Origin of the sequence: Microcoleus sp. T3_B1 (assembly GCF_036700445.1) — a bacterium.
Lineage (GTDB): Bacteria > Cyanobacteriota > Cyanobacteriia > Cyanobacteriales > Microcoleaceae > Microcoleus.
The window spans coordinates 1-57,671 of record NZ_JAUBOX010000005.1 but is presented as its reverse complement, the minus strand read 5'-3'; the positions used below and the strand labels follow the sequence as shown (position 1 = coordinate 57,671).

The 57,671-nt window shown below is 44.6% G+C and carries 43 protein-coding genes, 1 tRNA gene, 1 other RNA gene, 5 pseudogenes and 1 CRISPR repeat array; of the genes and pseudogenes, 25 read left to right on the top strand and 25 right to left on the bottom strand.

Annotated elements, in window-relative coordinates; genetic code table 11:
• Positions 1-144 precede the first annotated feature (144 nt).
• Entirely contained in the window at positions 145-1,293 is a 1,149-nt protein-coding gene (locus tag QT990_RS04710) for a beta-glucosidase (RefSeq protein ID WP_333464983.1), read from the top strand.
• A gap of 238 nt (positions 1,294-1,531) precedes the next feature.
• Here QT990_RS04710 and QT990_RS04705 read toward each other — a convergent pair whose 3' ends face one another.
• From QT990_RS04705 to QT990_RS04690, 4 genes are all read right to left on the bottom strand, one after another.
• Positions 1,532-1,828 (bottom strand): hypothetical protein, encoded by a 297-nt coding sequence (locus QT990_RS04705; RefSeq protein ID WP_333392239.1) that lies wholly within the window; start codon positions 1,826-1,828, stop codon positions 1,532-1,534.
• Between the two features lie 64 nt (positions 1,829-1,892).
• On the bottom strand, positions 1,893-2,297 hold the full coding sequence (locus tag QT990_RS04700) for a hypothetical protein (RefSeq protein ID WP_333392241.1): 405 nt from the start codon (positions 2,295-2,297) through the stop codon (positions 1,893-1,895).
• A 44-nt stretch (positions 2,298-2,341) separates the two neighbouring features.
• Entirely contained in the window at positions 2,342-3,787 is a 1,446-nt protein-coding gene (locus QT990_RS04695) for a tetratricopeptide repeat protein (protein ID WP_333392244.1), read from the bottom strand.
• A 94-nt stretch (positions 3,788-3,881) separates the two neighbouring features.
• Entirely contained in the window at positions 3,882-4,784 is a 903-nt protein-coding gene (locus QT990_RS04690; RefSeq protein ID WP_333392245.1) for a hypothetical protein, read from the bottom strand.
• Positions 4,785-5,035: 251 nt separating this feature from the next.
• On the opposite strand from QT990_RS04690, the gene QT990_RS04685 reads away from it, so the two are divergent.
• Positions 5,036-5,527, top strand: a complete 492-nt coding sequence (locus tag QT990_RS04685; RefSeq protein ID WP_333053723.1) for a helix-turn-helix domain-containing protein — start codon at positions 5,036-5,038, stop codon at positions 5,525-5,527.
• Between the two features lie 245 nt (positions 5,528-5,772).
• Here QT990_RS04685 and QT990_RS04680 read toward each other — a convergent pair.
• The 4 genes from QT990_RS04680 to QT990_RS04665 form a co-directional block, all read right to left on the bottom strand.
• A tRNA-Glu gene (locus tag QT990_RS04680) sits at positions 5,773-5,845 on the bottom strand.
• An 87-nt stretch (positions 5,846-5,932) separates the two neighbouring features.
• The gene (locus QT990_RS04675) at positions 5,933-6,979 is read right to left on the bottom strand and encodes a M42 family peptidase (protein WP_333392248.1); all 1,047 of its coding nucleotides are present in this window, start codon (positions 6,977-6,979) and stop codon (positions 5,933-5,935) included.
• A gap of 257 nt (positions 6,980-7,236) precedes the next feature.
• Entirely contained in the window at positions 7,237-8,412 is a 1,176-nt protein-coding gene (locus QT990_RS04670; protein WP_333408670.1) for a transposase, read from the bottom strand.
• Positions 8,321-8,896, bottom strand: a complete 576-nt coding sequence (locus tag QT990_RS04665; protein ID WP_333147156.1) for an IS607 family transposase — start codon at positions 8,894-8,896, stop codon at positions 8,321-8,323. Before QT990_RS04665 ends, QT990_RS04670 begins: the two co-directional genes overlap by 92 nt.
• 28 nt (positions 8,897-8,924) lie before the next feature.
• Here QT990_RS04665 and QT990_RS04660 point away from each other — a divergent pair, with 28 nt between their 5' ends.
• The 5 genes and pseudogenes from QT990_RS04660 (at position 8,925) to QT990_RS04640 (ending at position 14,252) form a co-directional block, all read left to right on the top strand.
• The gene (locus tag QT990_RS04660) at positions 8,925-9,317 is read left to right on the top strand and encodes a hypothetical protein (protein ID WP_333408669.1); all 393 of its coding nucleotides are present in this window, start codon (positions 8,925-8,927) and stop codon (positions 9,315-9,317) included.
• Between the two features lie 17 nt (positions 9,318-9,334).
• On the top strand, positions 9,335-11,056 hold the full coding sequence (locus QT990_RS04655) for an ATP-binding protein (protein WP_333464982.1): 1,722 nt from the start codon (positions 9,335-9,337) through the stop codon (positions 11,054-11,056).
• A 51-nt stretch (positions 11,057-11,107) separates the two neighbouring features.
• Positions 11,108-11,707, top strand: coding sequence for an IS607 family transposase (locus tag QT990_RS04650; RefSeq protein ID WP_333147150.1), 600 nt, complete (start codon positions 11,108-11,110; stop codon positions 11,705-11,707).
• A pseudogene (locus tag QT990_RS04645) lies at positions 11,698-12,965 on the top strand (RNA-guided endonuclease InsQ/TnpB family protein). Before QT990_RS04650 ends, QT990_RS04645 begins: the two are co-directional and overlap by 10 nt.
• A 540-nt stretch (positions 12,966-13,505) precedes the next feature.
• Positions 13,506-14,252, top strand: a complete 747-nt coding sequence (locus tag QT990_RS04640; RefSeq protein WP_333464981.1) for an FkbM family methyltransferase — start codon at positions 13,506-13,508, stop codon at positions 14,250-14,252.
• 765 nt (positions 14,253-15,017) lie between these two features.
• On the opposite strand, the gene QT990_RS04635 is transcribed toward QT990_RS04640, so the two are convergent.
• From QT990_RS04635 to rpmI, 6 genes are all read right to left on the bottom strand, one after another.
• Positions 15,018-17,213: a diguanylate cyclase domain-containing protein gene (locus QT990_RS04635; protein ID WP_333307055.1), complete on the bottom strand. Its 2,196-nt coding sequence runs from the start codon at positions 17,211-17,213 to the stop codon at positions 15,018-15,020.
• Positions 17,210-17,818, bottom strand: a complete 609-nt coding sequence (locus tag QT990_RS04630) for a chemotaxis protein CheC (protein WP_333147139.1) — start codon at positions 17,816-17,818, stop codon at positions 17,210-17,212. Before QT990_RS04630 ends, QT990_RS04635 begins: the two co-directional genes overlap by 4 nt.
• Positions 17,815-18,192 (bottom strand): response regulator, encoded by a 378-nt coding sequence (locus tag QT990_RS04625; RefSeq protein WP_333147136.1) that lies wholly within the window; start codon positions 18,190-18,192, stop codon positions 17,815-17,817. The genes QT990_RS04630 and QT990_RS04625 overlap by 4 nt, the downstream gene beginning before the upstream one ends.
• A gap of 237 nt (positions 18,193-18,429) precedes the next feature.
• Positions 18,430-18,960, bottom strand: a complete 531-nt coding sequence (locus QT990_RS04620) for a tetratricopeptide repeat protein (RefSeq protein WP_333147134.1) — start codon at positions 18,958-18,960, stop codon at positions 18,430-18,432.
• A gap of 272 nt (positions 18,961-19,232) precedes the next feature.
• The gene (gene rplT, locus QT990_RS04615) at positions 19,233-19,589 is read right to left on the bottom strand and encodes a 50S ribosomal protein L20 (RefSeq protein ID WP_015178606.1); all 357 of its coding nucleotides are present in this window, start codon (positions 19,587-19,589) and stop codon (positions 19,233-19,235) included.
• A gap of 19 nt (positions 19,590-19,608) precedes the next feature.
• A complete protein-coding gene (gene rpmI / locus QT990_RS04610; RefSeq protein ID WP_006634164.1) occupies positions 19,609-19,806 on the bottom strand; it encodes a 50S ribosomal protein L35 in 198 nt (65 codons plus the stop codon).
• 329 nt (positions 19,807-20,135) lie between these two features.
• On the opposite strand from rpmI, the gene QT990_RS35765 reads away from it, so the two are divergent.
• Complete coding sequence (locus QT990_RS35765; RefSeq protein WP_445252092.1) at positions 20,136-20,471, top strand: MrcB family domain-containing protein; 336 nt, start codon at positions 20,136-20,138, stop codon at positions 20,469-20,471.
• Positions 20,472-20,691: 220 nt separating this feature from the next.
• Here QT990_RS35765 and QT990_RS04605 read toward each other — a convergent pair whose 3' ends face one another.
• Both QT990_RS04605 and pdhA read right to left on the bottom strand, forming a co-directional pair.
• On the bottom strand, positions 20,692-21,144 hold the full coding sequence (locus QT990_RS04605) for a clan AA aspartic protease (RefSeq protein WP_333464980.1): 453 nt from the start codon (positions 21,142-21,144) through the stop codon (positions 20,692-20,694).
• Positions 21,145-21,528: 384 nt separating this feature from the next.
• Positions 21,529-22,566: a pyruvate dehydrogenase (acetyl-transferring) E1 component subunit alpha gene (pdhA, locus tag QT990_RS04600; RefSeq protein ID WP_333147130.1), complete on the bottom strand. Its 1,038-nt coding sequence runs from the start codon at positions 22,564-22,566 to the stop codon at positions 21,529-21,531.
• A gap of 446 nt (positions 22,567-23,012) precedes the next feature.
• On the opposite strand from pdhA, the gene QT990_RS04595 reads away from it, so the two are divergent.
• The 4 genes from QT990_RS04595 to QT990_RS04580 all read left to right on the top strand — a co-directional run bounded on the left by QT990_RS04595 (position 23,013) and on the right by QT990_RS04580 (position 34,559).
• Complete coding sequence (locus QT990_RS04595; protein WP_333147128.1) at positions 23,013-25,331, top strand: IMS domain-containing protein; 2,319 nt, start codon at positions 23,013-23,015, stop codon at positions 25,329-25,331.
• Positions 25,332-25,594: 263 nt separating this feature from the next.
• Positions 25,595-26,797 (top strand): glycosyltransferase family 4 protein, encoded by a 1,203-nt coding sequence (locus tag QT990_RS04590; RefSeq protein WP_333289823.1) that lies wholly within the window; start codon positions 25,595-25,597, stop codon positions 26,795-26,797.
• An 83-nt stretch (positions 26,798-26,880) separates the two neighbouring features.
• Positions 26,881-31,767: direct repeats of the CRISPR family, unit length 37 nt; unit sequence GTTTCAATCCCTGATAGGGTTTTAGGTTTTTTCCGGC.
• A 1,046-nt stretch (positions 31,768-32,813) separates the two neighbouring features.
• A complete protein-coding gene (locus tag QT990_RS04585; RefSeq protein ID WP_333145835.1) occupies positions 32,814-33,560 on the top strand; it encodes a dienelactone hydrolase family protein in 747 nt (248 codons plus the stop codon).
• Positions 33,561-33,659: 99 nt separating this feature from the next.
• Positions 33,660-34,559 carry a S1 RNA-binding domain-containing protein gene (locus tag QT990_RS04580; protein ID WP_333081864.1) on the top strand — a complete coding sequence of 300 codons (900 nt, stop codon included), beginning with the start codon at positions 33,660-33,662 and terminating at the stop codon, positions 34,557-34,559.
• Positions 34,560-34,909: 350 nt separating this feature from the next.
• Here the strand turns inward: QT990_RS04580 and QT990_RS04575 are convergent, their stop codons facing one another.
• A complete protein-coding gene (locus QT990_RS04575) occupies positions 34,910-37,141 on the bottom strand; it encodes a polysaccharide biosynthesis tyrosine autokinase (protein ID WP_333145837.1) in 2,232 nt (743 codons plus the stop codon).
• 21 nt (positions 37,142-37,162) lie between these two features.
• Positions 37,163-38,593 (bottom strand): SLBB domain-containing protein, encoded by a 1,431-nt coding sequence (locus QT990_RS04570; RefSeq protein ID WP_333145840.1) that lies wholly within the window; start codon positions 38,591-38,593, stop codon positions 37,163-37,165.
• Between the two features lie 34 nt (positions 38,594-38,627).
• Between QT990_RS04570 and QT990_RS04565 the strand changes: the two genes are divergently transcribed.
• A complete protein-coding gene (locus QT990_RS04565; protein ID WP_333145842.1) occupies positions 38,628-39,983 on the top strand; it encodes an O-antigen ligase family protein in 1,356 nt (451 codons plus the stop codon).
• Between the two features lie 276 nt (positions 39,984-40,259).
• Here QT990_RS04565 and QT990_RS04560 read toward each other — a convergent pair whose 3' ends face one another.
• Positions 40,260-42,425 (bottom strand): ATP-binding protein, encoded by a 2,166-nt coding sequence (locus QT990_RS04560; RefSeq protein ID WP_333145844.1) that lies wholly within the window; start codon positions 42,423-42,425, stop codon positions 40,260-40,262.
• A gap of 170 nt (positions 42,426-42,595) precedes the next feature.
• Positions 42,596-43,876, bottom strand: a complete 1,281-nt coding sequence (purD, locus tag QT990_RS04555; RefSeq protein ID WP_333145846.1) for a phosphoribosylamine--glycine ligase — start codon at positions 43,874-43,876, stop codon at positions 42,596-42,598.
• 338 nt (positions 43,877-44,214) lie between these two features.
• On the opposite strand from purD, the gene QT990_RS04550 reads away from it, so the two are divergent.
• The gene (locus tag QT990_RS04550) at positions 44,215-45,477 is read left to right on the top strand and encodes a 5-(carboxyamino)imidazole ribonucleotide synthase (protein ID WP_333145850.1); all 1,263 of its coding nucleotides are present in this window, start codon (positions 44,215-44,217) and stop codon (positions 45,475-45,477) included.
• Positions 45,478-45,527: 50 nt separating this feature from the next.
• Positions 45,528-45,787, top strand: a non-coding RNA gene (ssrS, locus tag QT990_RS04545) — 6S RNA.
• Positions 45,788-46,326: 539 nt separating this feature from the next.
• Here the strand turns inward: ssrS and QT990_RS04540 are convergent.
• Positions 46,327-47,016: a transposase gene (locus QT990_RS04540; RefSeq protein ID WP_333145853.1), complete on the bottom strand. Its 690-nt coding sequence runs from the start codon at positions 47,014-47,016 to the stop codon at positions 46,327-46,329.
• Between the two features lie 940 nt (positions 47,017-47,956).
• Positions 47,957-49,225 (bottom strand): annotated as a pseudogene (locus QT990_RS04535) (IS4 family transposase).
• Between the two features lie 41 nt (positions 49,226-49,266).
• On the opposite strand from QT990_RS04535, the gene QT990_RS35760 reads away from it, so the two are divergent.
• The 8 genes and pseudogenes from QT990_RS35760 to QT990_RS04500 all read left to right on the top strand — a co-directional run bounded on the left by QT990_RS35760 (position 49,267) and on the right by QT990_RS04500 (position 53,486).
• Positions 49,267-49,440, top strand: coding sequence for a helix-turn-helix domain-containing protein (locus tag QT990_RS35760; protein WP_445252083.1), 174 nt, complete (start codon positions 49,267-49,269; stop codon positions 49,438-49,440).
• 51 nt (positions 49,441-49,491) lie between these two features.
• Entirely contained in the window at positions 49,492-49,716 is a 225-nt protein-coding gene (locus tag QT990_RS04530; protein WP_333145855.1) for a hypothetical protein, read from the top strand.
• A 14-nt stretch (positions 49,717-49,730) separates the two neighbouring features.
• Positions 49,731-50,096 carry a transposase gene (locus tag QT990_RS04525; RefSeq protein WP_333145857.1) on the top strand — a complete coding sequence of 122 codons (366 nt, stop codon included), beginning with the start codon at positions 49,731-49,733 and terminating at the stop codon, positions 50,094-50,096.
• Positions 50,097-50,227: 131 nt separating this feature from the next.
• Entirely contained in the window at positions 50,228-50,797 is a 570-nt protein-coding gene (locus QT990_RS04520; RefSeq protein ID WP_333145859.1) for a hypothetical protein, read from the top strand.
• A gap of 103 nt (positions 50,798-50,900) precedes the next feature.
• The gene (locus tag QT990_RS04515; RefSeq protein ID WP_333301034.1) at positions 50,901-51,560 is read left to right on the top strand and encodes a hypothetical protein; all 660 of its coding nucleotides are present in this window, start codon (positions 50,901-50,903) and stop codon (positions 51,558-51,560) included.
• Positions 51,561-52,070: 510 nt separating this feature from the next.
• Positions 52,071-52,427 (top strand): annotated as a pseudogene (locus QT990_RS04510) (DUF4277 domain-containing protein); the annotation flags it as partial.
• 158 nt (positions 52,428-52,585) lie between these two features.
• A complete protein-coding gene (locus QT990_RS04505) occupies positions 52,586-52,960 on the top strand; it encodes a hypothetical protein (RefSeq protein WP_333145864.1) in 375 nt (124 codons plus the stop codon).
• Positions 52,950-53,486 carry a transposase gene (locus QT990_RS04500; protein ID WP_333301036.1) on the top strand — a complete coding sequence of 179 codons (537 nt, stop codon included), beginning with the start codon at positions 52,950-52,952 and terminating at the stop codon, positions 53,484-53,486. The genes QT990_RS04505 and QT990_RS04500 overlap by 11 nt, the downstream gene beginning before the upstream one ends.
• A gap of 428 nt (positions 53,487-53,914) precedes the next feature.
• Here QT990_RS04500 and QT990_RS04495 read toward each other — a convergent pair whose 3' ends face one another.
• From QT990_RS04495 to QT990_RS04485, 3 genes are all read right to left on the bottom strand, one after another.
• On the bottom strand, positions 53,915-54,055 hold the full coding sequence (locus QT990_RS04495) for a hypothetical protein (RefSeq protein ID WP_333464979.1): 141 nt from the start codon (positions 54,053-54,055) through the stop codon (positions 53,915-53,917).
• A 109-nt stretch (positions 54,056-54,164) separates the two neighbouring features.
• Positions 54,165-54,665, bottom strand: a complete 501-nt coding sequence (locus QT990_RS04490) for a DUF6444 domain-containing protein (RefSeq protein WP_333145868.1) — start codon at positions 54,663-54,665, stop codon at positions 54,165-54,167.
• Positions 54,666-54,675: 10 nt separating this feature from the next.
• The gene (locus QT990_RS04485; protein ID WP_333145871.1) at positions 54,676-54,888 is read right to left on the bottom strand and encodes a hypothetical protein; all 213 of its coding nucleotides are present in this window, start codon (positions 54,886-54,888) and stop codon (positions 54,676-54,678) included.
• Between the two features lie 469 nt (positions 54,889-55,357).
• On the opposite strand from QT990_RS04485, the pseudogene QT990_RS04480 reads away from it, so the two are divergent.
• Together QT990_RS04480 and QT990_RS04475 are read left to right on the top strand one after the other, a co-directional pair.
• Positions 55,358-56,257: pseudogene (locus tag QT990_RS04480) on the top strand (ISAs1 family transposase); the annotation flags it as partial.
• Positions 56,258-56,369: 112 nt separating this feature from the next.
• A pseudogene (locus QT990_RS04475) lies at positions 56,370-57,671 on the top strand (IS4 family transposase); the annotation flags it as partial.

Below are 57,671 nucleotides of genomic sequence, written 5' to 3'. Positions count from 1 at the left end.
TGTTCGCTTTTGAAACTTGAAGACGTTTCCAGTCCCCCCCTTCGTAGGGGCGGTGCCCCCGTGCCCGCCCTTGGCGCCAGGGGGATCGGGCGTTAATAGTCAAACAGCAGTCTGTGACAGGGTTTGACGTGTTTGTTGATACCCATGCCCCATTACCCATTACCCATTCGATCGATGTTTCAAAGTTTTTTCATGGGCGGCTTTGAATGTTCCACCCACAAATTGCTATCAGGAAAGCGTCTCGATGTCACAGCCGCCACCGGCCACGATAAATTTGTAGCAGCCGACTACCAACGCTTGCAGCAGCAAGGCATTTACACAGTCCGCGAAGGCCTCCGCTGGCACTTAATCGAACAGACACCCGGAAAATACGATTTTTCCAGTTCCCTGCCAATTATCCGGGCCGCCCGCGACATGAAAATGCAGGTAATTTGGGATTTGTTTCACTACGGCTGGCCAGACGATATTGATATTTTCAGTCCCGAATTTGTGTCCAGGTTTGCAAGCATGGTGCGCGCTTTTATGGAAGTGCTAACTGAGGAAACAGACCAAACACCTTTTGTAACACCTGTCAATGAAATTTCATTTATTGCTTGGGCAGGCGGCGATGTCGCCTACATCAATCCGTTTGCGAAAGGGCGGGGAGACGAGCTAAAAATCCAGTTAATCAAAGCTTCGATCGCAGCGATAGAATCAGTTTGGCAAGTCAATCCCCGCACCCGCATCGTTCAAATCGACCCCACAATTAACATTATTGCTGACCCTGACAAACCGGAGGATCGGGACGCGGCGGAAGGTTATCGCTTATCTCAATATCAAGCTTGGGATATGTTGGCTGGACGTTTTCGCCCGGAACTCGGCGGTAAGGAAAAATATCTCGATATTATTGGGGTGAATTATTACGATCGCAATCAGTGGATTCACAATGAAGAGCCCATGAAATACACCGATCCGCTGTACCGCCCGTTTCGCGAAATGCTGCAAGAAGTGTTCGATCGCTACGGCCGCCCCTTATTCATAGCAGAAACAGGCACTGAAGACGATTTTAGACCTGTCTGGTTTAATTATGTGTGCACTGAGGTAGCGGCGGCGATGAAAGCAGGGGTTCCGATAGAGGGAATCTGCTTGTATCCGATTGTCAACCATCCGGGCTGGGACGACGACAGGCACTGTTACAATGGTTTGTGGGATTATTGCAATGAATCGGGCGATCGGGAAATTTACCAACCTTTGGCGGATGAATTGCAGTTTCAAAGGCAGCAGATTGAACCGTTGCTGAAGTCGAAGGATTGACAATCGGGGCGATCGGCGATTTAAAAATAGGCGATTTCAATCGGCGATTGAAATCGCTTCTATACAAACGAAGTCCGCCTTCGCGGACTAAGAGATTGAGGGATTTTTAAGCCGGATTTGATGTTGGATATAAAGGGGCGATCGATCTTCTATTTCCTGGGAGGAATGAGGGGCGATCGCTTCTGAGTTAGGACTTACGCACAGACACTATCTGTAGGGCGATGCACAATCTTTAATTTTATCCTCTTTGGTAAAGTGAACTAAACTTAGATTGAGAAAATTCTCCATTTTCCACAAAGTATTGAAGAACTGGACGAAGTTCTTGAAGTTCTGATTTAGTCAAAGAACCGCGAACACCCATTTCAATAGCACCTAAAATTCTGTTTATTGTTAAAGTTTGCGTGTGAATGTCATTATTTGGTACGGTCTTTTTCATTTGTTCACTATGAAGTTCATGGCGGGTAGCCTTTAGTTTAGCTATCATATCTTCACGACTCAAGCCTTCCAGTTGTTTGAGTATAGATGTAATTGTCATATTCTAAAATCTCCTGTTCTTTAGCAAATGAAATCAATTGAATTTTTTAGAATTATAGGGCCTTCTAAAACTCCCATTCATAATCTGGATCGTCAAGGGCTGTTCTGACAGATGTCAAATTAGCAAGGTCTTTGAAAGGACTAGACTTAGCTATTTCGGTAATTGAAGTCATGGTTAAAGCTAACTGGTTATTATCACCGATTGCTATTGCCTCATCGACCTTTTCAAACAGAAATTTGAAATTATTAGCACGTTCATCAAACGAACATTCAAGATACTCGATCAAAGCATCGCGTTTTGCTTGAATGTCGGCAATTGTTGCTTTTTCCCAAGCTTCTATACCACGCCGTTTAGTCTGTTCTTGCTCTGCAACTATTTTGTATTCGGTGTAAGCTTCAACAACATCGCGGAAGCACTCAGCAGCCGAGCCGGGATTAAAGATTTCTACAGGAACTTTTTTAGCTCTCATTTCTATTGGCCTGGTAAAATTCGATATTTCAACAGAACAGAATCCTAAAACACCCGCGTCTGCCACCAAGGAGTATTCTTAATTTCCTTCTGAAGATTGCGGACTTCTTTTTGAAGATTTCGGACTTCATCCATCATGGATTCTTTGCGAAAGAGGCTGATAGCTTTCTGAAAATCTGCTACGGCTTCCTCTCTTTTTGCCTTTTCTCTGCGTATAGAACCCCTTTTAACGTAGGCATAAGCATTGTCTGGCTCTATTTTGATGACCTGATTGTAGTCGGCAAGAGCTCCCCGCTTGTCTCCCTTTTCATGGCGGACGCATCCCCGATGAAAATAAGCATTTGTACAGTTTGGTTCTATCTTGATGACTTGATTGTAGTCAGCCATTGCACTATCATAATCCTTGTTTGCTACGTGTGCATGACCGCGATACAAATAATTAACTGCTTCATTAGGGCTAAGCTTTATAACCTGAGTGAAATCGGCAATAGCTCCTTTATAATTCTTTACTTGGGCGCGAGCATAACCCCGCTGAAAATACAGGTTAACATCATTAGGTTTAGTTTTGATAACTTGAGTGAAGTCAGCAATGGCTTTTTTGTAATGTTCTAGCTCAACAAGTAAACAGCCCCGCGTGAAGTAGGCATCGACACAGTTAGGGTCAAGTTTGATAACTTGAGTATAATCAGCAATGGCACTCTCATAATCCTCTAGTTCAGTATATGCTAAACCACGACAGTAGTAGGCATTCACATTACTAGGATCGATAGTGATAACTTGAGTGAAGTCAGCAATAGCTTCTTTGTAATTTTTTAGTTCGCTGTAGGCACTTCCTCGTATTAAGTGGATATCCGCATTGCCGGGAGCGAGTTTGATGACTTGGGTATAGTCGGCAATTGCCTTGCTATAATCATTTTTAGCGACGTAAATGTTACCTCGATTGCGGTAAGCATCTACATAGCTAGGATCGAGCTGGATAGTTTTAGTGTAATCTGAAATTGCTCCTGCATAATTGTGCTGTTCATCGAGAATACAGCCGCGCACAAAGTAGGCATAAACATTTTGAGAATTGAGTTCGATCGCTTTCGTAAAATCTTCAATAGCGGCCCCGTACTGTCCACTCTCAAGCTTTTCTATTCCTCGGTTAAAAAAGTCTTCATCGCTCTTGAAGAAATCAAAAAATCCTGTAATTCCCTTAGATACGCCTTTGCCTACATTCTTAACGGTAGATTCTGCTGTGACACCAGCCATTGCTACGCCTTTGCCTACATTCTTAACTGTAGATTCTGCTGTGGCACCAGCCATTGCACCGCCCAATATGATTAAAGGAATAGCCAGAGGCCCTAGAGCAGCCGCACCCAAAGTTACACCAGCCGCAAGTGCTGCACCTCCTCCTACAACTGCACCCGCTTGGTTTTCTTTTGTGAAGTCATTCTCAGTACATACCGTATGTAAATCACCAACATTTCCTAAAATTTCCCAAGGATTCATTGCAACCTCCTTATTTTTAAGTAGTAAGGTGGGAAATGCCCACCCTACAAATAGATTTTCTGCGTAAGTCTTGAGACTACTTGGATCGTGATTTCTATTTCCCTGGTAAAATCCGATATTTCTCCAAAACCTTCACAGTACCGAGGTTAAGCTTACCGTCATTATTTAAGACAGGAGTTTTCAACATTTCTACAAGTCCCTTCATCAGAAGGCCTACCTGTTGGAACTTCTCAGCATCCCTCTTAGCATCAAAAGGCTGAGATTCTAGTTGACTCAAACCTTCAACAGCACGAGTGTTCATGGATTCAAACACTCCTCTCAACTCAATTATCCGCTGTCTTACCTGTTTGGCAAAGTCCTTAGCAAGTTTCATGTCTGCGATCGCCTTATTGACTTGAGCTTCATGCTCTCGCGCCTTTGTCATCGCTTTCTCGCCTTCACTAGCAGCAAAAAAGCCACCAATCGCCAAAGCTGGTAAAAGGGTGATACCGCCTAGCACAGCAGCACCCAGAGCCATACCGCCCCCACCAGCGGCGATCGCTCCACCGCCAAACCATGCTAAAGTTGCATTCCAAGCAGCCGCTCCACTGAGAGTTGAGATAGCGGTTCCGGTGCTTGCAGCTCCTAGTGTAGTAACAGCACCAATAGCACCGCCGTAACCTGCTGCGGCTGCTCCAGCAGATTTAACGCCAGCCATAAAATATTGTTCTGCTCCTACCGCCGCAGCTTTGTACTCCTTCATCTGCTGAACTGAAAAATCCATCCCTTCTAAAAGCCGCTTTTCACTTTCTGAAGCCTTCCGACCAGTATTTTCAAGGAAGGTAACAAAGCGCTTAATTGTGCTTCTTATGACATTCAGTTGCAGTTGACCGTACTCTTCGGCTAATCTGTTTGTGGCTGCTTCTTCTCTTTTCAAATCTTCAACCGCACGCTCGAATCGCTTTTGAGCTTCCTGGGCAAGTTCATTAGCTTTCTGACCTGGATAGAATGAAGGCATAAAATACTCCTAAGTCTGATTTCTCGACATCTTAAAAACAGAGGATTTTTTAGATACTTTGGCTTAATAACTCTGTGCTGGAGAAAACTCTACGCGGCAAGAAGTGAGCCTTGCCAGAATTTCCTGTGTAAAATTAATCACGATCCTGCTTTCCCTGATCCTAACCTAACCACCTTTAACAAAGAAACTAATCAGCATTAGGAATTGTGCTAGACTTTGATTATAAAAAATCCAGAAACCTATCCCCTGCAATGGCATCCTCTAACGATCGCTTCTCCGAAGCTGCCCGCGACTGGGACTTAGAAACTCTTTACACAGACCTAGCATCCGCCAAGGGAAAGCGGCTCACGCCCACAGAGAAACAACATCTACGGGGTCTACTCTGCGGCTACAGTCCCGCCGAAATTGCCGAAAGGCTCAGTAAAAACCCCAAGGGAATTGCGGTAGATTTCTGTAATACTTTATACCAATATGTAAAAAATCTTGTAGGTAAAGCTGATGAAAAGGTAGAAAACTGGAGGAAGATTTGTGAATGGCTGGAGGACGCAGGATATAAAACTCAGCCATCTCCCGAACCTGAATCAGGTGATTGTTTACCAATAAAATTCTTAATAAAAAAAGCAAATGTAGTTGTTGATAAAAATCAAATCATAGTTGATATAAACCTGCGAATAGTCGCCTCCTCACCTTCAGAGATTCCCATTATAGAAAAGTTTGATATCAATGGCAATGGTGCAAACTAAGGAAAGTGCGATCGAACTGAGATGTTGCACCATTCTCAATTACTTGTTTATCAACAGGCTTTTCGGCCTGTTCCACAAGAAAATTCACTCTTTGTGGAACAGGCCGAAAAGCCTGTTAAGCGAGAATGGTGCAAGATGTGCGATCGAACGCATCAACTTAATGTTAGACCCAATAGCAATAAGGGCGGGCAAGATGCCCACCCCACATACTAGATATCACTTGGATATCAGACTTAAATTTTCAATACCCCCAGGGGAATTCGAATCCCCGTCGCATCCGTGAAAGGGATGTGTCCTAGGCCTCTAGACGATGGGGGCGCGTCGTTGCGTTTGCTTGTGTTCCGCACCTTTATTACCTTAACTAATCTTTCCCAATCTGTCAACTACTTTGGGAAACTTTTTTTTCTACTCGTCCCAAAGCACGTCACAGTAGGCTTTGAGGATGGCGGCGCAATTGCCGATCGCCCCGAGATGAGCAATTTCAAAGCCGTGGGTGTTCTGGGTGGGGAAAGCCAAACAAGCGGCGCGGGCTACGTGGCCGAACTTCATGGCGATCGAAGCATCGCTCCCAAAACCGCTAATTACCGCCAACTGCACCTCTACATCCGATGCTGCGGCTGCTGCGCGCAAGTGGGCGTTCAATCCTTCATCGTAGACTCCGTAGCCGTCCTGAACCAGCAAAACCGGGTTTTCGCCGTCACGAATCGGGTATTCCGGCGCCAGAGGGCAAATTTCCAAAGCGATCAGCGCGTCCAACGGCTGGCGCTGGGTGAAATACAAAGCTCCGATCGCCCCAACCTCCTCCTTCGCCGACGCGACCAAATAAACATTCACCGCAGGCTCTTTCAAACATTCCGCCAGAGCCAGCAAAATCGCCACTGAAGCCTTGTTGTCCAGAGTGTAGCTCGCGATCCAGTCCTTCAACCGCAGCGGGCGCTTGCGGTGCTTTCCCACCACCATCCGCGTGCCCGGTCGAATTCCGGCCTCGGCTAATTCCTCGGCGGTACACTTAGTTTCAATCCAGGCATTTTCCCACTTTAAAGAAACATCTTCCTGCTGAGCTTTCTGAGCAGATTCGTGAGAAACATGGCGGGAACCGAAGCTGAGAATGCCGCTAATTGTTTGCTTGTCTCCGAGCAAATCCACCACGCCTTCGCCGTAAACCCAAGGAAATGCGCCGCCCAATCTGCGGACTTCCACGCGGCCACTCTCGCCTATTGTTTTAACTAGGGCGCCAATTTCGTCTTTGTGGGCGGTAATGGCGATCGACTTTTCGGGATTGCGACCCTTAATTAGGGCGATCGCATTGTCCGCGCGATCGACCCAAGCATTCACTCCCAGGGCGGCGAATTTTTCCATCAACCGCTGGTTAATTTCCGATTCCGCACCGCTGGGTGAGTGCAGCATTACTAATTCTTCGATTGTTTGGAACAGGCGATCGAACTCTAACATTTTTTATTTTCGTTTTTAGGAGCGAATTTTGACACATATTAAAGCACATTTACGCACTATTTCCCGGCGGTACACTTAGTTTCAATTCAGGCATTTTCCCACTTGAAAGAAACATCTTCCTGCTGAGCTTTTTGAGGAGCGTAGGAATGAAGCAATTGGAGGCAGCAAAAGGCGATTGAGTAACAAGATTCATGCGATCGCGTGGATGCGTTGGGCAATCCGTTGGGGTTTCACCGACACTTTTTCGCTAACAAATGCTAACAAACGTATAAGTCAAGAGAGTCTCTCAACAAAGGCGTGTCAACCAATGCCTCGCCCGTGAAAATCCCGCGAGCACCATTTAGATCCCGATCCATCTTCAATCCAGTAGCTACGGACTTGATAGTTCTAGCGCCACCTAGATTTTTGACAATTTCGCCCGTCCATGACACAGTTTTTGAAGTGTAAGCTTCGTTGCCGTCAATCACAAGCTTGGAGTTTTCCCAAGCTTTCCACTTCAGGAAAGTCTTGAACTCGTAATGGCTCAGAGTCAACATTTGTCGCACTGTTTTGTTCCTCAACTTGCGACGTGACTTAGACACCATTTGAGAACTTTCAAAAGTTGGCAGCAGAATTACATCAAAATTATCGACTAAAAACTTAGCCGTTTTATGATGCAGCTCTTTGACCAAATTCTTGATTTTGCAACGAAGCCTGCTGGCTACTTTCTTGAATCTTCTTTTCTGGCGACTGGGAGCTTGAGAAATTTTTGATACTAATCTGTCCAGCCGGAAACATAGTTTTTGGATGTGTAAATTAGAATCTTTTCCTAACCAGCCGTAAGAATTTTCAGAGAAAAATGTCATGAAAGTGCGGACACCGGGATCTAAGGCAACAAGCCGACCTTGGTTTTCGGTCTTGGCTTGTTGCACTTCTTCAGAAACGATCAGGTAATACTCGCCATAAGCCAGCGTTAACCTGCCGTCACTGAAAGTTTCAGGCAGAGTTTCTTTTAACAAACACTTGCCTAGAATCGAATGGTAGACACCACAATCTTTTATAGCCGACTTCGGCACATAGATAGATTGCTTGGTGTCTTTCCTGCTCCGAAATTTACATTTACGGATTTGACCGTCTTTTTTGAAACCCTGTTTAGCCGCCTTGACTGCCGAGCAAGCATCTTTGATGGCAATCGATTTAATTTGGAAAGGTACAGGCTTTGCCCATTCTGGTAAGCTGTTGAGTATTCCGGTTTTGATTGTCATCCAGCTAGCTTTTTTGTCTGGTTCTTGCAGGTATTTGATAGTCGTGTTGTAGACAAAACGACTTACACCAAACCACTGCTTTATCAGTGCTTTTTGTTCAGGATTTAGGAATAGACGGATCTTCCTTGATTTTCTTGCTGTAGCTTCTGAGTCCGTGCATTCGGCAACTGAAGACGTGAAGGATGGCAAGAAGATCGGCGGTGAGTTCGGTTTCTGGGCAGTGAACTGTTCGGTCAAGAACCACGATTTGTCCACCGTTTTGCTGTGCCATGAACTCGAACAATTCAAATCCAAATCGACACAATCTGTCGCGACAGGCAACAACAATCGTGAGCTGTTCGCCGCGCATAAATCTGACCAGTAGGGCTTGCAGTCCTTTCCTTTTGAAATTGATTCCTGAGCCGATGTCTTGGATGATTTCGGCGTCTGGGTACTGTTGCTGCATGAATTCAACTTGTCGAGCAAGGTCGTCTCGCTGCTTGGTTGAACTGACTCGGCAGTAACAAACAATGGCAGTTCCAATTGCACCGCGCTGGTAAGACTCAACATCGTAGAGTCTTTGTCCTGCTTCGTTTTTGATGCTTTTGATCTTGCCTTCATCTGCATATTTCCTTAAGGTGTTGGCGTGCAAACCCAGGAATTGGACTGCTTTTCTGAGTGGTATGTATGCCATTTGCTCATCTTACAGCGTTTGTTAGCAAATGTGGGCATTTGTTGGAAAACTATACACTGTTAGTCAACCCCCCGACAAACTGGTGACGCGAGCAGGAGGCGACCAACTGCAGCCGTTACTGGTGGCGGATACACTGCTGGCTAACAAGGGCTATGATCCAGATCAGCGTGTGATTGACCGCCTCAATGCCGAGGGGAAGACCACCGTCATTTCACCTCGCCGCAATTGCAAGACCCTGCAAACTTACGATGCTGAATTTTACAACGCCCGTCATTTGATTAAGAACTTTTTCCCCAAGCTGAAGCAGTATCAGGGAATCGCGACGCGCTATCACCCTAGGGCGGTGAACTTTCCGGCGTGCGATTCTTCTGGCTGCTGCGGTCATCTGGTTGAATTGATGACACCCCCTAAATTAACTTGACAGCGCCGTAAACTAATATGCCTAACCTCTTGAGCACCTTCTTTTCTAGTAATTTCATTCCTCACGGGCATTGTTACCTCTGGAAACCGGGGTTAGTCTGGCTCCACTTAACCTCAGATGCCTTGACTACCCTCGCTTATTACTCGGTGGCGGTTGCCATTGTTTACTTTACGACTGAGCGTAAGGATCTGCCTGCCCACACGGTGATGCTGCTGGTTGGTTTCTTTTTTATCTTTGCCTTATGTGGCACCACGCACCTGATGGGAATAGTGACACTTTGGCACCCCATTTATTGGGTTTCAGGAGTGATCAAAGCTCTCACTGGTGTTTGGTCTTTCTATACATTCACCTTTTTACTGATTCCCTTAATTCCAGTGGCGCTCGATGCGCCAAGTCCAGCCCAACTCGCCCTTACAAACCAGGAACTAGAAGAGAGTCGCCGCCGTATCCAGGCGATTAATGTGGAGCTAGAGCAACGGGTGCAGGAACGCACTGCCCAACTGGAAGCCTCTAATCGCACCAAAGACGAATTATTGATGCGTGAACAAATAATTCGGGCAGACGCAGAGGCCGCCAACCGTGCCAAGGATGAGTTTCTCTCGATTCTTTCTCATGAACTCAGAACTCCTCTCAACGCCATCTTAGGGTGGTCAACGATGTTAAGGCAGAAAAACCTCAGTGAGGATAAGGTGGCGCGGGCTTTGGAGACGATCGAGCGAAACGCGAAGTCTCAAGCCCAGCTCATCGAAGACATCCTCGATGTTTCTCGCATCATCACGGGTAAACTGCGCCTCCAAGTCCGTCCTGTCAACCTCGTGCCGGTGATTGAATCGGCGATTGAGTCTGTACACTTGGCGGCTGAGGCAAAGTCAATTCGCCTGCAAAGCCGGATCGATTCTGAGGTTGGCCCGCTCTTGGGTGATGCCGATAGGTTGCAGCAAGTTGTGTGGAATCTACTTTCTAACGCCCTCAAATTTACGCCTAAAGACGGGCGAGTCGAGATTCGTTTGCAGCGGGTTAATTCCCATGTTGAAATTACTGTCAGCGACACTGGGGCAGGCATCAGCTCGGATTTTCTACCGTTTGTCTTCGATCGCTTCAGCCAGCACGACAGCACGACCACTCGCAGTTATGGGGGGTTGGGTTTAGGGTTAGCCATTGTGCGTCAATTAGTTGAATTACATGGCGGGACTGTAACGGTAGTGAGTCCAGGGATAGGACAGGGGACGACTTTTACAGTCAAACTGCCCGTGACGATTATCCATCTACCACCCAGCGCTCCAGAGCCCTTAAACTCGATCGTCAAGGCGAATGGGAGGTTTCAGGGCTCATCGACCCTTGAAGGCTTACAAATCCTAGTGGTAGAGGACGAGGCTGACGCGCTAGAGTTGCTGAGTACGATTCTCGCAAAGTATGGTGCTGATGTCATGGCTGTGGCTTCGGTAAAGGAGGCCTTGACCATTATCCAAACCGCAAGCGATCGCAGCCCCGATGTTTTAGTGAGCGATATTGGGATGCCGGATGAGGATGGCTACTCCCTGATCCGCAAGTTGCGTCAACTTGAAGCGCAGCGGGGCGGTAGGCTACCCGCGATCGCGCTGACGGCTTATGCCCGAAATGACGATCGTCAGCAGGCACTATTAGCAGGTTTTCAGATACATTTGACCAAACCCGTAGATGCTGCTGAGTTAGTGGCGGTGGTTGCCAGCCTCACCGGACGTATTGTAAAACTTCATTAACTTTATAAGCAGTAATGAGCGATGGTGGTATTATGTAGTCAGGAGGTCGAAATGAAACTACCTGACTACGCCAAGGCAATAGGCATAAGTTACACCACAGCGTGGCGCTGGTGGAAGGCAAACAAACTGCCACATCCGGCACGGCAGACGGAAAGCGGTCTGATTATAGTTGACTACTTGCCACAATCGCCATCAAGCCAAGTCAAGAAGAACCGAGTCGCTATTTACAGTCGAGTCTCATCTTCAGAAAATAAAGATAACCTCAACCGCCAATCGGAGAGATTAACTGAATATGCCATTGCTAACGGTTATCAAATTGTTAAAAATGTCAAAGAAATTGGCAGTGGATTAAACGACCATCGAAAACAGTTAGAGGCACTACTACAACAAGATGACTACGACATTTTATTAGTTGAACACAAAGACCGTTTAGCTCGATTTGGCACAAACTATCTAGATGTTCTCTTACTACGATTGGGAGTTAAGTTAGAAATAGTCAACCTAGCCGAGAATGGAAAAGATGAATTGATGCAAGACTTAGTGGCTATAGTTACTAGCTTTGCTGCTCGACTTTACGGACAGCGACGCGCCAACATAAAAACAGAAAAGATAATTGCCGAATTGAAAGATGGAGATGCTGAATGCAATTAGCAGAAAGGCATATCATTAAATCAACAGAATCCCGTTTCGCGGAAATTGACCAATTAGCTTTCAAATCCAAGAATCTGTACAATGCCGCTAACTACGTCATTCGTCAGAACTTTATTTATGGATGGGGCTATGTCGGTTACAACGAGATGAATCGATTGATGAAGTTTCACGAGGCATACAAGGCTTTACCTGCCAAAGTGAGTCAACAAATCTTGATGGTGCTCGACAAGAATTGGAAATCGTTCTTTGAGGCTTCTAAAGCTTACAAAGCCGACTCTTCTAAATTCACTGGTCGTCCAAAGTTACCAAAGTACAAAGATAAGATTAAGGGGCGCAACCTTCTCGTCTACACGATTCAGGCGATTAGTAGCAAACAATTAAGAAGCGGAATTCTCAAACTTTCTGGTACTGAACTCTCAATTAAGACTAAAATTAACCCTGACCGAATTTGTCAAGTTAGATTAATTCCGAAATGCGATTCCTATGTAATTGAGGTAATTTATAATGAGCCGGAGTCCACCGCTAAGGACAATAGCTTTGCAGCCGGTATTGATTTGGGATTGAATAATTTAGTGGCGTTAACTTCAAATCGACCGGGTTTTATCCCAATGTTGATTAACGGGCGACCATTGAAATCGATCAACCAGTTTTACAACAAGCGCTCTTCACGATTGCAATCCCAATTGAAAGGGAACCGCAAAACTTCACCTCGGATTCAGCGACTAACTCGTTGCCGTAATCAAAAAGTAGACAATTACTTGCATCATGCGAGTCGAATGATTGTTGATATTTTGGTAAAGCAACAAATTGGGACGCTAGTAATTGGCAAAAATGCACAGTGGAAAACCGATATAAACATTGGAAAGCAGACTAACCAAAACTTTGTTAGTATTCCTCATGCTCGATTAATTGAAATGTTGGAGTACAAAGCTTTTTTGGTGGGAATTAAGGTAATCGTGAATGAAGAATCCTACACATCGAAAGCAAATTTCCTGGGTTTAGATCCAATTCCTGTTTACGGAAAAACAGAAAAAGAGCCTGTTTTTACTGGAAAACGGATTAAGCGTTTGTACAAAACATCGACTGGTCAGTTGATTAATTCTGACGTGAATGGCTCGTACAACATTCTCAGAAAAGCAATCCCAAATGCGTTCAGCTTTCTTGATAGGGAGCTGCGTAGTTCAGCTTAAGAAGGGTCAATCCGCTTGAAGTAAAAGCGAAAGGGGAGGGACAGCAAGCCTCCCATGTCTGTCTATAAATGACTATACTTTTACCAGCTATAAGCAGGTGCTAAAACCTAGGTGTTCAAGAACAAATGTTGCGTTGGAGAATAATGGGCTTGTTGTCAGCTTGGGGGTGAAGGCTAGCGCTTGTGGCAAATCAAGCTTGTGAGTGTCGTCTCCAGCACAAACGTCTAGTTAACTTACTTGATTCAGGCAAAAAGTCTACTGTGTCAAAGATAGGAAGCACTCTTCAATCGTTGGGAGCAGTCCATCGAACTCTAACATTTTTCAATTCCGTGTTTTGAAGCGTATTTTGACATATATTATTAAAGCAGATGCACTCTCAATTTACTCTTCTTATAAACAAAAAAATAACTCTATGTAATGATATCTAGCGCCTTCTCAACAAACTCGTAATCAGCCGCATTGGTTGACTAAAACTCTCGCATTCAGGTTTAATTCGCAGACATAAACTGGATTTACAAGCGGTGCAAAATGTGAAGTATTACCTTACCTAGAGGCTTTTCCATCATCTAACGTTATTTTGCAATTAAAATAAATTTCAATCTCTCCCTATGCTTGTCCATAAAATTCAGCAACTGGTGCAGCGCCAAATTCGAGCCAAAAAGTTAGGGATTAAATTTAACAGAGTTGCTAACTTTCAATTGCCCGAACAAGTGATTGTGCAAGGAAAACAGCATCAAGTAAACGTGCCTTCAGAGAAAGGCATGGACGGAGAATTTATAGAAGTGCTTTTAGACGACTGCTACGGAGTCGAGCAATTATCTGAATCGCTGATGACAATTATTGATATTGGAGCCAATGTCGGCTTATTTCCGATTGCTGCGAGGAACAGGTTTCCCCAGGCCGTAATTCACGCCTACGAACCTAATCCCTACCTAGAAAATTACCTTAAACATCAATCTCAAATCGCAAATTTTACATATTTTATGGAAGCAGTAGGAGGCCGAGATGGTAAAATCGTCCTCGACATTCGCGAAGTTTCGGGAAAAACCCGATCGACAGTTAGCGAAAGTGGCGAAATACCAATGATATCATTTCGCAGGGCGATCGAGCGAATCGGTGGTAGCGTCGATTTAGCCAAAGTAGACTGCGAAGGTGCAGAATGGCTGTTATTTGAAGATCGAGATACTTGGCAACTTGTGCAAAACCTTTCTTTAGAATATCACTTGTGGTCTGGTCACACTCACGCGGAAACCCGACAAATTATTGAAAACTTAGGATTTAGGATCGGAAAGCAAATACCAATAGATAAATGGTACGGCTTGATTTTAGCATCCCGAACCTGCAACCCTCAATGATATAGCAGATGTTGAAGAAGGAAGTTCGGCAACAGATTCGCTTTATTATGATGTAACCGATGCCAGAAAGAAGGTTAATTATTCTGGAGTTGTGGTGACAGGTCAGTTTTTATAAAAAAGAAGAGTACCTCAAAAAAATGAAACAGAAATACCTAATCTTATATCATTTCCGGTTACACCGGAATAATGTTGACGGTTGACGGTTGACGGTTGACTGTTCACTGTCAACCGTCAACAGTGAACTCGAATTTACTATTCCGATGCTAACGGATTTGAGATTAATTGATAATTACTTCCCGAATCGAGTCCCCACTAGAACTTAATTTAATTGGTGTGGTATTCGATAAAAAATATATTGTTAATGGACTTTTTACATCCATTGAAGACCTAGAGTATTTATTAAATCGCCTCTTAAATGAAGGAGAGTTAATGATTAAATGGGGACGAAAAATCACAAAAAAGGGGGAGTGTTGTATCACAGTTTAAATGCACAACAGCTTATCCAACCCATCCTTATATTTGGGTTGATTTATCCTTCATTACAAATATTCCCAAATCCTAATTTATTTATTGCGTTCAACGATTTAATTGATCCAATAAATCAATTCCAACCCTTTTATTTATCTGGATGAGCTGGCTTATTTCTTACTTCTTTAATCCGCAGAGTGACAGAAGAGGGAGATCAGGGTTTGGATCGCGGGCTTACAGTGGCATTTTTTTTGCGGAGTGGTATAACTACTCGGAATCAACAAATATGGCAATTCGTCAAGCGCTGGTGGGAGATGGTAAATTAGTGTTTGGGAGAGAAAAATCTACAGGAAGTATCGAAGTGCCTGTCCCATTCGCCTTGCCAGCAGCAGGATCGGGCTGGTAAAGTTGGATACGATCGCGCCCAAGCCGTTTAGCTTGATAAAGCGCTTGGTCGGCTGCGGCAATCAGAATTTCGGCTCCCGATTCAGATGCAGGAACAATACTCGCTACGCCCAGGCTGAGAGTGACGTACTCGCTCACCTGAGAACCAGCGTGCGGAACCTGCAAAGCTGCGATTGTGAGCTGTATGTGTTCGGCTACGATCACTGCGCCTTGAATCGAGGTATTTGGCAAAATAACGGCAAATTCTTCGCCTCCGTAGCGAGCTACTAAATCGGCGGGGCGATTGACTGCATTGGCGATCGCCCCGGCGACTTGTCGCAAACATTCGTCTCCGCCTTGATGCCCGTAAGTATCGTTGTAACTTTTAAAAGAATCAATATCGCACAGAATTAGGGACATGGGCGTTTGTTCCCGCGCTTGTCTGCGCCACTCCATTTCTAAATACTGATCGAACCGTCGGCGGTTTGCTAGCTGCGTGAGTGCGTCCGAAGTAGCCAAGCGCTCTAACTTGAGGTTGGCCGCTTGCAACTGCTGGTAGAGTTCTGCTTGCTTGATGGCGATCGCCAACTGGGTGGCCAGAGAAGACAGCAACTCTACTTCCAACTGCATCCACTGCCGGGGACTGCACTGGTGGGCCATCAGCAGCCCCCATAACTCTTCTCCTTGCACTAAAGGCACAACCAAATAAGCTCTCACCGCGAATTGTGCGAGCAAGTCAATTTGATATTGCGGCAAATCCGCGGCCAAAACATCGGCGATCGGTCGGATCGCTCGATGTTGGTACGCTTCGAGATAGAACTGGTCAAAACAGAACTTTTCCAGGGTTTCCCCCAACATCGGCTTGCAGTTGGCAGCTACAGATTCCACTGTTACCGCCCCCGTCGCCGGGGTGGCGCAGACACTGCCCGTACAGGGGTTGAAGCGGACGATCATCACTCGATCGGCCTGAAGGAACTGACGCACTTCTGTCACTGTCGTGCTGAGCACTTCACCCAAATCCAGAGACTGGCGGATATGCTGAGTAATCGTCGCCATCAGCAGTTCTCGTTCGTTCTGCTGCCGCAGCGCCTCTTGTGCCCGTTTGTACTCGGTGATATCTTGAGCGGTGCCGAAAATTTGTTTGGGGCAGCCGTCGGCTGTGCGGGCGAAAACTTGGTCGCGGCAGCGAAACCAGCGCCATTCGCCCGATCGATGTTTGAGCCGATACTCTAACTCCAAAATATGCCCGTCTTGAGTCGAGGGAAATTTTTTCTGGTGGGCTTTGAGCCTCGGCAAATCTTCTGGGTACACCAAACTCGAGTACAAAGCAGTTTGCATCTGTAAAATTTCTTGGGGAGTGTAGCCCAGCAATTTAGAAGCTTGACCGTTGACGTAGACGTTGCGCCGTTGGGTCAAATCGTAGATGTAGAGCAAATAAGGCGCCGCGTCAGCAATTTGCTGGATGAAATGCTGGCTCGATCGCAATTCTTCCTCCACCCGCTGACGCACTTGCACTTCTTCCACAGCTTGATCCCGCATTGTGCGGTAAGCTTGGATGCGATGGGTGAGGTCGGTCACGTCTTGAATCACCAGCAGCGCGTAGAACGATGGGGCATTGACCCCCGGCCATATTGATGACGAAGCTGAGGGTGGAGATTCCCTAGACACAAAAGCACTTCTTGATGAGCCGACTCCGACACTACCCTCTGATTCCAACTCAAGAGTATGGAGAACCCAGTCTCTAATCTCCTGTTCTTCTATGCCAGCCTCCAGTGCCGGCACAGCAGTCACAGTAGTTTGCTGAATTCGCTGCTGGCCGTCTTGCCAAGTTGCCGGAATCAGGTGTTTGTGAATTTGAGAAGAAAAAATTGTTGGCGGGCCTCCTGCAAAGATTTGCTTGAAGCGAGTGGCGTACTTTAACTGACTCAGGTGAGGAAAATGGGTTGTGATCTTTGTTCCCAATATTTGGCTGCGGGGAATTTTAGTCCACTCTTCCAGACAAGTGTTCCAAAACAGCACCACAAAATCATCTTGCAGCAAGCAGGCGCCGACTGGTACGCTGTCGAGAACCCCAAACTTTTCCTTAATACTTTTGCTCTCCTCAATCATAGACCCCCGGCAAGTTGATTGATAGCAGTCAACAAGGTGTCAAAGGAATTAACATTGAAAATAAGAATGATATCTCCTTCAATGTGAAGCCTTTCAATCATGAAACTGGTCTGGGCTAATAAAACAACTGTATCAGTAGCTAAACCGCCAGATATCAGCAAACTAGCAATCGTCCCTTCGCTATAAGTGGGAATTGAATAGTTCAGGCGCTGCTGAAGTACGTTGCTGATTGCACCCATGACCCCATTAATTACAATATTTCCCACTTCACTTAGCGTACCAATTTTGACTGAATCGAGATCCTGAGTTCCAGCTTCTTCCCCTGTAAGCATTGTCACCAGCAGGGCAGCGCTGTTTGTGGGAAAGACTAGCTGGGCAATGCCTCCAAAGGAGCCTGTGAATTTGAGCTGGACAGCGGCGATTTGCTCGCCGTTGAGGTGTTGCTCTAACTCTTGTTCCACGTCGATGGGAGTCAGGATTTGAAGGTAGGGGATTTGCAAGCGAATCGGGGAGTCGATCATGTCGTTCAAAACCCCTGCGGCTTGACCGATCCCGATGTTGACGAGTTCCTGCAAAGCATCGAGCTGTCGAGTGCTTAATTTCATTGTGTGCTCTCCTCGCTGACACTAAGAGCTTTTTTGATCCACCCGATTAGTTCGTCTGAGTTGGGCATTTTGTGAATGACTGCCAGGGCTCCGAGTTCCATGCACTCGGAGCGGGTGGTTGCTTGGATGTCTGCGGTAATTACGATCACTGGAATTTTATATCCTCGATCGCGCATGGCTTGCAGGACTTCCCTACCTTCCATCTCCGGCATCAGCAGATCTAAGAGCATACAGTTTGGGGTTTTAGTGCCGAGCAGTTCTAGAGCTTCTGGGCCGCTGGATGCTTCCCAAGTCTCGTATCCTTCTGCTCGCAGGATTTTGCAGATTACCCTGCGAGTCAACCACGAATCTTCGACAACGAGAATTGATGTCACTACGTTCTCCTCCTTCTATTGTTTAGGACTGACCGGCGTTGCAGGTACTGTTTTTATCTTGACAGTAATTTAAAGTGCTGGGACGGTGTGCGATCGAGCGTCACTTGGAATTCCTGTTCTTAAAAACTAACGCATTAATGTGTTGGATAGTTTAGTATCTTGGACTATGTTAAGAAAAAACCCGGTTTCTGAATGAAACCAGGTTTGCGGGATCTCTATTGCTCCTAACAGGGGCGCTCAATTATAGATTACCAAACGCTTCCGAAGGGACTCTACTCGCTGTTTGGCCGTGGTATTGTCTGGATCGCAGGCGAGAGCTTGTTCGTACATTTCCAAGGCTTGAGCTGTTAATTTCTTGCGCTCGTAGGCGTGACCCAGATTATTGAGAGATGTAACGTATTCTGGCTGCAACTTCAGGGCTTCTTTGTACTGGCGGATCGCGATGTCGTACTGTTCTTGGCCGAAGTGTGCAAAACCGAGGGCGTTGTAAATAACAGCTTGATTTTCTTCGCCTTCTAAGTCTTTGGCTTTCAGGGCTTTTTGAAACAGTACGATCGCCTGGGAGTAAAGCTTCTTATCTAGATATATACTTCCTAATTCGTAGTATTCCTGTGCTGTTCCTTTTTCTACCGTCAGCTTATTTTCTAAGCGTTCCAGAGACATTTCCAGCTTCCTAGTTTTGAGAATCTGGCGCACCACAAACCAGGAACTGCTGCCGAGTATAGCGAGCAGGACTGTCAGGTAAACAATGAGCAAATTACTATCCATGTTTTTCTTAAATTTAGGTATGTCTGTGGAAGGTTTTATTTATTTTAAGGCCCTAGCAATCTCTGAGATTGGCCTCTGCAACTGTATAAAAAACAAGGAAATAGCGATCGACCGGCCCGATCGCGATTTCTGAAAAAGCAAAAATCCAGAAGTAAGAACAAAGAAGGAAACTTGGTCTCAACCTCCTCAATTCATCAGGAGTTTTCCTTCTCTGGCAGACAGTTAAATCTTTCTTACTTCTGCTTTGTGCATTCTGAAAATCAAGCTAGATTTCAGGCTCCGGCTCGATTAGCCATTTCCACGACTTTACCGAATGTTGCCGGGTCAACGATCGCCATTTGTGCCAGCATTTTGCGGTTGATTTCGATGTTGGCTTTCTTCATGTTGCCGATCAGTCTGCTGTAGCTCGTGCCGTGCTGGCGCGATGCGGCATTGATCCGAGCAATCCACAGGCGGCGGAAATCACGTTTGCGTTTTTTGCGATCGCGATAACCGTTACGCAGGGCCTGCATCACCCGTTGGTTAGCTGTGCGGAACTGTTTCGACTGTGCGCCTCGGAAACCCTTGGCTAATTTGAGAATTTTTTTGCGGCGCGCTCTGGCGACATTACCGCGTTTTACCCGTGTCATCTTTAATTTCCGTTAAACTTTACAAGTATGGAAGCATTAACCGCACGTTAGCATCGTTGGTCTCGTCGATGACGACCAGCTTAGATAGACGGCTTTTGCGAGCTGAACTTTTGTGCTGTAGCAAGTGGCTTTTGTAAGCTTTACGGCGCACAATTTTACCGCTGCCGGTCGCTCTAAAGCGCTTTGCGGCTGCTTTGCGAGTTTTGAGTTTTGGCATGAACTGGTGTTATTTGGACACAAGCTTATACCGTATCACGTTTGTGCTACTTTCTGCAAGGGAGATTTGCGGGTTGGGGGTGGCGCTGCATTTGCTGCGATATACAGGATGGGCGATCGGGTAATCTTGCGGTAGTTTGCGGGAGTTGACACCTGGTATAAAATGTTATACCGCAGTTGCGGTATAATTAAGGGTTATACTCTAGGTTATCGGCAGGGTTAATATTTGAAAGCTGCTGGTGAGGCACGATAATTAAATTGAAGATGCAACATTAATTATTGGTTATGACGCTTAGAGAGTCCATTGAAAAAATCCTTTAGAAATATCCATTGGTCAGTAATGAAAACTTCCAGGGACATTCATTTGCTAGTTATGTCAGAAATGTAGTGCCGAAATCAATAAGTGCTTCATTGGAATTACCAGAAATCTATAGGGTAAAAGCTTCTGCAGGGAATGGTTCTTGGGCTAAAGTTCCTTGGATAGCAATATTTAACAAGCTTGTAACTCAGACTGTCCAGTCGGGGTTTTACTGTGTTTATTTATTTTGCGCCGACTTCTCAGGCGTTTATCTTTCTCTCAATCAAGGAATAGCAGATATAGCGTATTCCAGGTTTATTAAGTACACCAGAGAAACCGGGTTTCTTTACAGTTCTCGCCTCTGGTAATCATTCAGTTCAAGAAACCCGGTTTCTGGCGATATACATCTACATGGAATATGCTGTAAAAGAAATAAGTGAGGACTGGGGAAGTCGAGGGACATGGTAAGAAATCAAGCACAACTCTTTAAAGATAAGCTTGGTTCTGACAAGCTCAGATAATTTTCAGAACCTCTCGATATTCAACTTGATTCTATCCAAGGAAACTACTTCTAGAAGGCATTTAGTATTAAACTCTCAATACAGGTCTTTCGGGATTTTGGGGATTGGGAACTAGACGCTGATTTTTGCAATCTACCAGCAAATCTAAAGTTTCTAACACAGTTTGACCGATTAGCACCATATCGCCTAAAACCATTGCCGCCTCTATTGTCTCGCGCCCTTCTATTTCAATGATAACAGGCCCTGTTAATCCCACTGTTTCTTGTCGGCCATCAGCATATTTTGCTATTTCCTGACTCCGAATTCTTAAACCGAGCTGCTCTACTACATCCGCAGGTAACGCAGTTCTGACTGCGCCACTATCTATCAGTGCTTCTGCTTCGTATACGCGCAACAGAGTTGGATTGAGCACTCCTCGGCTCACTAAGGCTTCATCAATGGCATTCGTTAGCTTGACTTTGACTCGAACTGCACCCATATTTTTGCTGGCTTGAGTTAGATCGCGATCGAGATTTATCATATCGCCTCTTTTCGTCTAGAAAGTCTACCTTTGATTCTAGCCCTAATTTATGGTTGTAAGGTTCGCACTGCACACCCTACAAGTAAAGTTTGTACGTAAGTCTTATATCATTTCCGGTTACACCGTAATTATGTTGACGGTTGACGGTTGACTGTTGACGCCGTGAACAGTGAACAGTGAACAGTGAACAGTGAACAGTGAACAGTGAACTCGGATTTACTATTCCGATGCTAACGGATTTGATATTACAGCGTATTTCTGGTTTAGGAAGTGCAGTAGGGACAAAGGCTTTCGCCGTGTCCCTACGGGGATATATCACTCTTGTGGGGAGTAGGGGTTGGGCATCCTGCCCGCCCTAAACATACAAGTTAAATGCACAACAGCTTACTCATCTTCTGCATAGATAAACCGATACAATTCGCTAGGATCTGGCTCGGCACTTTTCTCAGCAAAATCCACTGCATCGTCAATTACTGCTTGAATTTTATTATCGATCTCTTTCAATTCTTCAGCAGTCGCCAAAGTTCGATCGATCAACTCAGCAGCCAACTTCTTAATCGGATCGCGGGGGAACCAATATTCCTTCTCTTCCTTAGAACGCAACTCATCAGGATCGGCCAAAGAATGGCCGCGAAAGCGATAAGTCAAAGCCTCAATCAAAGTCGGCCCCTCGCCGGCTCGCGCCCGCGCCACAGCTTCCTTCGCCACTTCCCGCACCGCCAAAACATCCATCCCATCAACCTCAAAACCAGCCATGCCAAAAGCATGAGCCTTCTTGTAAATCAGCGGGTCAGAAGTAGCTCGCTCGTGGGCCATCCCGATCGCCCATTTGTTGTTTTCCACAACATAAATAATAGGCAACTTCCACAAAGCCGCCATGTTCAAACACTCAAAAAACTGCCCGTTATTTGCAGCACCATCGCCAAAAAAACAAGCAGTCACGCCATCGGAACTCTCGTCCCCCAAAGCTTCGCGGCGGTACTTGGATTGAAAAGCCGCCCCCGTAGCTACAGGAATCCCCTCAGCCACAAAAGCATAACCTCCCAACAGTCGGTGTTCCGCCGAAAACATGTGCATCGAACCGCCGCGGCCTTTCGAGCAACCAGTTTCCTTCCCGAACAACTCCGCCATTACCTCCCGCGCCGGGACGCCCGCGCTCAAAGCGTGAACGTGATCGCGGTAGGTGCTGCTGACGTAATCAGTGTCATCCCGGCGCATCGATCGAATCACGCCAGTAGACACAGCTTCCTGACCGTTGTACAAGTGGACAAAACCAAACATTTTGCCCCGGTAGTACATCTCAGCACACTTGTCCTCAAAATAGCGCCCCAAGACCATATCCTCGTAGAGCATCAAGCCCTCATCCCGAGAAATGGTTACGCTTTGCGCGTCAAAAACTGGTAAAGTCCGTTCCTGAACCATAAATAATTAATACCCGACGATCGGCTTCCTAGACATCTAAATTTAAACCGAGATGGGACACAACCGCAGCAGAAAACGATCGCACCTTTGCTGTGCAGCACTTCACCAATTGTTAAAATGAGTTTGGCCATCGGGGCGGATTGCCCGGACTCGGAGAACCAACTCCCATCCAAACCCCATGCCAACCAATGATATAATTCCATTACTCTCAAACCCGAAAATGCTCAAGAGTCAAACAACTCATTTAGCTCAGGGGCAGTGGGGCTTTCCATTTTCCTCACTGTAAAACGCTGTAGAGGGAAAAAAATCAGAGGATCTCTACGGTAACTCCAACATACCGTGAATTAGGTGGTTGGAAGCCAACACCAGAATTTTTGATTTGGTTTGCGGGAGTATCTCACTTAAGATAGGCTAATTCAGTTGCTAGCGCTTTGGGGAAGTGGACAGTGTTAATTCCACTAGATTACTACCGGATTTTGGGTCTACCGATTCAAGCTACTGCCGAACAGTTGCAGCAGGCTCACCGCGATCGAACTTTACAGCTTCCGCGCAGGGAGTATTCCGAAGTTGCGATCGTCGCCCGCAAACAACTGCTCGATGAAGCCTGCGCCGTTCTGTCAGACTCAGAGGGGCGCAAAGCTTACGATGCCAGTTTTTTAGCCAAAACTTACGATCGAGAGTCGGAAGCCGCACAGGAAGCCAAGCACCAGAGGTCAAAAACCTCAGCAGGCCCGGCCACCTTCCTGCAAGACGCAGGAGAAACCGCTCCGGCAGAGTCCAAGGCTTTAGAGGCTGCTCCCGACCCCCACACTCCAAGTATTGAAATCGATGACAACCAATTCGTAGGAGCCCTGCTCATACTGCAAGAACTGGGAGAATACGAACTCGTACAGAAGCTGGGTCGCCCGTATCTTAACAATGGCAGCATCGCGATCGCAGAAGGTCGTTTCGGCGACCCTCAGCTCGTGAGGCCAGATATAGTTTTAACCGTCAGCCTTGCCTGTCTAGAACTCGGCCGCGAACAGTGGCAGCAAGGTCAGTACGAAAATGCCGCAAAATCATTAGAAGCAGGTCAAGAATTGCTGCTGCGCGAAAGCCTATTTGCAAGCGTGAGGGGTGAAATGCAAGCCGACATATACAAACTCCGTCCGTACAACATTTTAGAGCTATTATCGCTTCCCGAAGAAAAAGTCGCCGAGCGTCGCAAGGGACTGGAAATCCTGCGAGAAATGCTTCAAGAACGAGGCGGTATCGACGGTTCGGGAGACGATCGATCCGGTTTAGGAATAGAAGACTTCCTCCGGTTCGTGCAGCAAATGCGTAAACACCTAACCAGCAGCGAGCAGCAGGCGCTATTTGAAGCCGAAGCCGGCCGCCCCTCCGCAGTCGCCACTTACCTCTCGGTCTACACCCTGTTAGCCCAAGGATTTGCCGCCAGACAGCCATCGATGATCCGTCGCGCCAAGCTGATGCTGATGCAGCTCGGTCGCCGCCAAGACGTTCACCTGGAAAAAGCCGTCTGTTCCCTGCTGCTGGGCCAAACAGAAGAAGCCAGCAGAGCCCTCGAACTGAGTTCGGAAAAAGAACCCCTGGCCTTCATTCGCGAACATTCCCAAGATTCACCCGACTTGTTGCCCGGATTGTGCTTGTACGCCGAACATTGGCTACAAGAAGAAGTGTTTCCCCACTTCCGCGACTTGGCCAACGAGTCAGTGTCCTTGAAAGACTACTTTGCTGACCCGAAAGTACAAGCTTACCTAGAAGCTTTGCCACAGGACGCAGAAACCGCCAACGAATGGGTCGTCGTGCAGCCCCGCGCCGGCAAGCAGCCAGGGCGACTGCAACCGACAGCAGGCCGATCGCCCGCTGCCATACCGGCACAGCCACCCACAGCCAAGCAGGGAGCCAGTACAGTCACCTTGACCCCCGTACCGGGCGACGCTTCCACCGCAGCTTCGGGCGCGAAATCCCAGGCAACGGTGGCCGCGCCTAGCGCTGTTGCCCCCGTGTCTATCCCGATAGCGACAGTGCCACACCCAGCAGAATCGACTTCCAAACATCGCAGACGCCAACATTCAGGGCGAAGCGGAGCAACCGGCAAAGGGCTAAAGGGCGATTTTGCCGATCGAGCGCGCACCAAGGCAGCAGAAATTACCGCCCAAGTCAAGTCCATGCCTCCAAACAGGCTGGCTTTGTTTCTAGTCGCAGGTGTCGTGAGCCTGTTACTTTTGTGGTTAATACTCAGTCTCTTGGCTAGCGCGATGCAAGCCCTATCGGGCCCCCTCCAAGGAGAGCAAGCCCTCGTCCGCCTGGAAGAACCGCCGCTGGAAATCCCTGCCGTGGCCGCGGCCCCAGAGCCGAGCGCTGCAGGCGCAGTGTCGGGAGAAATCAATGAGGTAGCAGCAAAAGACTTAGTTCAAGGCTGGCTATCGGCGAAAGCAGCGGCTTTGGGCCCCAATCACGCTGTCGAAGAATTAAGGCGAGTTCTCACAGAACCGGCTTTGTCTCGCTGGCAATTGATGGCAGAAGCTCAACAGCGTAACAACGCGCACCAGCGTTATGTACACAAGCTGCAAGTTAATGGAGTTACCACAAATCCGACTAATCCCGATCGCGCCCAAGTAGAAGCACAAGTCTCGGAAAAAGCCGAAGTGTTCGATCGTTCTCAACTCGTTTCTTCGCGCAATGAAAACCTGCGGGTGCGCTACGACTTGATCCGTCAAGAGGGACAATGGCGGATTATGGATTGGCAAGTGATTAAGTAAGGAATTGTTCAGTTGACAGTTGACAGTTGACAGTTGACAGTTGACAGTTGACAGTTGACAGTTGACCTGGGATACCGACATCTACCTGGAAGGAAGAGGATTGGAGTAATGAACAGTCTTCTTTTAATTTCTCCTGATCGGGGTTCTGGCTGTAAACCTCTTCTTTCTGGTAATTGGTAATTGGTAATTTTTGCTAGCTAATTACTAATTACCAGTTGCTGATTATTAGGTGAATTTTTAATTCCAAAAGCGGGAGTTTTGAATTGCAGATTATTGTTGAAGGCTGGCGTTTTATTTATCATTCCTATTGCGTAGCCAATCAATTTCAACTGCTGGAAATGCTCGCTCGCCCGCGAGGACAAATTGAGCTTTTCCACCGCGATATGCCCTACATTGACCCAGCTTGGGAGACGAAAATTAGTTTATTCGATCGCCCAAATGAAACATTACTTCGCAGCATTAAGAGCCCTGGGGTAAATCAGTCAGCGGATGTTACCCTGCGAATGTACTGCCCGTGGGACTTCTCGGCATCCAGCAGCGCTCAAACTTGGGTATTTGCAGCCACAGAATGGGGGATTGTTACGAGTTCAGTATTACAGGCGATGGGTGTTAAGTCGATCGCCCAAACTCCGGTTAACTCAGAAACGAAAATTATTACACCGTCGGCGTGGTCAAAAGCCGGCTTAATTCGCAGCGGAGTTGAGGCCGATCGCATTGCCGTTGTACCTTTGGGAGTCGATCCTCAGATTTATTATCCTGCTGCGGGCGATCGGCGTCAATCACTGCGCCAAAGCTTGGGCTGGTCAAACTATTTTATATTTTTAAACATCGGAGGACAAACCGATCGCAAAGGTATTCGCCCTTTATTAAAAGCCTTCGCTGCGGTAGTTGACAAATATCCCGATGCGAGATTAGTTTTAAAAGGTTCTGAACTGCTTTATCCGTCGAGAGACGAGATTGCCCAAGCCTGCCGAGTTGTGCTCAACGATGCGGAAAGAGCGAGGGTTTTACCAAGATTAATTTATACTGGTAGCCAGCTATCTTTTGCTCAAATAGCTGAGTTTTACCAAGCAGCAGATGTTTATGTTTCTCCCTATTTGGCAGAAGGTTTTAATCTGCCGGTGTTGGAAGCTGCAGCTTGCGGTTTGCCGGTTATTTGCACGGCGGGCGGCCCTACAGATGATTTTACGCGATCGGACTTTGCACTGCGGATTGAAAGTAAATTTATGAGTGTGGTAAGTGACGGGGAAACCTTATTTATATTAGCTCCTGAGTGGGAACATTTGACTGATTTGATGCAAAGGGCGATCGAACAGCCTGGATTGGCTGCGAAAGCGAGGGTTGCGGGCCCGGCTTTTGTGGCTGAAAATTTTACTTGGAGGCGTGTAGTCGATCGATTGCTTGAGGTTATGGGAGGAGATAGAAAGAGAGAGGAGAGGTCTATTTTTGAGCCAATAATTTTGTAGTTTGGGTCTTTCAAGCCCTAGATGGGGAAATAGGTTTTTTCCGGCTCTGGCAAAAGCGCAACCAGTTTCGCTTTTGCTTCTATGTTTCAATCCCTGATAGGGTTTTAGGTTTTTTCCGGCGCTTGATTTTTTAGTTCACTTGCCATAGTATAAAAGGTTTCAATCCCTGATAGGGTTTTAGGTTTTTTCCGGCTACGAGAGTGTGGCGAGAGTGTAGGAAGTGCTGGGTTTCAATCCCTGATAGGGTTTTAGGTTTTTTCCGGCAAAAGTAGTATTAAAAGTAGTATGCTTTAGGGGTTGTTTCAATCCCTGATAGGGTTTTAGGTTGTTTTCGGCCGTCTGCACTCATCGCCTATCCTGGCTCTACACCAATGTTTCAATCCCTGATAGGGTTTTAGGTTGTTTTCGGCCAGATTGGCAGGAAGATTCGCTCGGAAGATACAAGTTTCAATCCCTGATAGGGTTTTAGGTTGTTTTCGGCTTCAATATTCTCGCAACAATCTTGAAGGGATTTGGCGTTTCAATCCCTGATAGGGTTTTAGGTTGTTTTCGGCGTACACTTGCCATTCAAGCGCTAACTAGCTTGACCCATAGTTTCAATCCCTGATAGGGTTTTAGGTTGTTTTCGGCTTTGGATAGCCGCGTTCCTGTCAGAGTTGCCTGATTGTTTCAATCCCTGATAGGGTTTTAGGTTTTTTCCGGCGAAAAAGCCCAGAGGGAACGCGCCCCGGAGAAGGGAAGGAGTTTCAATCCCTGATAGGGTTTTAGGTTTTTTCCGGCGATTTTGATGGCCCGTCGGCGTGGGCTTTTCTTGTTTCAATCCCTGATAGGGTTTTAGGTTTTTTCCGGCTCAATCACCGCCGAAACCCCTGGGAGCTAGCAGCGCCCAATGTTTCAATCCCTGATAGGGTTTTAGGTTTTTTCCGGCTCGAGCAAACCAAGCGCGGTGGAGTTTGTTCAACGTTTCAATCCCTGATAGGGTTTTAGGTTTTTTCCGGCATGCAGCCGAGTAACTGGAAATGGTACGGCACATGGATTATTGTTTCAATCCCTGATAGGGTTTTAGGTTTTTTCCGGCACTCACTTTGGCAGTAAGTTTCAAAGGTGCGATGTTTCAATCCCTGATAGGGTTTTAGGTTTTTTCCGGCTAAATTGGTGCGAAAATCTCGCAGCATTAAATTGTTTCAATCCCTGATAGGGTTTTAGGTTTTTTCCGGCGGAGTGGTCTGAGATGTTCCGGCAACCAGTAGGGGTTTCAATCCCTGATAGGGTTTTAGGTTTTTTCCGGCTTAACCTGCGAACGAGACACAGATGACATCTTTCTGTTTCAATCCCTGATAGGGTTTTAGGTTTTTTCCGGCGGCTCGAAAATTGCCCCGTGTCATTCATCCACGAGTTTCAATCCCTGATAGGGTTTTAGGTTTTTTCCGGCATTCTTTTTAATAAAATCCTGTTGCCGACTCATGAGTTTCAATCCCTGATAGGGTTTTAGGTTTTTTCCGGCGATTTTTGTAATTGGTGGGTAAAGTTTCAGCAATACAAGTTTCAATCCCTGATAGGGTTTTAGGTTTTTTCCGGCCCGAGGCGATCGGGCTGCGGTGGAAAAATATCAAGTTTCAATCCCTGATAGGGTTTTAGGTTTTTTCCGGCCCTAACTGTCCTACCTGTGAGAGTGAATCGAGAAAGGTTTCAATCCCTGATAGGGTTTTAGGTTTTTTCCGGCCGACCGCCAGTGCATCCCTACTAACCTACCCCGCCGTTTCAATCCCTGATAGGGTTTTAGGTTTTTTCCGGCGGAGCCGATCAGCATGAAGCAAGAACAAAAGTTTTGTTTCAATCCCTGATAGGGTTTTAGGTTTTTTCCGGCGCTCGTTAAGGTCGGATAGGCGGGCAAGTGGCTGTTTCAATCCCTGATAGGGTTTTAGGTTTTTTCCGGCTTTTAGATCAGCGCTACCAATGAGAGCGCCAACGTTTCAATCCCTGATAGGGTTTTAGGTTTTTTCCGGCACTATGCGGGTTTGCGTGTTTCTGAGTTGTGCGCTTTGGTTTCAATCCCTGATAGGGTTTTAGGTTTTTTCCGGCGCGTCAAGCGATACCAACTGAATCTCCGGGTAAGTTTCAATCCCTGATAGGGTTTTAGGTTTTTTCCGACCGGGAAAGGCTTTCAGAACTACACCGGAGACTGGATAGTTTCAATCCCTGATAGGGTTTTAGGTTTTTTCCGGCGATGAAATTATCCAGGCACTTCGGTTAAAACTCAGGTTTCAATCCCTGATAGGGTTTTAGGTTTTTTCCGGCCTTTGAAAAAAAACAGCAGTCTGTTTTAGAAGTTTCAATCCCTGATAGGGTTTTAGGTTTTTTCCGGCCCGGCAGCCTGGGGCGGGTATGCTGATTTTGGCCGCTGCGTTTCAATCCCTGATAGGGTTTTAGGTTTTTTCCGGCATTATAGCTTGTAGTTGAGAGATAGAATACCTCTCATGTTTCAATCCCTGATAGGGTTTTAGGTTTTTTCCGGCGATTCATTATTAATCAATAAACCTCTTACAAAGGTTTCAATCCCTGATAGGGTTTTAGGTTTTTTCCGGCGGGGATTCCCCCATCATTTATTAACTAAAATTCAGTTTCAATCCCTGATAGGGTTTTAGGTTTTTTCCGGCATACAATAAAAACTTTTTTCCTAACAAGAATTCGTTTCAATCCCTGATAGGGTTTTAGGTTTTTTCCGGCGGTAGATAATCTCCACAATGATATGGAATTGATGTTTCAATCCCTGATAGGGTTTTAGGTTTTTTCCGGCGCGTGTTTGGGCTGAATCCAAAGCGCAGACTTACGTTTCAATCCCTGATAGGGTTTTAGGTTTTTTCCGGCTTGAAACATCGAGAATTTCAGTTCTTGCTTGCAATTGGTGGTGTTTCAATCCCTGATAGGGTTTTAGGTTTTTTCCGGCGAAAGCCGCCTTTAGCTCCAAGTAACAGTTTTGATTTGTTTCAATCCCTGATAGGGTTTTAGGTTTTTTCCGGCCCAATTTGCAGTTTTCGTAGTTGCCGAGGGATTTGTTTCAATCCCTGATAGGGTTTTAGGTTTTTTCCGGCGCTCAGCAACTTGAAAGAGAAAAGAAAATTGATAAGTTTCAATCCCTGATAGGGTTTTAGGTTTTTTCCGGCGATAGCAGCCTGAGTTAGGCTAGTGCCCCAAAAGTTTCAATCCCTGATAGGGTTTTAGGTTTTTTCCGGCTCAATTTTATCAAGAGAATTAGAGCGAGCAGAAATGTTTCAATCCCTGATAGGGTTTTAGGTTTTTTCCGGCAGGAGCAGAAACAGAAGATTTTTCAAGCAGTAAATTTGTTTCAATCCCTGATAGGGTTTTAGGTTTTTTCCGGCTTTATCGAGCGCTCAAGCGCCTCGAAAGCTTACCACGTTTCAATCCCTGATAGGGTTTTAGGTTTTTTCCGGCGAAACACCGCCACCTAATTGTGGAGGATTACTGGAGTTTCAATCCCTGATAGGGTTTTAGGTTTTTTCCGGCTTTGGCGTACCTCAGTATTATGTGACTTTGATGTCATTAGTTTCAATCCCTGATAGGGTTTTAGGTTTTTTCCGGCTTTACGATAGTATTACTAACAAAGTTTCGGGCGCGTTTCAATCCCTGATAGGGTTTTAGGTTTTTTCCGGCATATAGAGAATCGCCCGGTAGCTGCAATGCGTCCGTTTCAATCCCTGATAGGGTTTTAGGTTTTTTCCGGCTCTTCAATTGAAGGTAAAACTTCCTCATATACCCAGTTTCAATCCCTGATAGGGTTTTAGGTTTTTTCCGGCACTACCGTAGCAGCTATCCACTTGCCCCAGCGGTTGTTTCAATCCCTGATAGGGTTTTAGGTTTTTTCCGGCTGTACTTCTTATGTAACTTACCAGCCATCTTTCTGTGTTTCAATCCCTGATAGGGTTTTAGGTTTTTTCCGGCGCATACCTTCCCAGTTATTTTTCATTATGCTGCTTCAGTTTCAATCCCTGATAGGGTTTTAGGTTTTTTCCGGCCGAGTTTCTTCTGAAATTACATTGGAGGGTATTAAGTTTCAATCCCTGATAGGGTTTTAGGTTTTTTCCGGCCTTTCCACCATATCAGCCGGAGCTGGCAATGGTGTTTCAATCCCTGATAGGGTTTTAGGTTTTTTCCGGCCTCGTGCCATTCCCTGCGAATTTCCTCGGCGCAGTTTCAATCCCTGATAGGGTTTTAGGTTTTTTCCGGCTTGATTGCAGTTCCCGTACTTCTTTTTCCAGCATGTTTCAATCCCTGATAGGGTTTTAGGTTTTTTCCGGCATTCTCTTTCCGTGTCGTCCTTAATAATGAAAGCTTGTTTCAATCCCTGATAGGGTTTTAGGTTTTTTCCGGCTTAACGAAAGTGATAAAGCCAAAATGGGAGGATTTCTGGGTTTCAATCCCTGATAGGGTTTTAGGTTTTTTCCGGCGCAATTCTCGAATTGCTCTGAGTACGTCGGGGAGTTTCAATCCCTGATAGGGTTTTAGGTTTTTTCCGGCGCGGGTCGGTGTATCAGCACCGGAGGCCCCAGGGTTTCAATCCCTGATAGGGTTTTAGGTTTTTTCCGGCGAATTGCGGCCAGAACTGCAAGTCTTTGATACACCAGGTTTCAATCCCTGATAGGGTTTTAGGTTTTTTCCGGCCGACTTCTTGTGCTGAAATCAGGTTCAATTCCTGCGTTTCAATCCCTGATAGGGTTTTAGGTTTTTTCCGGCTTCAAAGAAATTAACACAATGAGGACAAACAAATGTTTCAATCCCTGATAGGGTTTTAGGTTTTTTCCGGCACTCCGCCATTTTTCCACGCCCACCAGCGACCGTCTGGTTTCAATCCCTGATAGGGTTTTAGGTTTTTTCCGGCTTTGGATGTCGGGTACTGCCGTCGAACCTGACGGAAGTTTCAATCCCTGATAGGGTTTTAGGTTTTTTCCGGCCGCCCGTTCCAGAAGCCTTGGTGTATTTGGTTTTCAACGTGCAGTTGCGTCCATCTAAAATAAAAGTACCATTCCAGCCTTCGGCTTGTCAATACCCGATTTTCCATATTCCCTCCAAAACCTTATCCTGTAAAGCTTTCAGACTTTGCGTCTATCTTGTTTTCACACTAGGGGCATCAAACTCTTGCTACACATGAGTTTGAGCCGAAAAATTTGATACTCCGATTTTCACACCTACCCATAGACGCAAACTCAGCAAAAAATATTCTGCGATCAAGGGCTCTACGCCACCAATACCTTCGATCTTACCCTGACAGCAAGCGCACAGCGGAAAAAACCAAATACTGTCTTCCTTGGGTTAGATGACTTTCTTCGGCGTGGCGATCGTAACTTAGACTTGAGTCCTAACCGGAATCAATCTCCTCAACTGGTTGCATGACTTTGTTCGGCGGGGCGATCGTAACTTAGACTTGAGTCCTAGCCGGAATCAATCTCCTCAACTGGTTGGATGACTTTGTTCGGCGTGGCGATCGTAACTTAGACTTGAGTCCTAGCCGGAATCAATCTCCTCAACTGGTTGGATGACTTTGTTCGGCGGGGCGATCGTAACTTAGACTTGAGTCCTAGCCGGAATCAATCTCCTCAAACGATTCCGCCAACCAGAAAGCAAAGCGATTAAAAAACAACTCCGATATATCAAAAAAAATTAGCTCATATTCAACAGCTAACGACTTAGACACTTATCTCTAATTTCTAACGAAAAAGCCATATAAAAGCTGCCAAGTCGTAGACTTATCAAAATCTATGCTTTAGAAAATCACAGACCACAACTTATCTTTTACCGAAATTGAATCCCAATTAATTGCTAGGAGTGATTTGCCACAACTTATTCAGCGAAACCTAAACCTTCAACAATAAGCGAATTTTACCTGCCATATTTGCGGTATTTGTGCTTCGCGGTTCCGAAAAATGTTATTGGCAAATTGCATACAAAATCCCCAAATTAACTTAAAATCAGTAGAGTGGCATTTACCTTAAAACAACCTATGACAAAAGCCGAAATTAGCACCAAAAACATCACAGTTCCTAACGGGGATTTGCAAATAGCTGCATACCTAGCCCAGCCAACCTCCCCAGGGCAATTTCCCGCAGTTATCGTGATTCAAGAAATCTTTGGCGTCAACTCGCACATCCGGGAAGTTACTGAAAGAATAGCAAAAGAAGGATATGTGGCGATCGCCCCAGCCATTTACCAGCGTCAAGCCCCCGGCTTTGAAACCGGCTACACACCCGAAGCTATCCAAATCGGCAGAGAATACAAAGAAAAAACCACCGCTTCCGAACTTCTGGGCGATATCCAAGCCACCATCGAGTACCTCAAAACTCTACCCTCAGTCAAACCAGAAGGTTTTGGCTGCATCGGTTTCTGCTTTGGAGGGCACGTCGCCTACCTTGCCGCTACTTTGCACGAAATCAAGGCTACAGCGTCGTTCTACGGCGCCGGTATCGCCACCCAAACCCCCGGCGGCGGCACCCCCACGATCGCCCGCACAGCAGACATTAAAGGCACTCTCTACGCCTTTTTTGGCACTCAAGACCCCAGCATTCCCTTAGAACAAGTTGACCAAATCGCCGCAGAATTGCAAAAACACAGTATTTCTCACCAAATTTTCCGCTACAATGCCGATCACGGCTTCTTCTGCGACCACCGCGGCAGTTACGACGCTACGGCAGCAGCCGACTCGTGGATGCAGGTGAAGCAGCTATTTCATCAGCAACTTCAACCAGCCTAGAGAGTGGGAGATGGGGAGATAGGGAGATGGGGAGAGTGGGAAAATTTTTTCTACTGACGACTGCCAACTAAATTACTGACAACTGACAACTAAACTGACATGAATTCCAAATCTACAGGTTCTCAAAGCGCAAAAGCATCCTTTTCAATGGATGATTTTGCTAAAGCCCTCGAACAGCACAATTATGAGTTCCAGAAGGGACAAGTAGTGCGCGGCAAAGTGTTCGAGTACGACTCAAACGGCGCGTATGTTGATATCGGCGGCAAGTCTTCGGCTTTTTTGCCGATCGAAGAGGCTGCTTTGAGAACAGTAACGGATTTGTCGGAAGTGGTTCCGCTGGACGAGGAACGGGACTTTTTGATTATCCGCGAACAAGATGCAGATGGCCAAGTTACTTTGTCTCTGCGGCAGTTACAAATTCAGCAAGCTTGGGAAGATTTAGTTGAATTGCAGGAAACCGGTAAAGTTCTTCAGGTGCGGGTTTCTGGGGCAAATAAGGGCGGCGTGACTGTAGATGTTCAGGGAATGCGCGGCTTTATTCCCCGATCGCACTTAGTCGATCGCGATAACCTAGAATCGCTGATCGGTCAATCTTTGAGCGTTAATTTTTTGGAGGTCGATCGCGAACGAGAAAAACTCGTACTTTCCCAGCGGATGGCCACTCAATCCAATGCTTTCAAGGACTTGCAAATTGGTCAGTTGGTGGAAGGAAAAGTCAGCAGCATCAAGCCTTTTGGCGTGTTTGTGGACTTGGAAGGAGTTAGCGGTTTGCTGCACATCAAGCAAGTTAGCCAAAAATATATTGATAACCTTGGAAAGGTGTTTGCTCCCGGTCAACCCCTGAAAGCGATCGTGGTTGACCTCGATGAAAGTCGTGGCCGAATTTCACTTTCTACTCGGGTACTAGAAAATTACCCAGGGGAAATGGTGGATAAAATGGCGGATGTTATGGATACCGCAGAAGAGCGATCGGAACGTGCTAGAAAGACTCTTTCTTAAGTCTTGATCTAATTACCACCCCGACTTCTTTAAGAAGTGGGGGTGGTAAAAGTGCGATCGTTTTACGTTTAATTAACTTGATTTACTTATTTGGGATTTTACATCCACTTCTTATACCAGTTTCCAAAAAGAATCCCAGTATAGGCTAACTCCAAACCCCTAAGCTGTTGCACATTTAAACTGTGAACTAAAATTTGATAAAGTTCTTGTGGGGTGGGCCAGAAAGCCCGCACAAAAAATACGATTTAGATGCACAACAGCTTATCTAGTAAGTTAATACCTCTCGCCAATCAAAAATCTCCAATTGTTTTACTTCTTCCTTTCCCTATCTAACTCCATTTTAGCATTCGTTATTTGACCCCATTAGCTACTACTCCCAATACTTTAAAATCGGCCACATTTAGTTGATCTAAAGCTTTGCTTACCAGACCGCGATCGGTTTTTTCTATTTTTACTATCAGCACTGTACCATCAGTTTGAGAAGCTAGTAAATGACCGTCTGCTAAACCCATTAAAGGCGGCGTATCGTAAATGACTAAATCAAATAAGGCTAGGAATTGTTCCATTAAATAGTGCATCTTTCTCGAAGAAAGTAATTTAATTGGATCGGCGGGAATAGTACCTGCAGTGAGGACAAAAAGATTGTCATCGTCGGGTAATCGCTGAATAGCCTCATTTAAGCTTAAATCCGAACTTAAAACATTACTTAAACCTTTGATATTTGATAAGCCAAGGTATGTGTGCAGTTGAGGCAAACGCATATTAGCATCCACTAATAATACTCGTTTACCAACAGCAGAAGCAGTTTTAGCTAAATAAAGTGCTACAGTGGACTTACCCTCACCTTTAATAGTCGAAGTGATGGTTAAAGAACTTATTGGGTTGTCAGCATTTAATAATTGAATATTTGTGTATAAGTAGTGAAATGCCTCGACCACAGGAAAATCTTTGGAATTTGAAACTATTATTCGTTTTAAGCTTGCACTGTTAGTATTTGAACTTACGCTAGTGAATGTAGGTGGAACACTTTCACCTCTCCGAGATTTAATTTTCATCGCTTTGGCGATCGGAATGACTCCCAAAAGAGGGCGTTTAGTTGCTGATTTAATTTCTTCTGGAGTATGGAAAACAGTATTTAAAACTTCTACTAGGAAACCTACAGCAATGCCTAGTAAAGTGCTAATAACGATCGCGATTGCTAGGTGGCGACGGGTTGGTTTTTCTGTTACTGGCTGGAACTCACCATTTTCGTTTGTGACTAACTGTGGTTTAGATATAATTTGCCAAGAGCCATCAATTTGACCAGCATCTAGTTGTAAAGCTTTTTGTTTTTCGAGGAAGAGTTTGAGAGTATCCTTAGCTAGTTCTAGTTTTAATTGTAGGTCATCATAGCGACGTTGAGCTTGGGGCATCTGAGTGATTTTTGCTTGCAGTAAGTTTTGACTATTAGTTATCACTCGCTCGCGAGCTTCCAACTGTTTTAGTTGTGATTGCATCTGCAAGAGGACAGTATCAGCTTCTCTTTTCATTAACTCACGCAAACTTTGCTGCTTTTCCCGCAAAGATTGAATGGGAAGGCTATTTTCATAAAATTGAGTAGAGCTTAAAGCTAATTGCGCCTCTATCTCATTTACTTTGCTAATTAAATTTTCATAAGATTTCGGGCTAATATCAACAATCCAACGATTATCGCCCGTTAACGCTCTTTTTTTGTAGCTTTCATATTGAAGCCTACTTTCTGCCAGTTGTCCTTGCACTTCTAGGCGACGATTAGTTAAATTATCTAGCTGATCTGATAGGCTGCGGCTGCGTAGTTCTGGTTGATTAAAGTTATACTGAACTCTTAACATTTGTAATTCTTGTTGCAAGTTATCAACTTTCTGCTGGAGTGGTGGCATTTGGCGATCGATAAAATCAATACTTTTTTGGCTAACTTTTAAACGCTGTTTGCCCATATATTCTAGGTAATATTTTGCAGTTTCATCCAGCACATATTGGATGCGCTTTGGATCTCGATCGCGGTAGCTAATATTTAGGAGTTTAGTAGCCCCCTGCTTCCCATCTTTCAAGAAAGTAACACGTTCGATTGTCAATCGCTTGTTGAGATTTTTATAGTCAAACTTTGGATATTTTTTCTGCAAATTATTAACTAAGGGTAGTAAAACTTCTGGGCTTTTTAAAACCCGCGTTAAACTTTGATAATCCACCGAGGAACCGTCTTCCGCTGATGATTTAATTTTGTTCAAGTCTGTGATACCTAAACTATTATTTTGAGCTTGAACCAAGAGCTTTGATAGCCGATCGTCAGCCGTAATGGGTTCTGCTAAAACTGTAAATTTTCCTTCATACTCGTTAATAGATTGTTTGGCAGCCATGAGCACGAAACTACCGCTTAAAGTAGCTATGCTGGCAGCTACTATGCCCATCACCAGAAGGCGACGTTTGACGACAGCTAGTACCCAATTCATATCAAGAACTTGGTCATCCTCTGCTGGGGTACTAGCTAGGTAATTAGCCGAGGGAACTGACAAATATTGACCATTAAGGTCATTCTTGAGGGAAGACAACAGTTTTTTATCCATAGCAAAAATGTTATGAAATTCCTAATTTCCTAAGAGTCTCAGTAGCTCTATTAGTCGGGTGGGAACGAGAAGTCCACCAATAATACTACCAGCGGGTGTGAGAACAGTGTTAATGGTGTCTACCAAGGTAGCAGTCCTCGAACGTCCCACTATAATTATGTCATTATCTTGAATCAGTGGGTTGGTTTGAGCATCGATTCCTTGATTCAAATTAATTGCTACTTCCGATCGGGATATAGTTCCATTAGGATTCAGCCTGATCAGTTCCACGGATCTAGAGTTAGCACGAGTTAGTCTGAAACCCCCCGCACTCATAATTGCTTGATTTAAGGTAGTATTAGGAGGTAATTTGAGCCCACCCGGAGTATTGACTTCTCCGATAACACTCACTTGCACAGTCCCCGGTGCAAAGCTAGCAGTAGCTAGAACCGAAACTTCTCCAGGGTCGATCGCCGTCGCTGTCGGGACAAAGATGATATCCCCTTCTTGTAGTATAGTATCTTGAGAGGTATCTTGTTCTTGCAAATATTGCCAAAGGTTAATAGTGCGGATTTGTTGTTTGCCATTTCTAGTATAACGTTGGAGTTGGATTTGCCGAATATCAGCGATTGATGTGATGCCACCAGCTAGTTGTAGAGCTCGAATGATGGTCGGTTGTCCGCTGGTTCTTTGACCATTTTGGGTATCACCACCGAGCGCTACATATCTACCGGGACGCTTTACCTCTCCGAATACTGAGACACTACGGGGTTGCTCTGCTGGTATAGAAAAAGTAGATTCACTAACTTGATTTGTTTCTGCTAAATTAATTGTTTCTTGAGGGGGAACCAAGATTTGATCTCCATCTCGCAACGTGATGTCTTGGCTTGTTTGACCCGTTTGTAAATAATCCCACAGGTTATAAGTGAGAGTTATTTGTTGGTTAGCCTTGACACGACGTCGGACAATTACTCGGCGGATATCAGCGCTAGCTCGAATACCGCCAGCTTTTTCTAAAGCTTGAGGGATCGTGGGAAACTGAACTGATGGTGTATTTCCACCTCCATTAGCTAGGGGCAATGAGTAGGATCCGGGACGACTTATTTCACCCGACAACCAAATATTGAGCGGGCGGGCAGCTTGTAAGCTGATGGTAACTATAGGCCTTTTTACGACCCGGCCATAAGCTCTAGTGATAGCTTGGGCTGCCTGTTCTAAAGTTAATCCTTGAAGGGAAACACTACCAATAACCGGGATTTGAATAGCTCCCCCAGCGGGAATTTGATACACCCCACTAAGCTGGGGCAGATCGTAGATATCAATTCTAATATTGTCTCCACCACCTAGATAGTAATCAGTATTAATACTTATTGGGGGGGCTGGGGACTGAGCGAAGTTGGTTTGAGGGTAGGAGAGAGTGAGTACCAGCGCCAGCAGTGGCACTTGTAAGGCAGGAAGGGTAAGCCATTTCATAGGTAGTAACAAATTTGATGATAGAGGTAAAGCCATGAAAGATATTTTAAGGGTACCGATGTTTGGGTTGATGCTATTGTGTTTAACGCTTATCGTCTGTGTGACTATTTATATTTTAGTCGCACGCCATCCCAAATTTGCTGCCACCTTAGAAAAGATTTTTGTGGGGATACTTTTTTTTACCATAACTGGTGGATCTGGTATCATAGCCATGCCCTTTACCAAACTTCATCCTAACGTTTTCTCCAACTTAGAAACTACACCCCCAACGATGATTGGTCAAATAGCCATTTATGGGGCCATGATATTAATGATATTTCCCCGCTTAACTAAAACTACCAAAAAGTTAGTTTATGTAGCCATTAAAGAAATTTCAGGAGACCCTTTTTTATGTGTTTTTTTGTTGCTGATGACTTTATCAGGGTTGTGGTCACAAACTCCTGAAATTTCTTTCCGGGCTAGTTTGGCTATTTGGGGAGTAACACTGGTTTCTATTTATGTAGGGAAACAGTATAGTTGGGTGGACATTTATGGATTATTGAGATGGCTAAGTGGTTTATTGGCCTTATGGGTAGTTGTGAAACCAAATCCCGGTCTCGACGGTTGTTGGTCGGGAGTTTTAGGCCATAAAAACCCTTTTTCTTTTCAAATGGCTAATACAGCTTCCTTATGGATTTTATATGCTGTTAAAGACCGTAAATATCGCTATTTATCCTTATTTATAACTTTAATAGCTTTAGTAGCATTGCAAAAAGGTTGTAGTGGTGCTAGTCGGATTTTGACAGTGGTATTAATCAGTTTGTGGAGTTATTTAGCCCTCTTAAAAAAATTACCTGTAAAATGGGCTTTTGTCTGCTTTATCTTATTTTTGGTGGGTAGTATAGGTATAAGTATTTTGGTGTTAAATAATTTAGAGGCTATTGTTGTGGATGGTTTGGGAAAAGATATGACTTTAACGGGTCGAACCGATTTTTGGCCTTTAATTATTGATCGAGTTAATCAAAATAATCCCATATTTGGTTATGGGGTGGCAGGATTTTGGCAGCCTTGGCGTGGCTTGGAAAACCCAGCTTACGGAATTATAGTAGCTAAAACTGGTTTTGTGCCACCCCACTCTCACAATGGTTTTATAGATATTCTTTGCCAACTGGGTTGGGGCGGATTGTTGTTGTTGATTTTGTCATTTATTAATAATATATTTAGAGGTATAAAGTACCTAGTTAAAGAAAGTTTTCCCGAGTCAGCTTTGCCTTTGTATCTATTAACATTTATGCTAATGACTAATTTGACAGAGGGGGGATTATTTGGGGTTGGTACTTATTGGTGTTGGTATGTAGTTTTATCGGTAAAATTGAGCTTAGATACGACAGCTAAAGATAATCCACACTGATGATGTCAGCATTGGGTCAGGCTGATTAATCGGGAGGCTTGAGTGCGATCGTACCGTTTAGCCTAAACTCCAATGATAACTCAGTAGACACACCTAAAAAAACCGAACACCCAGAACCCAGACTTCTTTAAGAAGTCTGGGTTCTAATAGCCATCGGGTTTGACGTTGAATAGGGTTAATTTACCAGAACTTACGCAACCATCCTATGAAGAGGGGCAACCACGGGGGATTGCCCCTACCAAACGCTATATGTAGAAGGCTGTGGGTAAGTCCTCTTTACTTAATATGACTCGCAATTGTTTCACTTTCCACCGTTGCTTCCACGGGCCAAGAATTTTCCATCTCTACTGTGTGTTTCGGCTGATAAACTGCCAAGTCAAACCAGAAAGTCGTACCCACATTAACTTCGCTAACTAAATTAATTTTAGTGTGGTGCTTGTCAATAATGTTTCTGACAATAGAAAGACCTAATCCCGTTCCTTCTAGGGTGTGTACTCGGTTTTCTACCCGGAAAAAGCGATCGAAGATTGCTTGTTGGTCTTCAGGATCTATGCCAATTCCAGTATCAGAAATTTCGATCCGCACTACCGGAAAATGTTGGGCATCCGGTGACAAGTTTTGGTTCCCGGATTGGCCGTCTTTGTGGGTGGGCGCCTCCGACTCTAGCAAATACGCTCGAATTGCCACCTTGCCGCCGGACTGAGTAAATTTTAAGGCATTTCCTACTAAATTTGCAAATACTTGCAGTAACAAATCGTAATGACCTAACGCAGGTGGCAAATACGGGTCAACTTCTTGCTCTAATTCAATGCCTTTATCCTTAGCATTTAACTGATAAGTCCGCAGGGTTTGTTCCACAGCTTGCGGGAGGTCAACAGCCTCCAAGTGATAAACTCGGCAGGATTCCAGCCGCGACAAGTCTAACACGTCGTTAACTAAACGAGTTAGTCGATCGGTTTCTCGATTGGCAATTTCTAGGAATTCCCTGCGCTCGCTTTCTAGAAGGTCTTCTCCGTACTCGTGAAGAGTCTCGATAAAAGATTTGATATTAAATAAAGGTGTTCTCAATTCGTGAGAAACATTGCTGATAAAATTGCTTTTAGCCTCATTTAGTTCTACTTCCCGAGTGATGTCCTGCACTGTCATTGCAATGCCTTTGAGACTTTCTCGGTAATTCCCTGAACCTTGATGCTTGGAGGTTTGCTCGTAGAAAGTACACTCTACAGCTACCGGGCGTTGTGGCTCAGTACAGGTATCTTCCTCATGGCGGATGCAGCTTCTGCACAGCGGTTCAGCACCGGGCGCTTTGTGCAGAATGACTGTAGTTAAAACAATCCGAATTGTACGGTTAACTGGTTGGCTCATAGAGATGCGAAATTCGCCGCCGTCGCGATCGCCCGCAGCTATTTCCTGCAACGGTCTCCCCAACTCCTGCTGCACTTCCGAAGGCAAAATGTTCAGAACATTTACTCCGAGCGCATTTTTGCCTTCCCATCCAAAAATCCGCATCCCCGTCGGATTAACTAAAATCACCTGCAAATTTGCGTCTAATAAAAGCGCGCCATCAGCAATCGTTGATACCAAAGTTTCTAACTTAGCTTTTTCCGCTGTCAGCTCTTCAATATTTTGTTCTTCATAACTTTCGAGTTTCTGGGCCATTTCATTAAAACTGCCAATTAACTCGCCCAATTCTCCCCCTAAAGGCAGGTCAACTCGCTGCTTAAAATTCCCGCTGGCGATATTTTTAACCCCGAAGACTAATTGTTTGATCGGCTGAGTAATTGTCAGGGCATTAAATACAGCTCCCAAAATTACCATCACCCAAATAGTGACAAATACTGCTAAAGTGACATCCCTAGTCAGATTTGAAGAGATAACGGCTGCGGGATTGGGGTTAATGCCGATCGCCAAAACTCCCAAATATTTGTCTTCATGAATTAACGGCACAAACACATCGGTCACTTCTCCATCTGGCGTCAAATGCTGCCGTACCAAAGGCAAAGAAGTTAAATTTCTCGCTTCAATATCGGCGAGAAAATTATCGGGAAGTTTGATCTGGCGGCGCAGCGTCAGGGAAGTTTGCACCTCCGATTCCGAAAATGGTATCCCCAGGAAAATATCTCCCGCTTCGTCTGCATAAAGCATATAGCGGACGCTGGAGGTGCTGCTGTAAAATTGGCGGGAAAAGCGGGCGACTTCGGAGCGATCGTTTTTGGCAATGAGCGGCGCCACATTTGCCGCCAACAGCAGGCCGAGGTCTCGGCCGTAGCGAGTATCGTTAAGTCGGGCGTCTTGCTGGATAGTATTGACGGCCCAGAATGTCAGGCCGCTCATAATTAACGACACTACGAGGGTAGCACCGGCCATCAGGCGGGTCTGGAGGGTAAAATCCGACCACCAGCGGGCAATAATTTCTCCGATTTTGTTTAGTATGGCCAGCATTTCACCAGTTCACCCGTTCAATATTAAAAGCAAGATCAATTCCGTTGGCTCCCGATCGAATTTTCTGCTGCGACTTGTCCGCTACCGCCACCGCAGAGATACCAAACTTCATTGTTACATTTCTACATTGAGATTGCTTGGCTTTCGGATGGCGGCCGATGTCGCAATTCCTAATTTTTATCGCCCAGAGCTCGGCGACCGATGTCCCGGCGGCAGTAGACCCCTTCAAATTGGATGCAATCCACTGCTGCATAAGCCTTGGAAATAGCTTGTTCCAAAGTTTCTCCTGTCGCAGTGACGCCCAAAACCCGGCCGCCGTCGCTCACCAACTCCTGGTGCTTCAACTGGGTGCCGGCGTGAAACACTTCTGCTCCTTTGGCTTCAGCTTCCTCGATACCTGTAATAACTTTGCCTTTTTGATAACTTCCAGGATAGCCTCCAGAAGCCAAAACTACGCAAACAGAGGCCCCCGACTTCCAGCGAATAGAATATTCACCGAGACGCTGCTGACAGCAGGCCAGCACCAAATCTTCTAAAGGAGTTTCCAGAAGCGACAAAACCGCTTGAGTTTCGGGGTCTCCGAAACGGCAGTTGAATTCTAAGACTGTGGGTTCTCCTTCGGGCGTAATCATTAAACCTGCGTAGAGTACACCCCGGTAGTCGATTTTGCGTTTTTGCAGTGCTGCGAGGGTGGGTTCGAGAATTTCTTCTTGAATCCTTTCCATGAGTTCCGGGGTGACGATGGGCGCTGGGGCGTAGGCTCCCATACCCCCGGTGTTGGCTCCCTTGTCGCCTTCGCCGATAGCTTTGTGGTCTTGGGCCGGCAGCAATGGTTCTACTGTGATGCCGTCGGTGAGGGCGAGAATCGAGACTTCTTGACCTGTTAAGAATTCTTCGACGACGACTCGGATGTTGTCTGTGCCGAATTCGCCTCGGAAAATGGTGTTGATGGCGCTGTGAGCCATTTTGACGGTGGTGGCAACGGTGACTCCTTTGCCTGATGCGAGTCCGTCTGCTTTGATGACTATTGGGGTTCCTTGTTCCAGAACGTATGCTTTTGCTGCTTCTGCGTCTGTAAATACGGCAGCTTTGGGTGTGGGGATGCCTGCTTCGAGCATCAGTTCTTTGGCCCAGGATTTGCTGGATTCAATTTGGGCGCCGGCTTTGGTGGGGCCGAAAATCATCATTTTTCGCTGTTGGAAATAGTCGGCGATGCCTAGCGATAGGGGCAATTCGGGGCCGACGATGACTAATCCGATGTTGTTGACCATCACAAAGCGTTCGATGCCTTGGAAGTCGTCGATGTTGAGCGACAGATTCTGACAGCCTGGGGTGGTAGCTGTGCCGCCGTTGCCCGGTACGCAGAATACTTGTTTAATCCGCGTAGATTCTAGCAGTTTTTTTGCGATCGCGTGTTCGCGACCTCCGTTTCCCACAACTAAAACTTTCACAGTATCCTCACCTATAAATTTTGTTCCCTGAATGTCTGATTTTCAGTGTTGGCATCTGTCTATCTGCTTTTTGCAGTGCTGTCAATTATGCCATGCTTGGCGCTAGGGAATTGCTAGATGTGGCACTTTTCTGGAGGAGTGGGCTTCGACGGCTGTTTCTCAATGGCTGGGAGCGTGCAATAATTAAAGACTTTAGCAGCCCTATTTTGCTGGGTTCGGCCTCGATTTAATCATGCAATTAAAACTCTTTTTTGGCTTTGAACTCTTCAATTACTGTAATTCATCCGGGGGCAAATAGCGATAAGATAGGCAGGTTGACTCTGCGGAATTTTACTCACATGAAATCAAATCAAACCGCTGCGAGTTCGTCTGCCAAATTTAAGCGGGTGGGCGTTGTCGGCGGCGGCCAGCTAGCTTCGATGATGGGGGATGCTGCTAGGGCACTCGGTATTGAATTGGTAGTACAAACTCCTAATGCTACTGACCCGGCAGTTTCTGTTGCTGCTGGTGCTGTTTTGGCGGCTGTTGATGATGTTTTGGCTACGGCTCAATTGGCTGCTGGCTGCGATGTTATTACTTTTGAAAATGAGTTTGTGAATTTGGATGGTTTGCGGCCGCTAGAACGGCAAGGTGTGTTATTTCAGCCGAGTTTGTCGTCGCTTTCTCCTTTGTTGGATAAGTACGTTCAACGCTGTTATTTACAAGGTTTGGGTTTGCCAACTCCGAGGTTTTGGGAATGGGATGGCAGCGCGGATTTGCCCCCGGAATTGTTTAAGGCGGTGGCGATCGACTTTCCGGCAATTTCTGTTTCCGACAGCGTGCAGATGGAAGGAGACTCGGATGCTGGGTCGATCGACTTTCCCTTTGTCGTCAAAGTTCGCCGCCACGGTTATGACGGCCAAGGTACTTTTATTGTTAATGATCGGGGGAGTTTTGAGTCAATTCGTGCTAAGCTCAAGGGTCAGTCTTTGCTAGTGGAAGAGTTTGTGCCGTTCGATCGCGAGTTGGCTGTGATTGCTGCTCGATCGGCAACTGGCGAAATTGCGATTTATCCGATAGTGGAAACTCAGCAGCAAAATCAGGTTTGTCATGTGGTGATTGCGCCCGCTGATATTAGTTTAGATGTGAAAACTGAAGCTTGTGCGATCGCCCGCACTCTCCTCAACAGCTTAGAAGCTGTCGGCGTATTCGGCATTGAATTATTTTTAACCGCTGATAATAAGCTGTTAGTCAATGAAATTGCACCCCGTACCCACAACTCGGGACATTTTACGATCGATGCCTGTGAAACTTCACAATTTGAACAGCATTTGCGTGCTGTTTGTCAACTGCCTTTAGGTAATTCGGCTCTGAAATGTGCAGGCGCTGTCATGGTAAATTTGCTGGGCTACGAGTCGGCTGAGTCCGATTATTTAGCAAAAAGAAAACAACTGGCACAAATTAGCGGTGCTTTTGTCCATTGGTATGGTAAGAAAGTATCGCGTCCGGGCCGCAAACTCGGTCACGTTACAGTTGTGCTCGACGCGGACTTGGTGGCTCAGGGGCGATCGTCAGCGGAGGCGATCGCTCAAACCGTAGAATCCATCTGGTATGCAAGTTAAATTGCTCGAAGGTTGCCAAAATCTGGTTAGTTGGTATATATTAAATAAAGGTTCTACTGCGACGTTGGTGACTGCCAATAATGTTTTTTTGATCTATAACTCTTAACTCTCGGGAATCAAGATGTTTGGACAGCAGTAAACTGGGCTTGTACCCATAAACTTTAAGTCCGTCTCCAGCTCTTACCAGAAGCCGGAGCAGACGAAGAAGTAAACTGGGCTTGTACCCAGAAACTTTAAGTCCGAGCCAACGGTACCCACCTGGTAAAATACCAGGTCAAAAGCTGAGGTAAGACGGCGTTGCGGGGAGCCATTAAAATTTTGATTGAGATAGGCGCTGTGAAATATAGCTAGCCTATTTTTTTTTAGATACACGCTTTTACTCATAAGACCTCTTGCAAAAGTCCATGTAAATTATTGATTGATAATGAATCTTAAAAAAAATATGTCGGTTATTCTAAAAAATTCGCGCTCATTAAACGTTGATTTTAACCGATTTAACTGGAGCGCGTATCTTTCTTAAAATTTTGACATAAAACTCACGCTGGCTGGGCCTGCCTAAGCAGTTTAAAACAATTTTTAGAGGGTGACTTTTTACTTTCTGGATACAACATTGAGTTCATAATTAGTAACCGTTCAGGGGGTGCGCCTGGGGCGCACCACCCCAAGAGGAGTTTAAGCATCAATATGTTTGAGAGCTAACAAGAATGTAATCAGGAATTCTTTCGTGCATTGAATCACTTTTCCAGCATCACTTGTTGTCAGCAATCAAGTAATACCAATTCACTATGAAGGTACACTAAATGTAGGCTAAAAGTAGAGGAGATGCAATATCAATACTCCGGACAGTTTTTAAGCAGCCAGAGTACCATAAGACAAGACTGAAGGAAGGTTAGGGTGATTTAAAATCAAATCCGGGTCTAAATCTAACTTATCAATAAAGGTAGAAAGTAGATGCTTATTGAATTCCAGACGTTTATAAGAGGCCATAGAAAACACAAAGGATTTGGCAGATGAATGACAACTAGAGAGTTCATCTTTAGCTAAGTTTAGGGCAATTAGACTGGCATTAAAATGAAAATCAAGCCGTGGTAAATGACGAGCTTGACAATCAGACAATCCCGTAAATTGCTTGGCATCACCAAAGATAAATTCAATCGGGAAACGAGCCTGATAATATTCAAGAATTTGCTCAGGTGGTAGGTGAATATCAGTGCTAAACAATAAAGCATTTTTGATTTTGCCGTGGGCTTGAACCTCAGAGATACAAACCAAACAAATTGGGCAATTTAAACAACAACGACCCACCTTCAATGTATATAATGAAACTCCGGGTTTTAGGTCTTTAACAAAATTAAGACGACTCAAATCATGGCAGTCAACCTTACCATCATATTTACGTGGAGATCCCTGCTTCTTTTGTTCACCTGTATAGAGATAGCGTAGGTTAGCATCACTTCTTAACTTGCCAATAAAGTCTAAATTTAAGTCCCGCACAGCCTCCCAGAATTTAGAGCGATAGTAATAGCCATCAGCCACCATTTGGACGTACAGAAGTGGGGAAAAAATAACGAGTATTCTTCAAATGTTGTGCAGAGTCATCAACTCTTGTGATGTCAGGCTTTGAGCTTTGAGAGTCCGGGTTTTTGCGAGATTTTTTTGAGCTGTTATTCTTCGGGTTTTTGGGCAGTTTTTTCACGGGTTTTATTTGAGGGCGTGACGGAGTTTGTTGTACGCTTAAGCTATAAGATAAACGAGTCTCAATTTCGACAATAGAAATTACAGAAATTTCCCACCCCTGTTCCGATTGGGCGTAACCGCTCCGCCGCTCTAGTTACCAATCTGTAATCTCTAGTAAGCAATCTGTAAAAAGCAACCCCCTGCGGGGGGTTGCCAATAGGCGCTCTCAGAGGTATGACATAAAGTTAACCAAACCTAAACATCAACACTTCTGAGAAAACCCACTAATGAATAGGATGCCGAACGACGAGATATTTGTCCACCTAGAAGGCTTAACGAAGCAATTTGACAGTCTACGAAATTAAGTAGTTAAACAAAATTAATTACACAAACAACTAATATGATATAATAAAGTTATTACGTTGTACTTAGAGACGTTTTATATGTTTTTAATGCGAGATGTTAATCCACTTTCCTTGAAATTGCTAAACCGAATTTATCGCGAAAGCAGACATCATCAAGTGCGCCTAGCAAGCACATTTTTTAATCTTAGTTTCACAAGGTGTCAAAAATGAAAACTTGATGAAAATTTTTCAAGTTAGTTATAAGACTATGTATAACTCAATACGGTTCAGTTAAGGCTATGCAGTGCTTAAAACAATAAATACAGGAGGATTCATTATGATTCCAGTACCTCTGTGTTTAATTTATTTAGACCGAAATTTTGAGACAGGTTTTTTCACGACTCTGGGGTTGTTTCTCTGAGCCCTTTCAGGTAGAACTTGATCGAGAATCTCCAAAGTTAACCAATTAAAAAAAAAGGAAGTTCCTGTGGTTGTAACCGCTGAAATTTTGGGAGAGCGCGACGAATAACTCGTAGTGTTCCAGTAAAAGAAAGACGCAATGGTGAAACACATGCGCTGCTTACTGAAGAGAAAAATTAATGACCTTACCGCCCAATGTCCTAGTAGTAAACCATAAATTTCTTGTACCACCTCAAGAGGCTTTTGAGAACGAATATGAGTTTTTCTTCCTAATAAATGTACTTTCAGTTCATCAATCGTATTCTCAACTTCCCAACGTTGATGATATTCACAGGCAAGGAACTGGGCAGGAAATTTTTCCGCGTCCAACAAGCTGGTAATTAAACGATATCTAATTTGTGCTTCGGGGCGTTCGGGATGCTCAATTGTGTACTCAATTACTCTTACTTGTATTGGCTTAAATCCTTTTTTTCTTAACTTGCCAGATGGATCAATCCAACTTAAATATGAACCATCATCTAGTTGTGTTTCGTTTAAGAATTTAACGTTGGATGGAATTCGCACTCTTCTACTCACAACCTTTACTGAATGTGGCTTCTACCATCGCGTAAGAATGTAAACCTCTATCCCACATCAATAACATTCCCTCTGCCACTGAGCGTAACAATTTTAACGCTCTTACTCTTTCTCCTATTTTATATGGACACATTAAGGCATCAAATATTAAATGTGTTCCTGCCTCTACTAAAATCACTAATCTAGCTTTGGGGAACGCCGCTCTCGTACCCGGACGGCTACCTGGACGACCAAAAACTCTGGCATTTTCATCACCCAGACGGGAGGTCTAAGCAGGTTCCGTCTATCACTACGACTCTGAGTTCGTTGATAAAAGCTCCTACTGTTTCAACTGTAGCCATTGGTCGTACTAAGGAATGAAACAACTGTCTCATCACGCCCGCTCCTAATCTTTGTCTGGCTTGAGTAATTGCCGATTTACAGGGAAATCGCCAATATTTACCAATTTTTATCCATGCTTCATTAAGACCATCAATTAAATTTTTTAAGACCTCCCGCATTGAATCTTTTGACCACAGACTCATGGCGATTACCAGACACACTACCAGTTGTGCTGGCAGGACACGATGACGTTTCTCTTCAACATTTGTTTTCGCAATAGCTTGTTCGATGGCACTTGCTGGAATTGCTATCTCTATGGCCTTGAATATCTCCTTACTTGGGATTTTGGGAGATACTAATGAGAATTCTTTGAGATGCACGTTAACTTGCTCTCCTTTTGTGGACACCATACCTAATTTACCACGGTTTGAGCCTTAACTGAACCGTATTGATGTATAACTGGTTGAATCGATGGGAATATGAGGGAAGGGTCGGATTATACAATAAACCAGGTAGAGGCAGAAAAAAAACTTTTGATGCCGCACAATCAGCTCAAATTAGAGACTGGGTAAAATTGGAGCCAAGACAATTAAAGCAAGTAGTGCAAAATATTAAACAAGAATAGGATATTAATATCAGTACGGAAACTATTAAGAGAATAATTAACAAACTTTGTATGAGTTGGCATAGGATGCGTCGAGGTGTTGGTGGCAAGCCAGATCCCATAGAATACAAGGAAAAAACAGAAAAATTGTCCGAATTAAAACAACTAGAAGATGAGGAAAAAATTGATTTATACTATTTAGATGAATCCGAATTCTGTGGCATCCCTTGTCTCCCTTATGGATGGCAATATATTGTGAATATTTGTCAATTGAGAGTCGTAGAACTAAGCGTTTAAATGTCTTGGAAATCATGAATCCACAAAATACTCTTCATGCTTATGTTTCAGAGCAGACTATTAATTCTGATGTAATCATAGCCTGTATAGATACTTTCTTTGCTGTGGTGGAGCGGCCAACATTTATTGTAGTAGATCAAGCTTCTATTCATATTAGCAATGCCATTTTCGAGAAACTTGAAGAATGGCAAGAACGCGGTTTAACTATATTTGAATTCCCGACTTATTCACCTGAATTGAATTTAATTGAGATTTTGTGGCGGTTTATCAAATATGAATGGCTCCAAATAGATGCCTACTCTAGCTGGCAAGCTCTTGTTTCATCTGTCGAAAAAATTCTTAAAGAATTTGGAGATAATTATGTAATTAATTTTGCTTAACTACTTATGTACATACAGCAGCCACCACAGCCGTTGCTACTCATCAAGTAGAACAGGAAGTCTGGTCACGGATATTGCAATTAGGTCATCAGACTCTGGGGATGTTTTTCGCCCTCTGTGGGGACGGAGATATGGGTGAAAAGCTCACCTTACCGGATGGGAAAGAAGTCAAGCGCTTATCAACCCCTCATCAACGCGATTATCAATCTTTGTTTGGCGCATTCCAATTAAAACGAGTTGTCTATGGGAGTCGTGAAGGACAAAAAATAGTTTTTGTCCCTTTAGATACCCGCTTACAATTGCCGGAAAGTAAATTTTCTTATCTGCTCCAAGACTGGAATCAGTCGTTGGCTGTAGAGACCCCTTATAATCAAGTCAATGAAACCCTTGAAAAGATTTTAGGATTGAGTCAATCGACTGATAGTTTAGAGCGGATGACTCGTCAAATGGCGGCTGATGTTGCATCTTTTTGGGAAACTAAGCCAATTCCCTCACCAGCCGAAGAAGGCCAGTTTATTGTAGCGAGTGCTGATGGGAAAGGAATTCCTATCCGCATGAATGCTGACTCACCTGCGATTTTAGAGCATCGCCCCCGTTCAGGGCCCAAACCGAACCGTAAAAAAATGGCTATAGTTGGAACAGTTTACAGTATAGATCCGATGCCAAGAACTCAGCCAAGAAATCGTAGAATCTTTATTTAGAGACCCCCGTCAATCTTCTGAGAAAAAACATCGGGAAAAATCCCGACTCAAGCCGCAACACAAATACTTGAGAGCCAGCCTGAATACTGAACGAGATGGTGAAGTGATTAAGGCTACTCAAGTAATATTTGATTGGATGACCTGTGAAATTAAGCAACGAAATCCCCAAGCTATTAAGACTCTAGTGGTCTTGATGGATGGGCAAGCATCTTTGTGGGAACAGTCTGTCAGATCCCTAACTCAATCAAATCGCCTTGAGATTCTTGACTTGTTGCACGTCACCTCCCGCATCTGGACGGCAGCTCACTTGTTCTGTGAACCAAATAGTAACGATGCTATCGCTTTGGTCAAAGACTATGTGTTGCTAACTCTTCAAGGAAAGGTTGGTGAAATGATAGAAATTTGGCAAAAAATGGCCAAAAATCGTCGCTTCAAAGGTCAGAAACAGGAATATCTGCAAAAACTCATAAACTACTTTGAAAATAATAAAAATCGGATGCGCTATGATATCTACTTGGCAGCGGGTATCCCATTGCTTCTGGAGTTATTGAAGGCGCTTGTCGGCATGTTGTTAAAGACCGACCGGAACGAGCTGGTATGCGCTGGACAATTCAGGGGGGCACAGGCGATGTTAGAGCTACGCAGCACCTATCTCAATAGAGATTGGGATAAGTTTATTAAGTTTCGCATCCAGAATCAACATGAACGCTTATATCCTTATCGTAGTTTAGTGGAAACAACGCCGTGGCCAATGGCTGCTTAACGGGAATGAGCGGACGACCGATTACGCCCGTTCCGATTTACCAGCTACATCATTATAAAAATGTAAGGATTCAGGTCTGAAAAAGGGGAATGAGCGAGCGGCATAGCCAAGTCACAAGAATGGGCATTCATAGCCTCACGGAAAAAAGCCATTACTGAACGAGCTTGAAAACGACAGGTTTGAACCCACATTCCGCACCCTCAACTGGCACATAGGCGGATGGAGGGGTAAAAGTGAATCATCCGAGACAAAGCGTGAGTAAAAAATACTCAATAATTTCGGTCACACTCCCATCATGAGCGTTAAAAATTCCTGACAAGAGAAGTGAGGGCATGAGTTAAATCTGATATGAGTTAAAATTGCGAGGGGTAAAAACCCAGTTTATGACGTATTCGTAACCGGAACGATCACGAAAAGGCATTAATTCAGATCGCAACCATAGCCAATTATCACCAAGAATAGTGTAAACTGGCGAGAGCGATGAACGCTCAAATTAGGATTTAGCAGCCCATGCAGAAAGCATCTGAGATGAAAGTAGAAAACCTCGATCATCTGGGATTGATAGCTGGTCTAATTGATGAAATAGGAATTGTCCAAAAAATCAATGAATTAGTAGGCGAACAACCGGGCGAAATAGTCAGTCCCGGCCTGGTAGTCAAAGCCATGATTATCAATGGATTAGGGATGGTTTCCGCCCCATTATATTTATTTTCTAAATTTTTTGAAGGAAAAGCAATAGAACATTTACTTAGAGCAGGGATTCAAGCATCGCATCTCAATGATGACCGTTTGGGCAGAGTATTAGATAAATTATATTTGGCAGGAGTTACGGAAATATTCACAACTATTGCGTTAGAAGCAGCTCAAAACTGTAGTTTAGACTAACCAAAGATGAGAACGGTGGCAAAAGAAGAACTAAAGCCACCGCGCCAGGAGAAAATGAGGGTGAAAACAAAACCTATCCACTCCTTAAATGAACAGTGAACGATTAAAGGACTTTCCTGGGAGCAGCATACGAATTATTGGTGCAAGCCAAGGATGCGACATTCGAGCTCATGGATGCAGTGATGACCACTCCGAATGTGTCGTGTTTAGCGGAATTTTCCCTCAATCCATTATTCAATCGTCAATGGCCGAGCGTTTATGAAGCCTTACAAGACTGTAGACCAGACCGAAAAAAACTGATGGAGTTGTATGGAGAGCAATTACAGAAAGAAGCACCCCCAACAGAACACATATTAGTAGCAATTGACCACACTGCATGGGCTCGACGAGATGCCAAAACCTTAAAAGACAGAACCCATGAATATCAGGGGGGCGTAATTATTGGACAGGGGTACAGTACCATTGCCTGGATACCTGAAGCACTCTTGAAGTTGGGCATTACCCCTGCTCCATGAAAGAATTAGTAGTGGGTCTTCACCCATACTTCAAGCAGCTTCTCAACTCAAACTTGTCTGTGAACAAAGCGTCAACCCAGTTTTAGCAGTTTTGGATCGAGAATATGGCAATGCAACCTGGGTATTAGCGCAAGCAGATATTCAAGCTGATTGCTTAATGAGAGTCCGAAAGAATGCCTGCTTATGGTCAGCACCACCAGCCTATAGTGGTCGCGGTAGACCACCCAAACATGGGCAAAAAATGAGACTCAATGACCCAAGCACATGGCTCGAAGCTGATACTGCGATTGAAATTGACGAAGATCCAGAGTTGGGACAAGTCCGAGTCAGACAATGGCTTGACTTGCATTTTTATCGTGCGGCCGAACATCCAATCAATTTAATCCTGGTGGAAAGAATGAAGCCCATGTCAAACGGTCAGCCGTTTCCACCCTTATGGTTGGCTTGGGTGGGAGAACGAACTCTCCCTAAGCGAAACTGTTTGGTTCAAATATTTACGACGCTTTGGAGTCGATCATTGGTATAGGTTTGCCAAGCAACGATTGCATTGGACATTGCCTAATTTAAGAACTCCTGAACAATCGGAGCGTTGGAGTGATTTAATGCCGTTGATGAGTTGGCAACTCTGGTTGGCCAGAGATTTAGTGATCGAGAATAGACTTCTGCAGGCAATCTGCTACTATCAATTTAACCCCTGGACGTGTTGCCCAATCAATGTTTTCGCTTTTAGTTGACATTGGTACTCCCGCAAAAATGCCTAAACATAGGGGAAAATCCCCCGGTTGGGAAAAAGGAAGGGTACGGACGGTAGCACCGCGATATCCCACTGTGAAAAAACGGGTTTCCCGACGTAAAAAGTCTTCAAGATTAGTTATTTAATCTTCTCCCTCTTGAGTTTTTGAGTAACAGCTTGCCGGATATTCAAAGGTAGCCACTTTTGGCTGCAATCATTTTTTAGTCTAAACTACAGACTCTTAGGGTTTCATCTACATGAACGTTTGATTGTAAAGGTGCCCATTCCCACAGTGCTTTGATAGCTGGCTTTACTGCTGCTGCTACTCGTTGATTGGTTTTTTGCAATGTTCCTACTCCCACTTCAATCCTGCCGAGTTCCCACAAAAGCGAGCGTCAGCTTGGAGTAGGAAAGATGCCCATAATTACCTAGCCAGACGCCGGGTGCTTGCAGATTAACACTTAAGTCAAGTCAAGGAACCACTCCCTGATGTGGTTCTCCTCTAACTACAGCACCACATTCTAGGCATTTACACGATTGTGTCTGATATTCGACGACTTCAATTGGTTGCGCCACTAGAGTTGCTACTTGCTGAGAGTGGATGTTAATTACTTCACTTAATTCTTGACTGCCACAATTGAGACAGATGTCGGGTGAGCTAATTTCGGTTCTGTCTACTCGTCCAAACCCTTTTCGGGTTTTGCCCTGATGACCTGGTTGTCCACCTGGTTTCTTTTTTTGGTCTGCTTCTGGTTTGACTGTTGGTTTTTCTGGTTTTTGGAGTAGATCCGTTGATGGAGGTTTTGATGAAGTTTGACTGGTGGTTCGACTTTTTCCCGTAGCAATAGCTAGTTTTTCTTGCAATTCTGCAATGATTTTTTGCAGCCCCAGTACCATTTCTACCAGTTCAGCTTGGCTCAACTGCTCTATTTCGGTTTTTTCCTTCTGTCTGGTGGCTGTGGGCTTTTTCATTACCTTTATTTTACCAGATGCCGCCACTTAAGTCTTTTTTGACCTGAATCCTTACATAAAAATAAGCCTTGCCATCAGTTTGTTTGCCGCTTTTTCTTAAAAAAGAACAATCAATAACAGCAATAATTGTGTGGTCAGGGTTTAAAGCAACACGCGAGAAAATATTGATTAAATTGTGGAAAGTTAAAGCTTTTGAGAAAGTGAGGACGGTAGGTTTTTTCACTCAAACAGCTATAACGACTGAGATTCGTGAAGTTGACCAAGCCAAACGGCCAGCAAAATAGTTGAGAATAATGTGATTAAAAACTTCTTTTGGGGTTGACTAATCCCTAGCATTTGTTGTAACAATACTCCGGACAGTTTTTAAGCAGCCAAAGTACCATAAGACAAGACTGAAGGAAGGTTAGGGTGATTTAAAATCAAATCCGGGTCTAGATCTAACTTATCAATAAAGGTAGAAAGTAGATGCTTATTGAATTCCAGACGTTTATAAGAAGCCATAGAAAACACAAAAGATTTGGCAGATGAATGACAACTAGAAAGTTCATGTTTGGCTAAGTTTACAGGGTAAGCTCATCTAATTTGGTATAAATTGTACTTGACAAAAAGGGCAATTTATACGATTTGGCATTAGTGATTAGTGGTTATATAATGTTTCTTAATCATGCGTCATGACTGGTGAGGAAAAGTCAATGAAAAAAGGATTTGCTCCTGTTTCGCCAACCCAAAAATCAAAGAAGCAGAATAATCGGACTCAACTAATATCCGTCGAACATTTACAAGCGAGCTTATCAACTTATTTTGATAACATACAAGATCCCAGAGTAGACAGAACCAAACAACACTTACTTAAAGACATTCTCATCATCAGCATATTAGCTGTAATCGCCGGAGCCGATGGATGGGAAGACATAGAAAATTACGGACTCAGTAAGCAAGAATGGTTAGAGGAATTTTTAGAATTACCCAATGGAATTCCGAGCGATGACACATTCCGCCCTTGTATTTGAAAGGTTAGACCCTAAAATATTAGAAGAGAAGTTATCCCAATGGCTTCAAAAAATTATGGGTTCAGTTTCATCAGAAATTATCCCGATAGATGGAAAAAGTTTACGAGGCTCTTATGACGCCTGAAAAAGGTTTAAAAAACCTACATTTAGTGACAGCTTGGGCGAGTGAACAGCGTTTGGTACTCGGACAAGTCAAAGTGGAAGACCATTAATCATGAAATCACAGCTATCCCTGCCTTGCTAGAATTAATCGACATTACGGGAGCGATTATCACCATTGATGCGATGGGAACTCAAACCGAAATTGTGCGACTTATTCGTCAGAAAAAAGCGGATTATGTCCTGGCATTAAAAAGCAATCATCCTACTCTTTATAATCACGTAAAAGACTGGTTTAATATCGCAAGAACTCAGAAATTCATGGGAATTGAAGTGAGCTATGATTCCCGAACAGAAAAGGAACATCATCGCATCGAAACCAGAAAAGTCTGGGCGGTATCAGTTGCATCTTTAGGAGGACTTTATAAGCAAGAACAATGGGCAGGTCTTCGGACTATTGTGATGGTCGAAAGGATCCGTCATCCATTTGTGACAAGTTAAGAAAAAGTGCCAATTGTCAAGGGGTATACAAAAGAAAGGTAAAATAGGATGAAACCTTTGTCAGGCAAGCATTTGAGCCATAATTGAACCAGTTATGACTAGCAAAAAACGCATCAACCGAGATCATGCAAAGAAAAAAAATCGTCCCCAAGTAGAAAATGAAGCGATCGCGAATCACCTGGAAGATTTATTAATTCCGGCAATGGCGGCCCAAAAAACTTTTTATCGCCAACTAAATCTAAGAGATAGGATTCTGACACTACCATTAATGATGGCAGCAATCCGCCAGTTTATTATGGCGAGACGTAGCAGGAGTAACAGAATTAACCAGATTATTAAATAGAGAAGGATTTTTATGGTGTCAGCCACAAGAAATTAGCCAACAAGCATTGTCACTCATATTTTTAACTTTGACCGCAGTTTTATTTGAAAAAGTATTTAAAGAATTACTGCCTCATTTTCGTCGGAAATGGTTGATGAGAAAATCAAGAGCACTACCGGATAGCGTACAATTTGCCTTAAAAAACTTTTAAAATATCTGGATAGCAGATGGCTCAACATTAGAAGCATTATTTCGTAAACTCGAAAGTTTATCAGATGTGCCAATTGGTCAATTAGCCGGAAAAATGGGAGTAATAATAGACCTAGTAACTCATCTTCCAGAAGAAATTTGGTTTTGGACAAATCCGAAACAAGCAGATACTAATTGGGAGGAAGATTTACTAAAAACAGTTAAGCCGAAAACCTTACTATTATTGGATCGAGGCTTCTATCACTTCGCTTTTTGGTCAAAACTCATTTCTCAAGAAATTGGATTTATCACTCGAATCAAGAAAGGTGCATCTTATCAGGTAGAGCGGGTATTAACAAATACCTATGATATCAAAGACCAGATAATTAAAATAGGTGCAGGGACAAAAAAGACACCAGCTTTGACTATAAGATTAGTACAGATTCGCTCCAAGAGTTCCTGGCGTTCTTATCTGACAAGTGTCCAAGAACCCGAAGTGTTGCCACCCTATGTAGTAGCAGATTTATATCAAAGACGCTGGCGAATAGAAGAGGCATTTTGTCTAGTAAAAAGATTACTAAATCTCAGCTATTTATGGACTGGTTCCTTAAACGGAATCAAGCTACAAATCTGGGCTACTTGGCTATTTTATGCGGTTTTAGTAGATTTAGGGGATGCGGTTGCCGATGAATTAGGAGTACCAATTGAACGGGTTTCATTAGAAATGATTTATCGGGGGATGTATCATTTTTCTGTGGCCTATCAAAAAGGATTAGCTTCTGACCTAGTTAAGTATTTTGCCGACGATAAAAATCAAGATTTAGGGATTGTTAAGCGACGACGAAAACCTCATGTCAGGCTAATTATTTCTCCTTTCCCTGGAAC

What these genes read in the sequence shown, in the direction of transcription:
- QT990_RS04675 (WP_333392248.1), bottom strand. Translation starts at nt 6,979, where the DNA reads ATGTTAGAGTTCGATCGCCTGTTCCAAACAATCGAAGAATTAGTAATG.
- QT990_RS04520 (WP_333145859.1), top strand. Translation starts at nt 50,228, where the DNA reads ATGGGTGAAAAGCTCACCTTACCGGATGGGAAAGAAGTCAAGCGCTTA.
- QT990_RS04575 (WP_333145837.1), bottom strand. Translation starts at nt 37,141, where the DNA reads ATGGATAAAAAACTGTTGTCTTCCCTCAAGAATGACCTTAATGGTCAA.
- QT990_RS04695 (WP_333392244.1), bottom strand. Translation starts at nt 3,787, where the DNA reads ATGAATCCTTGGGAAATTTTAGGAAATGTTGGTGATTTACATACGGTA.
- QT990_RS04620 (WP_333147134.1), bottom strand. Translation starts at nt 18,960, where the DNA reads ATGGATAGTAATTTGCTCATTGTTTACCTGACAGTCCTGCTCGCTATA.
- QT990_RS04570 (WP_333145840.1), bottom strand. Translation starts at nt 38,593, where the DNA reads ATGAAATGGCTTACCCTTCCTGCCTTACAAGTGCCACTGCTGGCGCTG.
- QT990_RS04580 (WP_333081864.1), top strand. Translation starts at nt 33,660, where the DNA reads ATGAATTCCAAATCTACAGGTTCTCAAAGCGCAAAAGCATCCTTTTCA.
- pdhA (WP_333147130.1), bottom strand. Translation starts at nt 22,566, where the DNA reads ATGGTTCAGGAACGGACTTTACCAGTTTTTGACGCGCAAAGCGTAACC.
- QT990_RS04705 (WP_333392239.1), bottom strand. Translation starts at nt 1,828, where the DNA reads ATGACAATTACATCTATACTCAAACAACTGGAAGGCTTGAGTCGTGAA.
- QT990_RS04565 (WP_333145842.1), top strand. Translation starts at nt 38,628, where the DNA reads ATGAAAGATATTTTAAGGGTACCGATGTTTGGGTTGATGCTATTGTGT.
- QT990_RS04605 (WP_333464980.1), bottom strand. Translation starts at nt 21,144, where the DNA reads ATGATAAATCTCGATCGCGATCTAACTCAAGCCAGCAAAAATATGGGT.
- QT990_RS04655 (WP_333464982.1), top strand. Translation starts at nt 9,335, where the DNA reads ATGCCTAACCTCTTGAGCACCTTCTTTTCTAGTAATTTCATTCCTCAC.
- QT990_RS04560 (WP_333145844.1), bottom strand. Translation starts at nt 42,425, where the DNA reads ATGCTGGCCATACTAAACAAAATCGGAGAAATTATTGCCCGCTGGTGG.
- rplT (WP_015178606.1), bottom strand. Translation starts at nt 19,589, where the DNA reads ATGACACGGGTAAAACGCGGTAATGTCGCCAGAGCGCGCCGCAAAAAA.
- QT990_RS04540 (WP_333145853.1), bottom strand. Translation starts at nt 47,016, where the DNA reads ATGGTGGCTGATGGCTATTACTATCGCTCTAAATTCTGGGAGGCTGTG.
- QT990_RS04525 (WP_333145857.1), top strand. Translation starts at nt 49,731, where the DNA reads ATGAATCCACAAAATACTCTTCATGCTTATGTTTCAGAGCAGACTATT.
- QT990_RS04585 (WP_333145835.1), top strand. Translation starts at nt 32,814, where the DNA reads ATGACAAAAGCCGAAATTAGCACCAAAAACATCACAGTTCCTAACGGG.
- QT990_RS04700 (WP_333392241.1), bottom strand. Translation starts at nt 2,297, where the DNA reads ATGAGAGCTAAAAAAGTTCCTGTAGAAATCTTTAATCCCGGCTCGGCT.
- rpmI (WP_006634164.1), bottom strand. Translation starts at nt 19,806, where the DNA reads ATGCCAAAACTCAAAACTCGCAAAGCAGCCGCAAAGCGCTTTAGAGCG.
- QT990_RS04550 (WP_333145850.1), top strand. Translation starts at nt 44,215, where the DNA reads ATGAAATCAAATCAAACCGCTGCGAGTTCGTCTGCCAAATTTAAGCGG.
- QT990_RS04635 (WP_333307055.1), bottom strand. Translation starts at nt 17,213, where the DNA reads ATGATTGAGGAGAGCAAAAGTATTAAGGAAAAGTTTGGGGTTCTCGAC.
- QT990_RS04710 (WP_333464983.1), top strand. Translation starts at nt 145, where the DNA reads ATGCCCCATTACCCATTACCCATTCGATCGATGTTTCAAAGTTTTTTC.
- QT990_RS04660 (WP_333408669.1), top strand. Translation starts at nt 8,925, where the DNA reads ATGTGGGCATTTGTTGGAAAACTATACACTGTTAGTCAACCCCCCGAC.
- QT990_RS04490 (WP_333145868.1), bottom strand. Translation starts at nt 54,665, where the DNA reads ATGAAAAAGCCCACAGCCACCAGACAGAAGGAAAAAACCGAAATAGAG.
- QT990_RS04690 (WP_333392245.1), bottom strand. Translation starts at nt 4,784, where the DNA reads ATGCCTTCATTCTATCCAGGTCAGAAAGCTAATGAACTTGCCCAGGAA.
- QT990_RS04530 (WP_333145855.1), top strand. Translation starts at nt 49,492, where the DNA reads ATGAGTTGGCATAGGATGCGTCGAGGTGTTGGTGGCAAGCCAGATCCC.
- QT990_RS04650 (WP_333147150.1), top strand. Translation starts at nt 11,108, where the DNA reads ATGAAACTACCTGACTACGCCAAGGCAATAGGCATAAGTTACACCACA.
- QT990_RS04640 (WP_333464981.1), top strand. Translation starts at nt 13,506, where the DNA reads ATGCTTGTCCATAAAATTCAGCAACTGGTGCAGCGCCAAATTCGAGCC.
- QT990_RS35760 (WP_445252083.1), top strand. Translation starts at nt 49,267, where the DNA reads ATGTATAACTGGTTGAATCGATGGGAATATGAGGGAAGGGTCGGATTA.
- QT990_RS04630 (WP_333147139.1), bottom strand. Translation starts at nt 17,818, where the DNA reads ATGAAATTAAGCACTCGACAGCTCGATGCTTTGCAGGAACTCGTCAAC.
- QT990_RS04665 (WP_333147156.1), bottom strand. Translation starts at nt 8,896, where the DNA reads ATGGCATACATACCACTCAGAAAAGCAGTCCAATTCCTGGGTTTGCAC.
- QT990_RS04685 (WP_333053723.1), top strand. Translation starts at nt 5,036, where the DNA reads ATGGCATCCTCTAACGATCGCTTCTCCGAAGCTGCCCGCGACTGGGAC.